General features: G+C 72.1%; 30 protein-coding genes (2 of these 30 running past the window's edge). 20 read left to right on the forward strand and 10 right to left on the reverse strand.

Annotation, left to right across the window (positions count from 1 at the left end):
- The 6 genes from WME97_RS16000 to WME97_RS16025 all read left to right on the forward strand — a co-directional run.
- Window positions 1-1,010, forward strand: partial view of a tetratricopeptide repeat protein gene (locus tag WME97_RS16000; RefSeq protein WP_437552776.1) — the 3' portion only. The gene continues 472 nt to the left of window position 1, outside the view; 1,010 of the gene's 1,482 nt are visible here — the last part of the coding sequence; its start codon lies off the left edge, out of view; its stop codon occupies window positions 1,008-1,010.
- 360 nt (window positions 1,011-1,370) lie between these two features.
- On the forward strand, window positions 1,371-1,610 hold the full coding sequence (locus tag WME97_RS16005; RefSeq protein ID WP_157906686.1) for a hypothetical protein: 240 nt from the start codon (window positions 1,371-1,373) through the stop codon (window positions 1,608-1,610).
- A 90-nt stretch (window positions 1,611-1,700) separates the two neighbouring features.
- Entirely contained in the window at window positions 1,701-3,746 is a 2,046-nt protein-coding gene (locus tag WME97_RS16010; RefSeq protein WP_437552777.1) for an AgmX/PglI C-terminal domain-containing protein, read from the forward strand.
- 563 nt (window positions 3,747-4,309) lie between these two features.
- On the forward strand, window positions 4,310-5,218 hold the full coding sequence (locus WME97_RS16015; RefSeq protein WP_437552778.1) for a tetratricopeptide repeat protein: 909 nt from the start codon (window positions 4,310-4,312) through the stop codon (window positions 5,216-5,218).
- A 76-nt stretch (window positions 5,219-5,294) separates the two neighbouring features.
- On the forward strand, window positions 5,295-16,823 hold the full coding sequence (locus WME97_RS16020) for a tetratricopeptide repeat protein (RefSeq protein WP_437552779.1): 11,529 nt from the start codon (window positions 5,295-5,297) through the stop codon (window positions 16,821-16,823).
- Window positions 16,824-17,090: 267 nt separating this feature from the next.
- Window positions 17,091-18,650, forward strand: coding sequence for a protein kinase domain-containing protein (locus tag WME97_RS16025; protein ID WP_437552780.1), 1,560 nt, complete (start codon window positions 17,091-17,093; stop codon window positions 18,648-18,650).
- A gap of 71 nt (window positions 18,651-18,721) precedes the next feature.
- Here WME97_RS16025 and WME97_RS16030 read toward each other — a convergent pair whose 3' ends face one another.
- The gene (locus WME97_RS16030; protein WP_437552781.1) at window positions 18,722-22,612 is read right to left on the reverse strand and encodes a serine/threonine-protein kinase; all 3,891 of its coding nucleotides are present in this window, start codon (window positions 22,610-22,612) and stop codon (window positions 18,722-18,724) included.
- A gap of 341 nt (window positions 22,613-22,953) precedes the next feature.
- Here WME97_RS16030 and WME97_RS16035 point away from each other — a divergent pair, with 341 nt between their 5' ends.
- The 3 genes from WME97_RS16035 (at window position 22,954) to WME97_RS16045 (ending at window position 27,160) form a co-directional block, all read left to right on the forward strand.
- Window positions 22,954-24,492, forward strand: a complete 1,539-nt coding sequence (locus WME97_RS16035) for a hypothetical protein (RefSeq protein WP_437552782.1) — start codon at window positions 22,954-22,956, stop codon at window positions 24,490-24,492.
- Window positions 24,489-25,397, forward strand: a complete 909-nt coding sequence (locus WME97_RS16040; RefSeq protein ID WP_437299949.1) for a hypothetical protein — start codon at window positions 24,489-24,491, stop codon at window positions 25,395-25,397. The genes WME97_RS16035 and WME97_RS16040 overlap by 4 nt, the downstream gene beginning before the upstream one ends.
- A gap of 314 nt (window positions 25,398-25,711) precedes the next feature.
- Entirely contained in the window at window positions 25,712-27,160 is a 1,449-nt protein-coding gene (locus WME97_RS16045) for a hypothetical protein (RefSeq protein ID WP_437552783.1), read from the forward strand.
- A gap of 109 nt (window positions 27,161-27,269) precedes the next feature.
- On the opposite strand, the gene WME97_RS16050 is transcribed toward WME97_RS16045, so the two are convergent.
- The 3 genes from WME97_RS16050 to WME97_RS16060 form a co-directional block, all read right to left on the reverse strand.
- Entirely contained in the window at window positions 27,270-28,547 is a 1,278-nt protein-coding gene (locus WME97_RS16050; protein WP_437552784.1) for a hypothetical protein, read from the reverse strand.
- On the reverse strand, window positions 28,544-29,281 hold the full coding sequence (locus WME97_RS16055) for an RHS repeat-associated core domain-containing protein (protein WP_437552785.1): 738 nt from the start codon (window positions 29,279-29,281) through the stop codon (window positions 28,544-28,546). Before WME97_RS16055 ends, WME97_RS16050 begins: the two co-directional genes overlap by 4 nt.
- Before the next feature lie 2,112 nt (window positions 29,282-31,393).
- Window positions 31,394-31,723, reverse strand: coding sequence for a hypothetical protein (locus WME97_RS16060; RefSeq protein WP_437552786.1), 330 nt, complete (start codon window positions 31,721-31,723; stop codon window positions 31,394-31,396).
- A gap of 282 nt (window positions 31,724-32,005) precedes the next feature.
- Between WME97_RS16060 and WME97_RS16065 the strand changes: the two genes are divergently transcribed.
- Window positions 32,006-33,562 (forward strand): tetratricopeptide repeat protein, encoded by a 1,557-nt coding sequence (locus tag WME97_RS16065; protein WP_437552787.1) that lies wholly within the window; start codon window positions 32,006-32,008, stop codon window positions 33,560-33,562.
- Between the two features lies 1 nt (window position 33,563).
- On the opposite strand, the gene WME97_RS16070 is transcribed toward WME97_RS16065, so the two are convergent.
- The 3 genes from WME97_RS16070 to WME97_RS16080 form a co-directional block, all read right to left on the reverse strand.
- Window positions 33,564-36,008, reverse strand: a complete 2,445-nt coding sequence (locus WME97_RS16070) for a hypothetical protein (RefSeq protein ID WP_437552788.1) — start codon at window positions 36,006-36,008, stop codon at window positions 33,564-33,566.
- A gap of 107 nt (window positions 36,009-36,115) precedes the next feature.
- Complete coding sequence (locus tag WME97_RS16075; RefSeq protein ID WP_437552789.1) at window positions 36,116-36,706, reverse strand: c-type cytochrome domain-containing protein; 591 nt, start codon at window positions 36,704-36,706, stop codon at window positions 36,116-36,118.
- Window positions 36,707-36,726: 20 nt separating this feature from the next.
- Window positions 36,727-38,196, reverse strand: a complete 1,470-nt coding sequence (locus WME97_RS16080) for a hypothetical protein (protein ID WP_437552790.1) — start codon at window positions 38,194-38,196, stop codon at window positions 36,727-36,729.
- Between the two features lie 236 nt (window positions 38,197-38,432).
- On the opposite strand from WME97_RS16080, the gene WME97_RS16085 reads away from it, so the two are divergent.
- The 3 genes from WME97_RS16085 (at window position 38,433) to WME97_RS16095 (ending at window position 43,579) form a co-directional block, all read left to right on the forward strand.
- Entirely contained in the window at window positions 38,433-40,139 is a 1,707-nt protein-coding gene (locus tag WME97_RS16085; protein ID WP_437552791.1) for a DUF1592 domain-containing protein, read from the forward strand.
- Window positions 40,136-41,500: a DUF1552 domain-containing protein gene (locus WME97_RS16090; protein WP_437552792.1), complete on the forward strand. Its 1,365-nt coding sequence runs from the start codon at window positions 40,136-40,138 to the stop codon at window positions 41,498-41,500. The genes WME97_RS16085 and WME97_RS16090 overlap by 4 nt, the downstream gene beginning before the upstream one ends.
- 165 nt (window positions 41,501-41,665) lie before the next feature.
- Entirely contained in the window at window positions 41,666-43,579 is a 1,914-nt protein-coding gene (locus WME97_RS16095) for a L,D-transpeptidase (RefSeq protein WP_437552793.1), read from the forward strand.
- Window positions 43,580-43,625: 46 nt separating this feature from the next.
- Here WME97_RS16095 and WME97_RS16100 read toward each other — a convergent pair whose 3' ends face one another.
- On the reverse strand, window positions 43,626-44,342 hold the full coding sequence (locus tag WME97_RS16100) for a hypothetical protein (protein WP_437552794.1): 717 nt from the start codon (window positions 44,340-44,342) through the stop codon (window positions 43,626-43,628).
- Window positions 44,343-44,905: 563 nt separating this feature from the next.
- Between WME97_RS16100 and WME97_RS16105 the strand changes: the two genes are divergently transcribed.
- Window positions 44,906-48,502 carry a protein kinase domain-containing protein gene (locus WME97_RS16105; RefSeq protein WP_437552795.1) on the forward strand — a complete coding sequence of 1,199 codons (3,597 nt, stop codon included), beginning with the start codon at window positions 44,906-44,908 and terminating at the stop codon, window positions 48,500-48,502.
- Window positions 48,503-48,532: 30 nt separating this feature from the next.
- Here WME97_RS16105 and WME97_RS16110 read toward each other — a convergent pair whose 3' ends face one another.
- Window positions 48,533-50,539, reverse strand: a complete 2,007-nt coding sequence (locus WME97_RS16110) for a PAS domain S-box protein (RefSeq protein WP_437552796.1) — start codon at window positions 50,537-50,539, stop codon at window positions 48,533-48,535.
- 137 nt (window positions 50,540-50,676) lie between these two features.
- Between WME97_RS16110 and WME97_RS16115 the strand changes: the two genes are divergently transcribed.
- Window positions 50,677-50,883 (forward strand): hypothetical protein, encoded by a 207-nt coding sequence (locus WME97_RS16115; protein WP_437552797.1) that lies wholly within the window; start codon window positions 50,677-50,679, stop codon window positions 50,881-50,883.
- 112 nt (window positions 50,884-50,995) lie between these two features.
- Entirely contained in the window at window positions 50,996-51,688 is a 693-nt protein-coding gene (locus WME97_RS16120; protein WP_437552798.1) for a hypothetical protein, read from the forward strand.
- A 233-nt stretch (window positions 51,689-51,921) separates the two neighbouring features.
- Here WME97_RS16120 and WME97_RS16125 read toward each other — a convergent pair whose 3' ends face one another.
- The gene (locus WME97_RS16125; RefSeq protein ID WP_437552799.1) at window positions 51,922-55,467 is read right to left on the reverse strand and encodes a protein kinase domain-containing protein; all 3,546 of its coding nucleotides are present in this window, start codon (window positions 55,465-55,467) and stop codon (window positions 51,922-51,924) included.
- A gap of 174 nt (window positions 55,468-55,641) precedes the next feature.
- Between WME97_RS16125 and WME97_RS16130 the strand changes: the two genes are divergently transcribed.
- The 4 genes from WME97_RS16130 to WME97_RS16145 all read left to right on the forward strand — a co-directional run.
- The gene (locus tag WME97_RS16130) at window positions 55,642-55,875 is read left to right on the forward strand and encodes a MoaD/ThiS family protein (RefSeq protein WP_272098160.1); all 234 of its coding nucleotides are present in this window, start codon (window positions 55,642-55,644) and stop codon (window positions 55,873-55,875) included.
- Window positions 55,876-55,900: 25 nt separating this feature from the next.
- Window positions 55,901-57,022, forward strand: a complete 1,122-nt coding sequence (gene moaA / locus WME97_RS16135) for a GTP 3',8-cyclase MoaA (RefSeq protein WP_437552800.1) — start codon at window positions 55,901-55,903, stop codon at window positions 57,020-57,022.
- 77 nt (window positions 57,023-57,099) lie between these two features.
- Window positions 57,100-57,615: a cyclic pyranopterin monophosphate synthase MoaC gene (gene moaC, locus WME97_RS16140; protein WP_044964956.1), complete on the forward strand. Its 516-nt coding sequence runs from the start codon at window positions 57,100-57,102 to the stop codon at window positions 57,613-57,615.
- Window positions 57,612-57,671 carry the 5' end (the start) of a molybdenum cofactor biosynthesis protein MoaE gene (locus tag WME97_RS16145; RefSeq protein ID WP_437552801.1) on the forward strand. The gene runs 459 nt beyond the window's last position, so 60 of the gene's 519 nt are visible here — the first part of the coding sequence; the start codon lies at window positions 57,612-57,614; its stop codon lies beyond the right edge, outside the window. The genes moaC and WME97_RS16145 overlap by 4 nt, the downstream gene beginning before the upstream one ends.

A 57,671-nucleotide genomic window follows, 5' to 3' on the forward strand; every position in this document is an offset into this window, starting at 1 on the left:
TGCGCCAGGCCGCCGTCGTGGATGCTCAGTACAAGAACGTCGAGGCGCTCGTGCACCTCGCGCTCCTGTACATGAAGCGCGGCAACCAGGTCGCGGACAACGATGGCCCCAACGACTTCCAGCGCGCGAAGCGGTACATCCAGAGCGCGCTGGCCGTCGATGATGCCTTCATGCCCGCGTTCAACCAGCTCGCGATCTACTACCTGGAGACGGCGAAGCAGAAGGCGGGCAGGAAGACCGGCAAGGCGGTCGCGACCAACGTCAGCAAGCAGAAGAAGGTCGACACCCAGGCGCTGGAGCTCGCGGCGCTTGTCTGCTCCCAGGCCATCCGCAAGAACCCTAACTACGCGCCGATCCACAACACCGCGGGGATGATCCAGGTCGAGCTCGCGAACCTGAACGGCGCCGTGCAGGAGTTCAACCTCGCGAGGAGGCTCGATCCGACCTTCTACGAGGCGCAGATGAACTACGCGGCGGTGAACCTCCAGTTCCGCGGGTTCCAGCAGGCGGACGAGGCGTACCGCGCGGCCCTGAAGATGCGTCCGAACGACTACGACGCTCATCTGGGCCTCGCGCTCGCCCTGCGCGGTCAGATCGATGACGCGAACTTCGACAGCATGGTGGCCGCCGCCAGCGCTGAGCTCGAAGCCGCCAAGAAGGTCGCCCCCGAGCGCGCCGAGACCTACTACAACGAGGCGATTCTGACCCAGGAGTACAAGGCGAAGTCGGGCGGCAAGGGGGCCGAGGGCGCCCTCATGTCGGCGAAGGGGCTGTTCGGTCAGTTCATCCAGAAGGCGGGCGCGAGCGCCGAGTTCGCCGACGCGGTGAAGCGATCGAAGGAGCGTATGAGCGAGATCGACCAGATCATCGCCTTCAACAAGCAGACCGAGGCCGAGCGGAAGGCGGCCGAGGCCGACATGAAGACGAAGGAAGCCGAGCAGGAGGCAGCTGCCGGGAGCGAGGGTGAAGGGGGCGAAGCGACGACCCCGGCCCCGGCTCCTGCCCAGTAGCGGAGCCTCGTCCGGCGCGCAGTGAGCAAGGGATACGGTAGTATTCCGGGCGAGCTCGACGGGCGGGTCGGACCGCGTGGCGGTGCGACAGACAACGGCACCTGGAGCCCTCTTCTCTCGCTGCACGAAGCTGCATCAAGGAGAAGGGGGCTCGCTTTTTTCGTCGTCGTCGCAGCTCTCTGGGAACCTTGGGTGGAATCGGTTGTCGAGGCGTGTGTGGGTCGTGCTCTCCGACGCCTCGATAGCATGCGAAGCTGGTTGACCGGCCGCCGCGTAAGGCGGTACAATGGCACTGTAACCGCGTCGGAACATTGTGAGGAGGCTGGAATGAGAGGGTTGACCCGATTGGGTGCGGGAGTCGTGGCTGCCGTTCTTACGAGCGTGGTCGCCTCATCGGCGTTCGCGCAGGGAGCGGCTCCTGGCGGTGGGAAGAAGGACGAGGGGTACGGGTACGAGTTCTCGGACGATCCGCTGAACGCCGGCGGGTTCGGCCCCAACGACGCCACCATCCGCGTGCGGCCCGGCCCTGTCCGGACGACGCTGATCAGGCCCCGCACCTCGTTCGTTCCGGAGATGCTCAAGTCGGTCGAGAACCTCTGATGTGACGGGCAGGTTTGGCACCTGCCCTATCGATTTACCCCCCGGTGCTGGGGGCGTGCGCCGCGCGGCGCATAGGGAAGGCTGGCGGAGATGGAAGGCAAGCAAAGGGTCGCTCTCACATTTGCGCTCTACCAAAACGAGGCGCTCGTCCGCCGGGAGACGATCACCCAGGATATCGTCAAGGTAGGCAAGGACGCGAAGAGCCATCTGCGTGTCGATGACGAGCTTGCCTCGCGCATGCACGCGGTCATCGAGGTCGCCTCCCCGCAGGACATCACGCTCATCGATCTCGGGAACGAGCCGGGCACGATGGTGAACGGGGCGCGCGTCAACAAGTGCAAGATCAGCCCAGGCGATCAGCTCCAGATCGGCGGCACGAAGATCATGCTGGAGCGCGCGGAGCCGGTGGCGGTCGCCGCGGCCGCGGGCCCTGCGAAGCCGGTCCCCGCCAACCCGTTTGCGGCGGCGCCTGGTGGGAGCCCGTTCGGCGCAGCGGCCCCCGGGAATCCGTTCGCGGCCGCGCCGCCTGGGAACCCGTTCGCCGCGGCCTCCGCGGGCGGCGCGGACCCGTTCTCCTACAACAACCCGTTCGCGCAGTCGGCGCCGGCCGTCGACGAGGTGCCCCCGGACGCGCCCGAGGGCTCCTACACGTACACGCTCGTGAAGAACGGGCCGGACGTGCCGAGCGACGAAACCGAGGTCCCGGCGGCCTCGGTCGAGGTCATGATTCTGTGGGATGCCGCGGTGCTCCACGTCGAGCACCTCACGCCGCCGCGCTCCTTCTACGTGGGTGAGGAGGCGGGGAAGAACTTCAAGTGCGACTACTTCATCCCCTCGGAGAAGCTCGGCACGACGCGGGCGCCCATCATCCTCGCGGATCGCTCAGGCTCGGTCTCCGTGGTGCTCCTGCCCCGCGCGACCGGCACCATCGAGATCCCGGGCAGGCCGAAGATGACGGTGCAGCAGGCGATCGATCAGGGCCTCACGCAGCCGTGTTCCGAGCTCTCTGGCGCCTACCAGATGGCGCTTCCGTCGGGCGGGAAGGCGAAGGTCGAGCTCGACGGCATCGTCTTCCAGGTGTCCGCCGTGAACGCAGGCAAGGTCGTGGCCGGCCACCTCCAGCTGGACACGCAGAGCCTGCTGTACACGGGCCTCTCGATGGCGGTTCACCTCGGGCTGCTCGCGGCGATGGCCTTCTTCATGCCGCCCCTCGGCGATACCGGCGAGGACGGGATCTCCGCTGACCAGCAGTTCCTCATCCAGCAGTACCTCGCGGCGGCCGCCGAAAAGGAGATGGAGGAGAAGGAGACCGAGCAGGTCGCCGACAACGCGGCGGACAACAAGGAGGGGGGCACCGGTACCCGCGCCAAGGGTGAAGAGGGTTCGATGGGTAACCCGAACACCAAGGCCACCGGCAACCGCTACGGCGTCCAGGGGCCCGCCGACAACCCGGACCCGCACATCGCGCGCCAGGCCGCGCTCCGCGACGCCGCGGAGTTCGGCATGATCGGGCTGCTGAACGCCGGCGCTGGCGGCGATCCGAACGCGCCGACCGCGCCGTGGGGACGCGACGATTCGCTCGGGAACGATCCGCTGAGCGCCCGCGGCAACATGTGGGGCGATCAGATCGGCGACTCGTTCGGCGCCGGCGGCCTCGGCCTCTCCGGCATCGGCGAGGGCGGTGGCGGGCGCGGCGAGGGCATCGGCCTCGGCTCGATCGGCACCATCGGGCACGGCGCCGGCACCGGCACCGGCCAGGGCTTCGGCTCCGGCCATGGCCGACTCGGCGGGTCGCATCGTACCAAGCCGCCGCAGGTGCGCATGGGTGCGACCAGCGTGAGCGGCCGTCTGCCCCCCGAGGTCATCCAGCGTATCGTCCGCCAGAACTTCGGTCGATTCCGGCTCTGCTACGAGAACGGGCTCAGGAACAACCCGAATCTGCAGGGCCGTGTCGCGGTGCGCTTCGTCATCGGGCGTGACGGTGCGGTCTCCAACGTGGGTAACGGCGGTTCGGATCTGCCCGATAACGGCGTGGTTTCCTGCGTCGTTCGGGCGTTCTACGGCCTGTCGTTCCCGCAGCCCGAGGGCGGTATCGTCACCGTCGTCTACCCGATCATGCTCAGCCCCGGCGGCTGAGCCCGCCTCGCCGCTCGGTTCGAGCGAACGCCCCGCACGCGAAGTGCGGGGCGTTTTCCATTTCAGCGCTGGCTGCAGCCGGCGCCGGGCGCGGCCAGCGGTCTGCGGCGGGCGCCGTGGGGTGGCCAGCTCGGCGTCCGCCGCGCGGGGAGGGCGGGGCCCTGCGTGGAGGCGCTGCAGCGAGGCGCATGCGCGGGGTCTGAAGCCCTGGACTTCCGCGGTTGCCTCCGCCTATTCTCGCGTCGCCGCGCGAGGTTCAACGCGCGCCACCTCGGGACGCTTGTGACGGTGCCACACGGAGCGGGGCAGCCCGTCTCCTGGATTGCTGAAGGAGCGGCGCAGCCGGCTCCGGGATTGGGGACGGAGCGGGGCAGCCGACTCCGGGACGCTGGAAGGAGCGGCGCAGCCGTCTCCGGGACGCTGTGTGTGAAGGAGCGGCGCAGCCGACTCCGGGACGCTGTGAAGGAGCGGCGCAGCCGACTCCGGGACGTTGAAGAGGGGCGACGCGACGCCCAGGTCACTCAGAGGCCGGCGATGCCGGGGCCATTCGAAAGGTGAGCGAGATGAAGCTTGGGGCATTCTTGATGGTTGGCCTGGTCGCGGCGAGCGCGGCGGGCCTGGGCTGCAGCCGCCATCGCCAGGAGGCCGTCATCCTGGCGAATCAGGCCGACAAGGAGGTCGCCGTCAACCCCGACGGTGCGGCCAACAAGTACGAGCAGGCGACCAAGCTCGACCCGAACAACCACCGCATCTTCTTCAAGCTGGCGATGGCACACAAGAAGTCGGAGTCGTGGGACAAGGTCGCATCGACGCTGGCGCGCGCCACGCAGATCGCCCCGAAGTTCGCGAACTACTGGTTCGAACGAGGCTGGGCGCTCGAGCAGCAAGCGAAGAAGAAGACGATCTCGTACGAAGAGGCCAAAGAGCCCTATCAGAAGTGTATCGAGAACGACCCCAACTTCGCGGATTGCTACTCCCAGCTCGGGAACGTCTACCTCTGGACGGACGACGAGCAGAAGGCGCTCGAGAACCTCACCAAGGCGATCGAGCACAATCCGAACGAAATCCGCTACTACGCGGCGCTCGCCGACCTGTACACCCGTCTCGGGTACACGAAGGAGGCTGAGCAGGTGCTCAAGGAGGCGAAGTCGTTCGCGAAGCCGGGGGACAAGTACCTCTTCGGCGTCCACAGCCTGCTCGCGTCGGTCTACCAGGACCGCGGGTCCACGGCGGAGATGGTGTCCGAGCTCGAGGCCGCCAAGGCGGTGGCGCCCACGGATGGTCCCGAGTCGGTGCAGATTCTCTGGAGTCTCGGGAGCACCTACGCGACCCTGGATCCGCCGCGCAAGCAGGAGGCAATCCAGATGCTCAAGGGGTTCACCACGCGCGCCTGCAAAGGTTCGAAGGCGGCGAGCTTCAAGACCGAGTGCGAGACGGCGAACACGCTCGTCGCGCGGCTCGGCGGTCAATAGCCGTGATGCCGCGCGCGGCACGGGGCACCTAAGCGTTTCAATTCGTTCGAAGGTCGGGGCCGAGGGTCGATAATCAATGGATCTTGCGCAGCGTCTCAATCATCTCGAGTCGGTTCATGACTGGCAAGGGCTCGTCGAGGAGCTCGAGAAGGGGATTGCGGCCGAAGGGGACGCGACCCGGAAGGCGGCATATCACCTGAAGCTCGGGCGGCTGCTCGAGGAGAAGTTCCTTCAGGCCGTCAAGGCGCTGAAGCACTTCCAGGACGCCTACAAGCTGAATCCAGCGCTGTTAGAGGCGCTGGAGTCGGCTCGTTCCATCTACTGGGACCTCGGCAAGACCAACATGGTCCAGAAGCTCCTGGAGCTCGAGCTGAGGAACGCCCCCGAGGGGACCGCGGCCGCCGAGCTCCGCGTGGAGCTCGGCGACGTGCTCTGCGACGCGGGCGATTTCGAGCGCGCGACGGAGATGTACGCGAAGGGCCTCGCCGCGTCCGGCGGGACGAGCGAGGAGGCGCGGGCCTGCCTCTTCGACATGCAGGTCGATCAGTCGTCGTGGTCGGCGCGCATGGCGGAGCTGGTGGACGCGGCCGATGCGGCCGCGAGCACCGACGAGCGCAAGCGGCTGCTGCTCCGCGCGGCGCGCCTCGCGAAGCGCTTCGATCGCGGTCAGCTCGAGGACCTGCTCCGGAGGGCGTACGAGACCGCGCCTTCCGACAAGCAGGCCGCGGCGATGTTCGAGGGGCTCCTCGTCGAGGCGGAGCGGCCGCAGGCGATCGTGGAGACGCAGCGCCGGATCCTCGACGCGCGCGCCGGCGTGGCGCGCGGAGAGGCGGCGTTCAAGTTCGGCGTCCGATGGGCCACGCGGCACCAGAACGTCGAGATCGGATCGAAGCTCCTCGAGGAATCGCTCCGGTTCGATCCCTCGAACGAGGCAGCGTTCGCCTACCTGCGCGAGCTCTGGGGGACGAAGGAGGGCAACTGGGAGCGCGTCGCGTCGCTGGCGGAGAGCGCTGCCAACCAGAACGGCAGCTCCCCGTACATGATCGCGCAGGCGGGCGGCGTCGCCTGGCGCCAGCTCGGCAACCTGATCCGGGCCAGGAGCTGGTTCGAGAAGCTCTCGGCGGTCGCCCCGACGCACCCGAGCGTGAGCGCGTTCGAAGCGCAGATCGGCGAGCGCCTCACGGCCGCGCCTGTCGCGCCGTCCGCGCCTCCGCCGGCCGCGGCCGCGCCTGCGCCCGTCGTCGTCGCGCCCGCGCCTGTTGTGGTCGCGCCCGCGCCCGTTGTCGTCGCGCCGGCCGCGCCTGCGGACGCCACGCCGCTTCCCGCGAGCGCGCCTGCGCCCGTCAGCGCGCCAGCCCCGGTGAGCACGCCGGCCCCGCTCAGCGCGCCGGCCCCGGTGAGCGGCAGGGCGAGCGCGCCCGCGAGCGCTCCTGTGTCGGCCTCGTCGGTGGACGAGCGCGACGCGAGGTCCTCGGTGGCTGACATCGAGCCGCCGCCCCCTGCGCGGGCTCCTGCCGAGAGCAGGCCTGCGGATTCGGAGGTCGGCCGGCGGCCGACAGCGCCGCCGCCTCCGGCCGCGGAGGCCGCGGGCCGCGTCGAAGAGCTCAAGGCCAAGGCCCAGAAGCAGGAGCAGGCCAAGCGGTACAACGAGTACGTCAAGACGCTGATCGAGATCGCCGAGGCGGTCTCGGATCCCGCCGAGAAGATCGACAACTACGCGAAGGCGGCGGAGCTCTACTCGGGCAAGTTCTCGAACGCGGCCGAGGCGGTGAAGTGCTACGAGTCGATCCTCGCGATCGACGGCGAGCACGCTCAGGCGATCGACTTCCTCCGCCAGAGCTACGAGAAGCGGCGCGACTGGGAGAAGCTCATCGGGCTGCTCCGCCGCGAGGCCGCGGCGCTCCCGGAGGGCGGCGAGCGCGCCGCGAAGTACCTCGAGATCGCGAAGCTCGCGTCGGAGCGGGTGAAGAAGGTCGACTTCTGCATCGAGCTCTGGGACGAGGTCCTCGCGAACGACCCGGAGAACCCCGAGGCGCTCAACGCGCTGGCCGGGCTCTACGAGAAGAACAAGGACTACCAGGCGTTCGCGAGGGTGCTGCAGAAGCAGGTCGACACGACCTTCGACAGCACCCAGAAGCTCGCGCTCCTCAGCAAGCTCGCGCAGCTCTACGGCGAGCGCCTCAAGGACGACGAGGCGGCCGTCAAGGCCTGGCAAGAGGTGATCGCGCTGAACCCCCAGGACCGCAAGGCCCAGGAGGCGCTCAAGAAGGCGTACCTCCAGCTGCAGCGCTGGGACGACCTCGAGGTGTTCTACGCCGAGAGCGGCAAGTGGGACGAGTTCATCCGCGTCCTCGAGTCGCAGGAGGCCAAGGAGACCGACGACGCGGCCAAGATCAGCCTGCTGGTCAAGATCGCCGAGCTCTGGATGGTCCAGAAGCAGAAGGCGGATCGCGCGGCGCGCGCCTACGAGAAGGTGCTCTCGATCGATGGCTCGCACCTCGCCGCGGCCGAGGCGCTCATCCCGATCTACACGCAGGCGAACAACCCGAAGGGGCTCGCCGGCGCCATCGAGGTGAAGCTCTCGCACGACCAGGACGACGTCTCCCGGCTCGACCTCTACCGGCAGGTCGCGGCGCTCTACGAGACGCGCCTCAAGGAGCCGCAGCGGGCGTTCGAGCGTTACCTCTCGGCCTTCCAGATCGCCCCGCAGGACGAGCAGTGCATCGATGACGTCGAGCGCGCCGCGCGCTCGACCGAGGGGTGGGACGCCCTGATCCAGGCCTACTCGTCGGCGATCTCGCGCGCGGAGAGCGAGGGGGACATCGCGCTCGGGGTCGATCTCCGGCTCCGGCTCGGGCGGGTGCTGCTCGACGAGGTGAAGCGCATCGACGAGGCGCTCTCGCAGTTCCGCGCGGTGTACGAGGCGGACGGCGAGAACCAGGCCGCGATCGGCGCGCTGGAGCGGCTCTACCGCGAGACGGGCCGGTTCGGCGAGCTGCTCGGCATCTACGAGAAGAAGCTCGGCATCGTCACCGAGCCGGAGGAGCGCAAGCAGATCCTCTATGCGATCGCGGAGCTCTACGAAGGGGAGCTGCGCGACGCGGCGCAGGCGATCGGGACATACCGCCAGGTGCTCGACGACGAGCCGACGGACCCGCAGGCGCTCGCGGCGCTCGACAAGCTCTACCGCGAGCAGCAGGACTGGGAGTCCTACGTCGACGTGCTCCGCAAGCGGATCGACTCTCCTCTCGACGAGCAGGCGCTCATCGACCTCAAGTTCCGGCTCGGGAGCACCCTCGAGAAGCACCTGAACGATGCGGCTGGAGCGCTCGAGAACTACAAGGAAATCCTGATCCTCGATCCGGGCAACGACGCCGCGCGCCTCGCGCTCGAGGCGCTGCTCTCGAACGAGTCCCTGCGGGCCGAGGCGGCGGCCATCCTGCAGGAGATCTACGAGGGGCGCGGCGACTGGGAGAAGCTGATCCAGGCGCTCGAGATCCTCGCCGCGGCCGAGGGCGACACCGCGACGCGCGTGGCGCTGCTCCGGAAGGTGGCGCGGACGGCGGCCGAGAGCCTGAGCGACCTGGGCCGCGCGTTCGACGCGCAGTCGCGGGCGCTCAAGGACGACCCGTCGCACGCCGAGACGCGGGCGGAGCTCGAGTCGCTCGCCGCGCAGGCGGGCGCCTGGGACAAGCTCGACGTCATCTTCAGCGAGATCGCCGATTCGCTGAGCGACGCGCGGCTGAGCCGCGAGTACTGGATGCGCCTCGCGAGCATCCACGAGCGGCTCGGCAAGGTCGAGGAGGCGGCGAACGGCTACCTCCGCGTGCTCTCGATCGATCCGGCCGACTCGGAGGCGCTGGAGGCGATGGACGAGCTCTACCGGCGCACCGAGCGCTGGGGCGACCTCATCGGCGTCTACCGGCGCCGCATCGAGCTCGTGCACCAGCCGACCGAGCGCGAGGGCCTCTATGCCCAGATGGCCGAGGTCTACGAGCAGCGGCTCGGGCAGCCGGAGGAGGCGATCGCCGCGTACCGCGAGGTCCTCTCCATCGACAACACGAGCCTGGTGGCGCTGACGGCGCTCGACGGGCTCTTCAGCCGCCAGGGCATGTGGGAAGAGCTGGCGGACAACCTCGAGGCGCAGCTCGGCATCGCGGTCGAGGAGGAGGCGCAGATCCGGCTGATGCTCCGGCTCGCCGCGCTGCGGGAGTCGCGGATGCGGCTCGTCGACTCGGCGATCGACATCTACCGGCAGGTGCTCGAGCGCGAGCCGACCAACGTCGAGGCGCTCGGGGCGCTGGAGCGCCTCGGGAAGGTCGCCGAGCACGAGCTCGCGATCGCGGAGATCCTCGAGCCGCTGTACCGCCAGTCGGGCGACTTCCAGAAGCTCATCGGGGTGCACGAGGTGCAGGTGCGGCGCAGCGATGACGTGACCCGTCGCGTCGAGCTGCTCCACCAGATCGCCGTGCTCTACGAGGACGCGGGCAGCGACCTCAGCTCGGCCTTCGACACCTACGCGCGGGCGCTGAGCCAGGATCCGGCCTCGGAGTCGACGCAGGAGGGGCTCGACCGGCTCGCGCGCGCGACCGGTCGCTTCGCCGACCTGGCGCGCGTGTTCGAGACGCTGGCTGCGCAGCAGACGGACGCGGAGCTCGCGAGCTCGCTCTACACGATGAGCGCGCGGATCTACGAGGGAGACCTCGGCGACATGGACAGCGCCGTCGGGCACTACCGGCGCGTGCTCGAGATCGATCCGCGCAACCTGCACGCCGCCGAGTCGCTCGAGCGGCTGTTCAGGACCTCGGAGCGCTACAACGAGCTGTCGCAGATCCTCCAGCAGAAGGCGGACATCCTCGACGACCTGACCGAGAAGAAGCTCGCCCTCTTCCAGGCCGCGAGCCTCGAGGAGGAGGTGCTCGAGCGGCACGATCAGGCCATCGCCGTCTACGGCAAGGTGCTCGAGCTCGACGCCGAGGATCTGCGGGCGATCGACGCGCTGACGAAGCTCTACCTCAGCCTCTCACGCTGGCAGGAGCTCCTCTCGGTCTACGCGAAGAAGGCCGATCTCGTCCTCGATTCGAACGAGAAGAAGCGCATCTACTACCAGATCGGCGCGGTGTACGAGCGCGAGCTCGGCAACGTCGCGAGCGCGATCGACACGTACCAGCGCGTGCTCGAGATCGATCCGGACGATCTCCAGGCGCTCGGGCGGCTCGACGTGCTCTACCAGACGTCGCAGAACTGGCTCGAGCTGCTCAGCGTGCTCCAGCACGAGGCGGAGATCACCGCGGACCCGGCGGAGGGCATCAGCTACCAGTACCGGATCGCGGAGCTCTACGAGAAGCACCTCGACGACGTGTCCCGGGCGATCGAGCTCTACCGCGATCTCCTGCAGCAGATGCCCGATCACGAGCCGACGCTGAGGGCGCTCGAGCAGATCAAGGACGGCAGCCGCGAGCCGCTCGGCGCCGCGCTGGTGCTCGAGCCGATCTACGACGCGTCCGGCGAGTGGCAGAAGCTGATCAGCGTGCTCGAGGTCCGGGTCAAGGTGGCCGAGGACCCGTACGAGAAGGTGGATCTGCTCCACCGCATCGCGCGCCTGTCGGAGGAGATGCTGAGCGACCACGTCACCGCGTTCGAGACGTACGCGCGGGCGGTGACGTGCGACATCGGCAACGAGGAGTCGCTCTCGAACCTGGAGCGGCTCGCGATGATGGTGAACCGCTGGCCGCAGGTCGCCGCGCTGTACGACGCGGAGCTCGGCCGGCTCGGCGAGGAGCCGGCGCGCTTCGTGGAGCTCGGGCTGCGGCTCGCGCAGATCTTCGAGACGCAGCTCGACGACATCGACAGCGCCGTCGCGCGCTACCGGCGCGTGCTCGAGGTCGAGCCGGAGAACCAGACCGCGATCGCGTCGCTCGATCGCCTGTTCACCGCGACCGAGCGGTGGGGCGATCTCGTCACCATCCTGTCGCGCGAGTCGGAGATCGCGCAGTCGCCGGACGAGATCCTCGAGTTCAAGTACCGGCTCGGCGTGGTCTATCAAACGCGTCTCAACGACCTGCCCGCGGCCATCGGGGCGTACCGCGAGGTGCTCACGGCGGCGCCCGAGCACTCGCCGACGCTCGAGGCCCTCGAGGGGCTCTTCGCGGCCGGGATCAAGCAGATCGAGATCGGCGCCATCCTGGAGCCGCTCTACCAGGCGGCGGCGGAGTGGGAGAAGCTCGGCGGGGTGCTCGAGGCGGAGCTCACCCACCTCACCGAGGCGCAGGAGCGGCAGGCGATGTACTACCGGCTGGGGGAGCTCCAGGAGGAGCGCCTCATCTCGCCGGACGGGGCCCTCGCCGTCTTCATGCGGGCGTTGAAGGAGTACCCGGGCGACGAGAAGACGCTCGAGGAGGTCGAGCGGCTCGCCGGCTCGGTCGACGGCGGCTGGGAGATGCTCGCCAACGCGTACGCCGACGTGCTGGGCATCCACAGCGACAAGGACGTCCAGACCGGCATCGGCAAGCGGCTCGCGCGGGTCTTCGAGACCGACCTCAGCGACGTCGCCAAGGCCGAGGAGACGTACCGGTACGTGCTCGGCATCGAGCCGCTCGAGGCCGAGGCGCTCTCGAACCTCGATCGGATCTACACGCAGCTCGAGCAGTACCCGGAGCTCGCGAGCGTGCTCGAGCAGCGGGTGCGCGCGACCGAGGATCGCCCGGAGCTCGTCGACCTGTACCTCCGGCTCGGGCAGACGTACGAGGAGCGGCTCGGTCAGCTCGACGACGCCATCCGCGCGTTCCGGCGCATCTTCGACGAGCTCGAGACGACGAACGAGCAGGCGATCAGCGCCCTCGAGCGCATCTACACGGCCAAGGGCGCCTGGACCCAGCTCAAGGTCGTGCTGGAGCGGGAGCTCGAGAACGCGATGGGCGACAGCCAGGAGGCCGACATCCGCGCCAAGATGGCGCACCTGCTCGCCGATCGGCTGAACGACGTCCAGGGCGCGGTCGAGACCTGGAAGCGCGTCCTCGACCTCCGGGGCGAGGACCCGGAGGCGCTCGGGGCGCTGTCCAACCTCTACGAGCGCGTGGGGCAGTGGTCCGAGCTCTGCGACGTCCTCGAGCGGCATTACGACATCGCGATCGACGACGAGTCGCGCGTCGCGGTGCTGCTCCGCCGCGCCAAGCTGTTCCACGAGCAGCTCGGCCGCGACGACTCGTCGCTCGACGACTACCAGCGCGTCCTCGACATCGACTACGCGAACCTCGAGGCGCTCTACGCCATCGCGGCGATCTGGCGGCTGCGCAACGAGCCCGAGCAGATCGTGAGCTCGCTCCACCAGACGGTGGATCGGGCGCGGGACGTGCTGCCGGCCGAGAACGTGATCGCGCTGTACCGCGAGCTCGGGACGACCTACCAGCACGTCCTCGGGCAGGCGTACGACGCCATCGACGCCTGGAGGAAGCTGCTCGAGGTCGACCCCAAGGACTTCGAGGCGATGGCCGCCCTGGAGAACCTGCTCCGGGCCGAGGGGCGCTGGGTCGAGGTCATCGACGTGAAGATGGGCCGGGCGGCGGCCTACGAGTCGCCGGCGGACAAGGTGCGCGAGTACCTCGAGGTGGCGCAGATCTGGGAGCACCAGGTCGAGGAGAGGGACCGGGGCACGCTCGCGTACGAGAAGGTCCTGGAGCTCGAGCCGACGCACGACCAGGCCTTCGCGGCGCTCGAGCAGCTCCACGACGCGGCCCGGCGGAGCGAGCCGCTCATCGAGCTCTACCTCGCGCGGCTCGACTCGCGCGAGGAGGTCTCCGACAAGACCGACATCCTCCGCAAGGTGGCCCGGGTCTTCGAGGAGCAGCTCGAGGACAAGCCGCAGGCCTTCGACGCGCTGCTCACGGCGTTCGAGATGGACTTCTCCGACATGGACACGGTCCGCTACCTCGAGCGCATGGCGCAGGCGACGAACCGCTGGCCGGAGCTCGTGCAGACGGTGAACGGGTGGCTGCAGCAGCAGACGGCCCCGCTCCAGAAGATCACGCTCTGCCTGCGCCTCGCCAAGTGGTACGCGGAGGACCTCGGCCACCCCGAGTACGCCCAGCCGTACTACCAGCAGATCCTCGCGCACGACCCGAACAACGTCGCCGTGCTGCGCCAGATGGCGAACTTCTTCAAGAAGACCGGCCAGTGGCAGCAGCAGGGGCAGATGCTGACGAGCGCCCTCAACGTCGCGGTGACCGACGTCGATCGGAAGGAGGTCCTGACCGAGCTCGGCGAGGTCCTCGAGCGGCACATGGGCGAGGTCGAGCAGGGGCTGAGCTTCTACCGGCGCGCCCTCGACGTGGATCCGCTGCACCTCCCGGCCCTCGAGGCGCTGGAGCGGATCTACACGGATCGCGATCAGTCGAACGATCTCGTCGACGTCCTGCTCCGCAAGGCGCGGGCCGTGAACGAGTCCGACGTCGTCGCGGCCGTGAAGCTGCGGACCGCCGGCCTCTACGAGTCCAAGCTCGGGCTGATCGAGAAGGCCGGCGCGGTCTACCGCGAGGTGCTGGACATCGACGCCTCGAACCTCCTCGCGATGCGGGGGCTCGAGCGCGTCTACACGGCGACGCACCAGTGGCCCGATCTCGTGCGCGTCCTCGAGATGCAGCTCGACGTGGTCACCACGGAGCGCGAGCGCATCGACGTGCTGATGAAGATCGCGACCCTCCAGGAGGAGCAGTTCCTGAAGCCCGATCTGTCGGCCGCGCGCCTCGAGCAGGTGGTCGAGATCGACCCGAGCCACGAGCCCGCGCTCGAGGCCCTGGAGCGCTGCTATCGCCGGCTCCGCCAGTGGCACGATCTCATCAACACCTACGATCGCCACATCAACGCGGCGGAGGATCGGCAGAAGAAGATCGAGCTCTGGTCCCACACGGCCAAGGTCTACGCAGAGGAGATCGAGGACCTCGACCGCGCGATCGACGCGTACCTGAACATCGTCGAGATCCAGGACACGCACATCCCGGCCCTGGAGGCGCTGGCGAAGCTCTACGAGAAGCAGGACAACTCGTCGAAGGCCATCGAGTACATGACGCGCGTCGCCGACCTGACGGCCGACGGCAAGCAGCGCGTCGAGATGTACTTCCGGATCGGCAGGCAGCTCGACGAGAAGCTCGGCGAGCGGGTCCTGGCGCAGGAGCGCTTCGAGATGGCGCTCGATCTCGAGCCGTCGCACGTGCCGACGCTGGCGGCGCTGCGGGTGATCGCGATCGACGCGGCCGACTGGGACCGGGCGGCGCGTTACCTCGATCAGGAGCAGATGAACACCGACGCGCCCCGCGCCAAGGCGCGGTTGCTCGTCGAGCTCGGCAAGCTCCGGGACGACATGCTCGGCGAGCACGCGCTCGCGGTGCAGGCGTACGAGATGGCGCTCCAGAGCGATCCCGACAACGAGGACGCCGCGATGCCGCTCCTGGGTGAGTACGTCTCCACGGAGCGGTGGGCCCAGGCCGAGCCGCTCGCGGAGATGCTCGTCAGGAAGAGCGGCAAGCGCGACAGGTCAGAGCAGCACCGGCTGCAGCGGACCTTCGGGCGGGTCCTCGAGCGGCTCGGCAAGGACGACGCCTCGCTCAAGGCGTACACGGCCGCGCACAACCTCGATCTGGCCGATCAGGAGACGATCCGGGGCCTGGCGGACGTCAGCTTCAAGCTCGGCGACTGGGCGAGCGCGCTGACGAACTACCAGAAGGTGCTCACCAGCCTCGACGAGGCCGAGACCGAGGAGCGCGCGACCGTCTACTACAAGCTCGGCTGCATCAAGCAGGCGCAGGGGCAGTCGAAGCAGGCGGTCAACAACTTCGAGAAGGCGCTCGGGGCCGAGCCCGCGCACCGGCCGACGCTCGAGGCGATGGTCGCCGTCTACGACGCGCTCAAGGACTGGAAGCAGGTCTGCCACTACAAGCGGCTGATCCTCGACAACATCATGGACGGCCCCGAGCGGTTCAGGATGTTGAACGACATCGGCGACATCTGGGTCGACAAGGAGAACAACATCCCGAAGGGCGTGGAGGCCCTGGAGGAGGCGCTCGAGCTGGAGCCGCAGAACCACGTGCTGCTCCACAAGCTGCTCCAGCTCTACCAGCGCACGGGGCAGTGGGAGCGGATGGTGGACTGCCTCCAGCGCATCGCGGAGCTGGAGCCGCAGCCGGATCGGAAGAGCCGTTACCTCTACACGATGGCGCAGATCTACCGCGACAAGCTGGACGACCCGGCGCGCGCGGTGGAGCTGTTCAACGACACGCTCGATCTGAACCCGCACTCCCTCGAGGCCTTCGAGCGCATCAACAAGATCCTCACGGCGCAGAAGGAGTGGAAGCAGCTCGAGCGGGCGTACCGCAAGATGCTGCACAGGGTCGCCGGCAAGGGGAACACGGACCTCGAGTACAGCCTCTGGCACGCGCTCGGGCTCATCTACCGTGATCGGCTCGGCGACAGGACGGCCGCCCTCGAGACGTTCCGCATGGCGTCGCGGCTCAAGCCCGAGGACGCGACGGAGCACCTGATCCTCGCGGAGCTCTACGAGCAGTCGGAGCAGTTCGATCTGGCGACCGGCGAGTTCCAGGCGATGGTCAAGATCGATCCGATGAAGATCGACCCCTACAAGCGGCTCTACCGCCTGTACGTGGACAGCAAGCGCTACGACCAGGCCTGGTGCGTCGCGGCGGCGCTGTCGTTCCTCCGCAAGGCCGATCCCGACGAGCAGCAGTACTTCGAGGACTACCGCCCGCAGGGGCTCATCCAGGCGAAGAGCCGGCTCGACAACGAGCAGTGGATCAGGAACCTGTTCCACGAGGAGGAGAACCTCTACGTCGGCAAGATCTTCGAGATGATCGCGGGGGCCGCGCTCAGGGCGAAGATCGAGACGCTCAAGCAGCGCCGTGAGCTGCCGGTCCTCGATCAGCGCTTCCTGCAGGATCCGGCGACCTCGACGGTGACGTTCGCCCGGACCTTCGGGTGGGCGGCCAACGTCCTCGGCCTGCCGGCGCCGCGGCTCTACGTGCGGAGCGACGTGCCCGGCGCGCTCGTCGCTGTGGCGAACGAGCAGCCGGCGTCCGTCGCAGGGCAGACCGTGCTGACCGGGTTCTCGCCGCAGGAGCTCACGTTCATCGTCGGCAAGCACCTCGCGATGTACCGCGGCGAGCACTACATCAAGACGCTGTTCCCGACGGTCACCGAGCTGACGGTGCTCCTCTTCGCCGGGATCAAGCTCGTCGCGCCCGACACGTCGGTCCCGCCGGACATCGAGAAGCAGATCACGGCGACCGCGCAGACGCTCCGCGGGTTCATGCAGCCGATGCAGCTCGAGGGGCTCCGCATGGTGGTCAAGAAGTTCCTTGCGGAGGGCGCGAAGGCCAACATCAAGCGGTGGGTGCAGTGCGTCGACATCACCGCGGCGCGCACCGGCCTGCTCCTCTCGGGCGATCTCGAGATCGCGAAGAAGATCATCGCCGCCGAGCCGCAGCAGCCCGGGGATCTCCCGCCCCAGGACAGGCTCAAGGAGCTGATCGTCTTCTCGACAAGCGATCAGTATTTCGCGCTGCGTCAGGCGCTCGGGATCGCCATCGGCGAGGGGTGATCCCGCGCGGCAGCAGGGCCTAAGTAGCGGAATTCACCTCATTAACCGGAGCACCCGGGGCACTCGGGGGAGCGCGCGTGCGCTCCTCGCCCCGGGGCTCCGCTGTGCCGGAGGGATGCACATCTCCATGAGTCTGCTTGACGAGTCAGCAATCCTTACGAACGATCAGGTGCTGTGACCTCGTCATCGATGATCGTCCGGCTCCCCGTGCAGTCCGCCAGAGGCTTCGGGAGATACAGGCTGATCGCAAAGCTTGGGCAGGGAGGGATGGCCGAGGTCTTCCTCGCTGCGCATCGCGGCCCGCTCGGGTTCGAGAAGCTGGTCGTGATCAAGCGGCTCAAGCCGGGGATCGCGACCGAGCCCGAGGTCAACGCGATGTTCCTCGACGAGGCGAGGCTCGCGGCGCGGCTGAACCACCCGAACGTCGTGCAGACGTACGAGTGCGGCCAGATCGACGACCAGTACTACATCGTGATGGAGTACCTGGAAGGGCACTCCCTCGATCGGATCTGCAGGAAGATCGACCCGTCGCGTCACCGCGCGGTCTACCTGGCGATCCTCGCCGACGCGCTCGCCGGGCTTCACTACGCGCACGACCTCATGGATTTCAACGGCCAGCCGCTCCATGTGGTCCACCGCGACATCAGCCCGCACAACATCTTCGTCACCTACGACGGGCAGGCGAAGGTCGTCGATTTCGGGATCGCGAAGTGGGCGACGCGCGACGCGGACACCAGCACCGGCGTCGTGAAGGGGAAGATCCGGTACATGGCGCCGGAGCAGGCCCTCGCGACGATGGTCGACCGCCGCGCGGACATCTTCTCGATGGGCCTCATCTTCTGGGAGCTCGTCGTGGGCGAGCGCTTCTGGGGAGATCTCTCCGACGTGCAGATCCTCCAGCGGCTCACGTTCGGCGAGATCCCGAAGCTGCGCGAGCGGTGGCCCGCGGCGCCTGACGCCCTCGATCGGATCTGCTCGCGCGCGCTCGCGATGGCGCCCGAGGAGCGGTACGCGACGGCGGCCCAGATGCGTGACGACGTCGAGGCGTACCTGGCGACGATGGGCCGCCGCCCCTCGTCGGCCGAGATCGGCCGCCTCATCGGTGAGACCTTCGCGCACCGCCGTGCCGAGGTGAGGTCCGCGATCAGCGACCAGCTGGGGCGGCTCCACGCCGGCGCGGCCGAGGGCGGGGAGGAGTTCGAGATCCTGCCTGTGCTCGAGGAGCGCGGCGCCGTGCCGTGGTCTCAGCGCATGCCGCTCTCGCAGATGTCGCAGCAGTTCTCCGCGCCGGTGGGGGACCAGATGCTGGGCGACGATCCGTCGCGCGAGGACAGCATCTCGAACCGCCAGACGATCCCCACGATCATGGTCGCCAACACCAAGTCGACCCGGCGAAAGGCGCTCTGGAGCGCGGGGATCGCCGTGCTCTCGGTGCTGCTGATCGGCGGCGCGTGGGCGGTCCTCGCGCTCCGCACCCCGAGGACCCCGCCGGAGAGCGATGTTCCTCCGGAGGCCAGGGGGGGCGAGGCCACGACCCCTTCTCCTCCGACCTACGCGCCCCCGGTCGCCAACCTCGTCGAGCTCCGGATCATCGCCACGCCGCTGGACGCGAAGATCTACCTCGACGACGTGGAGCTCCCCAGCAACCCGTTCTTCGCGAGGTTCAGCCGGGATGGCACCGGGCACCGCATCCGGGTCACCGCCGACGGGTACACCCCGGAGGCGCGCTTCGTGGTGTTCACGCGCGACGAGGTGCTGACCATCAACCTCCGCCCGGTGCCGTCGACGTCCCCCAAGGCAGGCGGCGGAACCGCGCCTCGGAAGTGACCGGCAGGGCCGCGGGCTCGGCGTGACCGCCGGAGGCCGCGCGAGAGGGCGCCGGAGCGCCGCGCCGGGCGTTACGGCCGGCCGCTCAGCATCACCTCGAGCTCCGGCGGCACGCAGCCGTAGGCCTCGGCGGCCGCGAGCAGCGCCGAGTTCTGCGGCAGGTTGAGCAGGAACGAGCTGGCGTAGGGCGTCCCCTCGAGGCCCTTCAGCCGACGCAGGAGCGGGGGCATTGCCCGCTCCATCGCGGCCCGCGCGCCCTCCAGATCGCCCATGTCCACGCAGGCGTCGTGGAGCGCGAGGTAGATCGGCGCCTCGTTGAGCAGGCTCGGCGCGCCCGCCTCGACGAGGGCCGCCGCCTCCCGCGCGATCTCGCGGGCCTGCTCGGCGTCGCCGAAGCGGCGCTCCGCCTCGGCGCAGAACCCGAGCGCCACGGGCAGGACGTCGCGGTTGTCCGTGACGCGGTACGCGTCGGTGGCCTTCTTCAGCAGCGAGCGCGCCCGCGCCAGGCCCGACGACTCGAGGCGTAAGAGCTCGCAGCCCCGGTAGAACAGGATGCCGAGCGTCACGCGGTCGCGCACGACCCACATGCTCCCCGCGGCCTCGTCCGCGCTCGCGCGCGGCTCCGCGAGCACGGCGTCGAGCCGGGGCTCGGGGCCGAACGTCGCCGCCCAGCAGAGCAGGATCATCTGCCCGTGCCGCGCCGCCCCGGAGCTGCCGATCGCCTGCGCCCTGGCGATGCCGCCCTCGATCTCCTGGAGCGCCTCTTCCCGGGCGCCGATGGTCGTCAGCGCGAAGCCGACGTTCATCGTCAGCATCGCCTCGCGCTCCTGCAGCCCGGCGCGGCGCGCGGCCCGCGCGGCGTTCCGGCGCGCCCCCAGCGCGGCGGCCGGCTCGCCGCGGGTCTGGTGGGCGACCGCGCGCGTCTGCCAGGCGTCGACCGCCGCCCAGACGAGGTTCCGCCGCGCCGCGAGGTCGAGCAGGTGCGCGGCCTCCTGCTCGGCCATCGCCAGCTGCCCGGCGAACGCGTGGACCTGCGCCAGCGTCGCCGAGCACTGCGCCTCCTCCTCGACGAGATCGATCGACCGGGCGCGGTCGCGCAGCGCCGTCAGCCGCTCCTCCAGGTCGATCCCCGAGCCGCACGCGTGGTCGTAGCGCGCGCGGGCCGTCAGCGTGCGCAGCTCGCTCGCCTCGTCGAAGACGTTCTCCCACATCGCCCGGATCGCCGAGTCGCGCTCGGGCGAGCGCGCGTCGAGCCGCGAGTAAGCCTCCTCGAGGAGGACCGCGCGCGCGAACGCCGTCGGCTTGTCCGGGGAGAACACGAGCGCGCGATCGGCCATCGTGACCGCGTCGCGGAGCGAGTTCGTCGCCAGGGCGCGCCGCGCGGCGGCCTCCCAGCGGATCGCGGCCTCCTCGTGCTCGCCGCCGAGGTCGAAGTGCTGCGCCACCGTCGCGCTGTCCTCGCCGAGCCGATCGAGCCAGCGCGCCGCCGCGGCGTGCAGCCGCTGGCGCAGCTCGTCGCCGACGGAGGCGTACGCGACGTCGCGGACGAGCGCGTGCTTGAACAGGAACTCGCGCGCGGCAGGGAAGCGCGACGCGGGCTGCGCGACGAGGAGCTCCGCGGCGATGAGCTTCTTCAGCGCCGTCGCGGGCTCCGCCACCCCGACCTCGGCGAGGCCCACGTCCCACACCGACAGGCCGAAGACGCTCATTCGCACCACCGCCTCCCGGGTGGGCTCGTCGAGCGCGTCGAGGCTCACCTGGATGGCCGCCTCGATGGTGGGCGCCGTGGCGGCGTCCTTGCCTGAGGCGATGACCCGCGCGAGCTCCTCGGCGAAGAGCGGCGAGCCGGCCGCCTGCTGCGCGACGCGGTCGAGCGTCGCGTCCTCGAACGGCCGCGCGGCCGCGGCAGCGCTGAAGACGGCCCGCGCGATCTCGCGCGTGGCCCGGCGCGCGATGGGGCGCAGCTCCACGCGCACGTGGTCGCGGCCGGCGAAGCGCTGGCCCTGGTCGCGCCAGAACGCGGGGCGCACCATGAGCAGGATGAACAGCGCCCTCCCGGTCGCCCGCCCGAGGAGGTGATCGAGCCACGCGACGCTCTCCGGGTCGGCCCACTGCGCGTCCTCGACGAGCAGCGCGCACGGCTCGCTCGACGCCGCGTCGACGGCGATGTCGGTCATCGAGAGGTAGAGCGCGTCGCGCGCGCCGCGCAGGTCGACGCCGTCGGGGAACGGCTGGTTCGCCAGCAGGCGGGCGAGGAGCCCGCCGTCGCCGTGGAGCGGCCGCCGCGCGCGCACCGCGTCCTCGGCCTGCTCCAGCGACGCGCCCTTCGGCAGGCCCATGAGGACCCGCAGCGCGTCCGTGGCGACGCCGAGCGCCTGCGCGCGGCCGAACGACTCGCAGCGCAGCTGGATGAGCCGCGGCGGATCCGGTCGATCCACGATGCGGGCGACGAACTCGCGCGCGAGCCGGCTCTTGCCGATCCCCGGCGGCCCCGAGATGCTCATCACGACCGGCGTCCCGTCCTCCACGCAGCGCTCGAACGCCGCGACGGTCGTGATGAGCTCGGCGTCCCGCCCCACGAACGGCGTCTGCGCGTCGGGCCGCTTCGGCGCGCGCGAGAGCACCCGCACGGCGCCGCTCTCCAGGGGCTCGCCCATGAAGCGCCCGCGGGACAGCTCCACCGTTGTGGCGTCGGCGAGGACCCTGCCGAGGCCCGCCTCGCGCGCGAGCGCGACCGCGCGGTCGACGACCTCGCCGGCCGCGCGCGTCCTGTCGACGCGCATGCGGCCGGAGGCGACGCCGACGCGGCCGCCGCGGCCGCCGAGCGCGAGCCCGAGCTCGAGGGCGCGCGACGCCTCGTCGCCGTGGGCCTGCCGCACGCCGAGGTGGGCGGCGATCGAGTCCGTGCCGAGCGGCAGCGCGTCGGCCCCGCGGCGGCGCAGCGCCTCGAGCTCCCGCTGGCGCTCCTCGCCGGTCGCCACGTGCAGCGCCACGATCGTGGTCACGAGCCGCGTGCCCATCGCGCCCGGCGGGTTGTCGCTCACGCGCAGCGGCGACGGGGTGGGCAGGTACGGCTCCTCGGCGAGCGCCGCGAGCCTGTCCGCCACCTCGTGCGCCGAGCTCGGCCGGAGCTCCCGGTCGGCGAGCAGGAGCGCGTGGATCAGGTCGTCGAGCGCCGGCGGCACGTCGAGCAGGAACTCCGAGAGGCGCGGCGCGGGCGTCGTCGCCAGGCGGACGAGGGTCGCGATCGAGGTCGGCCCCATGTGCGGGGGCCGGCCGGCGACCAGCTCGAACAGCGTCGCGCCGAGCGAGTAGAGGTCGCTGCGCGCGTCCACGGTCGCGTCGCCGCGCGCCTGCTCCGGCGAGATGTACGCCGGCGTGCCGACGAGGCCGCCCGCGTCCGTCGTGAGCACGAGCTCCTTCGACGCCGCGACGCCGAAGTCCACGAGCTTGGTGCGGAGCGGGGCGTCCGGCGAGCCGCGCAGGAGGAGGATGTTCGAAGGCTTGATGTCGCGGTGGACGACGCCCGCGGCGTGCGCGGCCGCGAGCGCGCTCGCGACCTGCCGCCCGACCTCGATCCCCTCGCGCAGCGAGAGCGGGGAGCGCTTCTGGCGCGCCGCCAGGTCCTCGCCGTCGAGCCACTCCATCGCGATGAAGGTCGCGCCCTCCTCGATCCGCCGCCCCTCCGCGTCGACAGCGCTCGCCTCGAGCGTCCCGAACGCAACGACCCTCACGATCCCCGGGTGATCGAGCTCGGAGAGGACCTGCCCCTCGCGGGAGAGCCGGGCCTGGCCCTCGGCGTCGACGCCGACCGCCGTGATGATCTTCAGCGCGACGTACCGCTCTGTCTGCACGTCGAAGGCGCGGTGCACGGTGCCGATCCCGCCGCGGCCGACCTCGTGCTCGATGTGGAACCGGCCTGCGACGAGCGGCCGTGCGGACTCGATGCGCGCGGAGCTCATGCGCTGGCCGACGTGGTCCGTAGGATAGGGGCGCCGGGGGGGCTCCGGCGCAGCGGAGAGGCGATCTCATGGCGCCGGGCCGCGTGGGCCTGCGGTGTTCCGACAGGGCGCATTCGCGAAAGAGACTACGCCGTCGCTCATGGCAGTTCCAGTGTCGCGGTCACGGGAACCCGGCAGCGTCGCGGACGCGGCGAGCCGGCCGGAGACGTCGTCGACCGCGCAGCGCGCGCGGCGGGCCTCCCTTGACGGATCCGGCGGCTCCTCCTACGGTCGTCGGCTCCGCTGCTCCTTCAACGTTACGTTCACCGTCACGTTACGTTCGAGCGGCGGGAGCCATTTCGATGCTCGATCGCGTCGCCGTTCACCAGACCCGGCTGCGCACGCCCGGCCTCGGGCTCGACGCCAAGGGGGTCGCGCTCGGCGCCAAGGGGCTCGTCCTCCTGCCGTCGATCGATCGGCTCGTCGCCTTCCTGGCGCTCTACACGCGGCAGGGCTCGCTCGCGGACATCCTCCGCTCGCTCGTCGTCGAGGTCGTGCGATCGAAGCTGGGGGCGCGGGAGGTCACCCTCCTGTTCGCGGCCGAGAGCAGCGATCGGCTCGACCGTGTCGCCGAGATCGCGCGGCTCGCGGGCGGCTACAGCTTCACCGGCACGAGCCGGCACTTCGTCCAGTACCGCGACGCGGCCGCGCCGTTCGGGTACGACGTCCCGCAGATCCTGCCCAGCGACGCGGCGCTCTCGCTCTATCACAACGCCTTCTCGCAGACGTACGAGGTCGAGCGGCGCGTGGACGTGCGCACGCTGCTGCTCCGGCTCGAGCCGCACCTCGATCCGTCCGCCGGGCAGGACCCGGGCCCGCGCTGGCTGCTCGCGGAGTCGGGGCTCGGCCCGGCGCTGATCCGCTACTTCTCCCGGAGCAGCGTCGAGGCCGAGGTTGGCCTGTGCGAGTGGCCGCCGGAGTCGAGCTTCGATGACGCCCCGGTGCTCCGGTACCTCTTCCGCGTGCCGGCCATCCCTGCCCGGATGGTCCCGCTGCTCACGAGCACGCCGGGGCTCGGGTATTTCGTCCCGGTCGCGCCGGGCGCGGCGGTGGAGGTGGGGTTCCGGCACCCGGTCAACCTCCGCGCCTGCCCGGTGTTCGGCGAGGCGGGCCTCGTGCTCTTCCGGGGCGGGGGCCGCGAGGCGCTGGAGATCGCGAAGCTTCCGGCGATGGGTGACGTCGCGGCGTTCGCCCGGGTGGAGCTCGGCCGCGAGCCCGTCGCGGCGAAGGTGGCGGCGGAGGGCGACGCGCAGCGCCCGGCGTCGGTCGTGCTCTCGCTCCGCCTCGTCCCGAGCTCCGAGCCGTGGCGGTCGGTCACGGCGTCGTGGATCCGGCCGCAGGAGATGCCGCTCCTGCGGCACGTCGCCTATGCGCTCGGCCCCGAGACCCTGCGCCGCGCCCGCATCGCCTTCACCGCGGCAGGCGCGTTCCTCCGGCACCCCACGGGCATCGAGGGGATCCCGGTCGGCGAGTTCTTCCGGGAGGTCCATCCGGGCCTCTACATCCCTGCCGGGTACGACGCGGTCCCTGCGGTCGCGCCCGGCGTGCTGTTCCGCGCGCTGGGCGCCCCCGCCGGGCAGGCGCTGTTCATCGGGCGCGACGGGGGGGCGATCGGCGTGCCGGAGGAGGCGTTCGTCCCCCTCGAGACGGCGCTGCTCGAGGCCCAGCAATGGTCGGCGGTGGCCGTGTCGTCCGCGGGCCTCACGGCGGCGCTGGCCACCGAGCTGCCCGAGGTCGTGCTCGGCGGCGTCGGCATCCGGCCGTTGCGCGACCTCGCCCCGTCCGAGCCGCTGGCCGAGCCGAGGGCGCTGCCGCCGGGCCCTGGCCGGACGCCCCAATGACCCAGCCTGAAGCGATCGCCGAGCGCCTCTCCGAGCTCCAGGCGAACGTGCTCGCGCCGCTCGTCCTCGGCGGTCCGCTGCGCCTGGTGCGCCCCTTCGGCGTCCGGCTCGCGCTCCTCCTCGGCGACGGCGCGCCGGCGATCGATCGCGACCTCGGCTCGCGCATCGATCTGGTCCGCGTCCGCGTCGCCCGCCTCATCGCCCCGATCGACGTGCTCCCGGAGCTCGGCGCGGCCGAGTGGGCGCTCCTGGCCGCGCTGAACGACCTGCTCCAGCTCACGAACCACGAGCTCGCCGGCGTGCTCACGCGCAGCCGCTATCCCCGCCTGCTCGCGAGCGTGCGCGACCTCTGCGAGCTCGTGCCCGCGCCGGCGGACGTCGGGTCCGCGCTCTCGCGGCACGCGACGTTCGCGCGGGTGCTCGACTGCTTTCGCACGGACGCGCTCGTCGCCTGGTGGACGGGCCGCGCGAGCTTCCGCGGCCAGCGCCCGCCCCCGCGGCTGCTCCGGTGGCGGCAGCTGCGCGGCGTCCAGGTCGAGACCCGGCGCGTCGGCCTCGCGGACATGGGCCACGGCGTGCCGGGGCTCGCCCCGCCGGACTTCGCCGAGGCGCTCTCCCTCTGGATGACGCGCACGCCGCTCACGGATCTCGCGACCGCCGCGCGGAAGGACCCGCCGTTCGCGTGGTCGGCCTCGACGCTCGCGGTCGTCGCCACGCCTCCTGGCCGGAGCCTCGCGTACCGCGTCCTCGTGCGCCAGCCCCACGACCTCGCCGTTGCGGCGCTCGCCCGCGCCGCCCGGGAAGTCCCGCCGCGGTTCGGCCAGGCCCGGGCGCTCGCCGAGTCGTTCGCCAGCGAGGTCGCCGCCGGCATCAAGCTGCTCGACGAGCGCTCTGCGGCCGGCTGACCCGCGCCTCGCCACGCGCCCGTCCTGTCATCTCCACGCACCGTGCGCGGCTTTGCTCGGTTCAAACGGGGCGTGGTACGCTCCGTCCTCCTTGGAGAGGCGCGCTGTCCTCGCGCCCGCGCCTTCGACATCACCTCACGGGCATGGCCCTGGGAGCGACGAACCGTTTGAACCGGCAAGACGCTGAGACTTCCGACAAGTTGCTTGCTTCTCCCTGGCGCGCGCGGCGGCGCGGCTCCTGTCTCGATGCGTTGCCGCGCGGCGGGCGCTCCTGCGCGCGTCTTGCGGGCGTTGCGTTCGCGCTCGCGCTCGCGGTGAGCCCGGGCCTCGCGTTCGCGCAGGCGGAGGCGCTGCTCGACGAGGGCAAGAGCCTGATGAAGAAGGGCAAGGTCGCGGAGGCCTGCCCGAAGCTCGAGGAGAGCTACAGGCTGAGCCCGAGGTCGGCGACGCTCCTCGCGCTGGCGATGTGCCACGAGAAGCAGGGCAAGGTCGCGACGGCGTGGTCCGAGTACATCGATCTCGGCGCAGCGGCCCGCAAGGAGGGCAACAAGCGCCTGGAGGCCGACGCGAAGGCGAGGGGAGCGAAGCTGGAGCTGTCGCTCCCGCGGCTGACGCTGAGCGTGCCGCGGGCGGCCGCGATCGAGGGGCTCGAGGTGACGCTGGATGGGGCGCCGGTCGACGGCGCGCTCTGGGGTCAGGCAAGGCCGATCGATCCTGGCCAGCACAAGGTGAGCGCGAGCGCCCCTGGCAGAAAGCCGTGGGAGAAGTCGGTCACGATCAAGCGGGGCGAGCGGAAGACCGTCGCGGTGCCGGCGCTCGCCAAGGACGCATCGGCCGCTGCGCAGCCTGCGCCCGCGGCGGAAGCGCCCGCGCCGGCGGCGCCGGAGAAGGGGAGCGCGGGGGCCGGGGATGGCGCAGCGGAGCCGGGGAAGGGCGCTGCGGGGGCCGGGAGGGGCGCCGCGGCGCCTGAGAAGGGCGCGGTTGCTGCGGCGCCAGGGAAGGGCGCTGCGGGGCCGGGGAAGGCTGCTGCGGGGCCGGAGACCGATGCGCCGCCTGCGGCACCTCCTGCAGCCGAGGAGCAGGAGCCGAGCTCCGGATCCTCGCCGAGGCACACAGGGAGCTTCGTGATCCAGGCCGGGGTGGCCGGCGGCGCGTTGATCGGCCTGATGGACTCCGGCAGCTTCGGCGATCTGAGCGCGTACTCGTACAGCTACAACATCCCGGAGGGGGAGCTCATCGCGCCCTGCGACGATGAGGTCTGCCATGCCAGCTTCGATCCGGCGATCGGGCCGTTTGCCGGCGGGGAGGCGTTCATCGGGGTTGCGCTCTCCGAGGATCTGCACCTTGGCGCGCGTGTGCTGGGCGGCTACCGGTTCGGCGGCGGCTATCTCGCTGTCGGCGGCCCCTCCGTCTCGATGCGCCTCGGGCGTCTCTGGCTCGGCCTTTCGGGGCTCGTGGGCCCGGTGGCGCAGCAGGCGAAGGTCACCGGGATCAAGGGGGAAATCCCCTCCGAGGTGGTCCATCTCAACTACGGTCGGAGCGAGGTCGCGGTGAACGCGCGCGAGGGCAGCCTCCCTGAGAGCGCGCTCGTTGAGACGCTCGCGTTCGGCGGGAGCGTCGACGTGTCCCTGGTGCTCGCGGACCTTCCGAGCGCGGGCTGGACGTCGGGCGCGCTCCTGCTGAGCGTCTCGCCGACGATCATGAAGGGCCTCGACGGCTGGGTGTTCGCGGCGCCGGCGAGCCTCGGTTACCGCTTCTACTGAGCGGCCTCGCGACCCATCGCGCTCTCTTGCCGGGCGCCCGGGTGAGGGCACCGTGTTGGGGCCGGCGTGAGGCGCGTGCGCTTTCACCTCTGAAGAGCCCGGCATGGAATCACCGGAGCGCCCGCGCCCAGCCCAGGGTGGCGATGTCGAGCGCGATCACCTCACGGCGGTCGTGACTCACAAATTCGACGGCGGGCCAACTGGCGAACCGTTCCCGGATTTGAGAAGGTATGAGGTGTCCTCCGAGGAGGAGCCGCGCGAGGTGAGAGAGGGCCGGGCGCAGTGCGAGGAGCTCCTCGAACGGAAGCTTCCTGGCGTCATCCGTCGACCAGATCTCGAGCGACTGAAGTCGTTGGACGAGGGGGTGTGCTGCGAGCACACGGAGCCCTTCGGGGCGCGTGGGGCGATACCAGAGCCCGAGGTGTTGGAGCGCCGGGAGCTTCCCGGGGCCGAGCGGCGCGAGGGCTCCTCGCACGTCGTCGTCTCCGCGAAATACCGTCAGGTAGCGCAGCGTCGGCGCGGGCTGAGAGAGCAACGTCGCGAGGGTCCGCTCCGGCGCGCCCAGCCCCAGGAGGCCGGGCAGCGCGGCGCCGATGGCTGGACCGGACCCGCGAGCGACGAGCGACGCGACCAGCGACGCGCGCCCGTGCGCGTTGAGCAGATCGAGGAAGGGGCCGAGCGCGCCGAAGGTCATGAGGCGAAGAGACCGGAGTGAGCGCCCGGCAGGGCTTGCCAGAAGTCGACGCAAGCGGTGCAGGCCGACAACGCCGAGCGAGACGTCGGGGGCATCCGGTGAGAAGCCGAGTGCGTCGCGGCCGATGAGATCGAGCTCCGGTCGGAGCTCCTCATCGAGGGTGGCAGCGTCCTCGTCATGGACCCAGCCGAGGAGGCCACCTTGGCCGTCGTCGATGCACGCACATGGCTCGCTGAACTCAGGGATCGGGCCGAAGGTCATCTCCTTTGTCGAGTCGAGGAGCTCGTGCACCAGGGCGCGTGCGTCGTCTCCATCTTGACGCAACTGCTCGACCTGGAATGCGATCAGCGTTCCTATCGGATCGCCGCGTCGCTCGAGCTGTGCGCCGATCTGGTGAGCTGCGGCGAGCATATCTTCGTCGGGGGGCGCGCTCGTGGCGGCTTGACCGCCAGCGGCGAACCCCTCGGCGCGGAGCTTGGCGAGGCGGTGCTCGAATACGATTTCTGCGATGTACGCCCTGGTGAAGCTCCGATCGAACGACACCCGGCTACGCCGCCCGACCGGGCGCTCTGTGACGCGGACGCCGTCGATGCGCAGCTCGGTGTGTTCGTCGCGGCGGTCGAGCCGCAGCGCGAGGCTCGCCGGCAGCTTGATGGTGTCGAAGCCACGGAGGAACGCCTTGCGGGAGGTCATCGTCGCCTCGAAAACTGGCCGTTGTCTACGTTCCAGGTTCCCAGATTCATGGCACCGTGCGCGTTTGGCCGGCTGAGGTGGCTGGTCGGATGGGATGCATAGCCCTGGCTCGGGTTTGTGCCTCCACCGATCACGCGTCCGCTCGGCGATGGTCGTCCAGCCATCGTCCAGAGTCGCGGAATGAGCTGAGAGCAGTTCGGGCACGCCGGCACAGCGTCGTTCGATCCGGTTTCCGAGCGGATGGTGTCGACCTCGCCGAGCGCGCTCTTGAGATTTCTTTGCCAGTTGCGATCTCCAGGGGCGCATGAGCGGCCGGTCCGGCGTTCCCAGTCCCTGATGTGGTCGGAGAGGGCTTGCGGTTCGGCGCAGCCTTCCGGCGGTCTTGGATCGCCTGGTTGTCGAGCGTTCGTCCGGGGCAAGGCCGCTGCGACGGCGGGGTGGATTGATTCCTCGCTGCCTCCGCTGCTCCGCACGACCTGTGTGCCGTTGCGGCGGGTGATCACGCAGCGAAGGAGCCCGTCGACATCCACCCAATCCATCGGGTGATCGTCGACATACGCGTACGGCTTGAGGCTCCCCTCGATCCCGAGCGGCTCCGGGCTGAGATACACTCCCGTCGCCGGGTCGTAGTACCTGTGCCCGTTGCAATGGAGCCCGGTCTCCTCGTCGGCGTACTGCCCCGGCAGCCGCAGCGGCGTCAGCGCGGCCTGTTCCGCCGGCGCATGCCCGTACATCGTGGCCTGTAGATCTCCGACCACGTGCCCATCCCCACCGAACAGCGCCTCCGGAAACCCGTTCGCCCCATGGACGAAGTACCCGAACGCCCCCCCCGGCGCCCTCCCGCTGCGCTAGCGGCAGCACGCTCTCCGGCAGCGTGACGTAGCTCCGCTCTTCCACGACGGGCGCCTCCCCGTCCCGCGCTCGCTCTGTGCGCTCGTGGACCATCACGTCGCCGCGAAAGGCATACCGCGTCACGCTCTCGACCTGCCCGAGCCGCGCAACGCGCTTCTCGATCCTGCGGCCGAAGGCGTCATAAGCGAACGAGATCGTTCTCCCTTCCAGGGTTCGCGCTGCCATGAGCCGCCCGTCGCCGCTCCAGTCGTACGTCCATACGAGCTCGCGTCGGACGTCGCCTTGGCCGTCCAGCTCGCTCACGCGTTTCCGCACCACATCGCCACGCTCGCTGTAGTCGTAACGCACGGTCTCTTGTCCCGTCGTGCGCGCCGTCAACCGCCCCCCAGGCGTGTACGTCCGCTGCTCGCCCTCCCTCTCCATCTCCCCTGCCACGGTGAAGCGGAACCGCTCCGCCGCCTTGCCCGCCTTGCGCCGCTCGACGACGCGACCGTTCGCATCGCGGAGCAGCTCTCCCACCGTGCCGCCGAGGTCCTCGTCGGTGCGTAGCAGCCCCGCAGGGGACCAAGCGTACGTCCTTCGCCACGTCTCGCGCGACGGCAGCGGCCCCACCCACGCGGGCTCTCCCGGACCGACGCGCGGCGCGGTGGGTCTGCAGAGCACGCGCTGCCGCTCCATCCACCCCTCCGCGTTGACCTCGGTCGCAATGGCGCCACCGCCTGGCAAGAGCCGCTCGACCTCGAACCCGCGCGCGTCGTAGGCGAGGCGCAGCGGCGCGCTCTCACCGCCGATCTGCACGGCGACTGGCCGCCCCCTGACGTCGCGCTGCACGCTCATCTCGCCGTCCGGCCCGCGCACGGAGGTGGCCTTGCCCATGGCATCGTAGGTCCACGCGAACGCCGCGAGCACCTCGGCGCCCCGCCGCGTCACCTCGGTCGTCACCCGCCCCCGCCGGTCGTAGGTGTACTCGCACTCGATGTCGCCGCTGACCGCGCGCTCGATCCGGCCGAGCGGATCGTACTCGAACACGTCCGCGCGCCCGTCGGAGGTGCTCCGCTTCACGAGCCTTCCGAGCGGATCGTACTCGAGGTCGACGCTCTCGGAGCCACACTGCCCCCGGACGATCCTGCCCAACAGATCGAGCTTGTACCGGATCTCCCGCCCGTCGAAGGTCCGCTCGCCGGTGATGCGCCCCTCGGCGTCACGCTCGAACCTGTGCTCCTCGCCGGCCTCGTTGACGATGCGCGAAAGGTCCTGCTCGCGGTCGTAGCGGTACCGCACCTTGCTCCCGTCGGGCCTCACGAGCTCGGTGACGACGTGGAAGCCGCCCCAGCGCAGCGTGGTCGTGCGCCCATCGGCGTCGCTGATCCTCGCCAGGTTGCCGTCGGCGTCGAAGTCGTAGCGCGTCACCGCGCCGCTCGGCCCGAACACGGCCGCGAGCCTGCCGCAGGCGTCGTACGCGAAGCGGGTCTCGTGCCCGCGCTCGTCCACGAAACCCATCACCCGGCCGAGGAAGTCGTAGCGGATGCGCCGCTCGGCGCCGTCGGGCTCGACGACGCGGATGCGGTTAGCGAGCGCGTCGTACTCCATGCGCGTCTCACCGCCGTTCGGCAGGGTCGCGCCGGCCAGCAGGCCGCGCGCGTCGTAGGCGAATCCGACGACGAACCCCATGTCGTCATAGACGGCCACCACATCGCCGCGCGCGTCGCGCTCGTAGCGTGCGGTGCCGCCGAGCGCGTCGGTCATGGCGGAGACGAGCCCGCGCGCGTCGTGCTCGTAGGCGGTCCTGTTCGCCGCTGGATCGACCTCGGCCAGGAGCCGCCCCTCGGCGTCGCGCTCCCAGCGGAAGACCTGCCCGAGCGCGTCCCGGTGCTCGCGCAGCGCGGCGGTGTCGTCGTTGTACCGGAAGGTGTGAACGCCGCCGGCGCCCCAGACCATCCTGTCGAGCCTGCCGAACGCGTTGCCGTCGACCCGCCGGATGGCGCGCGAGGTGATCACCTCCGTGAGCACGCCGTCATGATGGTCGACCTTGACGTGCAGGAATCCCTTCGGTCGACCGGATCGCCCGCGTGCGTGCCGCCGCCGCTGCCATGGGTGGGGTTGGGGCAGCCGCCGCCGCTGCCCGGCCCGCAGCTGCCAGCGTCCTTGCCGCCGCCACGCGCGCCGTTGCCGCCGTTCTTCCCGTCGCCGCCCTGGCCGTCTCCGCGGCCGTTTCCGCCGCGACCGTTGCCGCCTCCGCCGCCCCCGCCACCGCCAAGGATGAAGACGCCGGGGTTCATGCCGGGGATCACCGCCGCATTCGGAAACGGGGCCGTTCGCGCCATGCGGGCATGCTCGGCGACGGGTGTGCCGACCGCAACCCGCCGGCGGTTCCTCGACGCCGCCCGCGGCGGTCCCCCCACGCGGCGGAGCACGCCGGCGGGCGTCCCCCCACGTGGCGCCGGCATGCCAGGGTGCCCCGGCGGCCCGCTCCGGGATCCGCGAGAGCTGGCCCGAGCGGACCGCGATCCCGGAGGCATCGACGGCCGATCTCCCCGGCGGCGCGCGATCCCTGCGGGCCTCCGCCGCTCCTTGGTGTGCCCGCGGGGGCAGGCTACCGTCCCGCCATGTCCAGGACCGGGCGGCGCAAGCAGAAACCCACGCCGCGACAGGGCGCCCCGGAGCTCACGCCGAAGAACGTGGCGCGCATGGAGGTCGACGCCGCGGTCTACCGCCTCGTTAAGCTCCTCGCACGCTACCCGGACGAACGCCTCGACACGAAGGCCCGCGGCGCTCTGGAAAAGACGCTGCCCGTCCTCGACGCGCTCCGCGCCAGCCACCCGGACCACCCGCAGGTCGCCTGGGTCTCCGGGATGATCCTCCGCAAGCTCGGCCGCCTCGACGACGCCGTGCAGCTCGCCCGCCGGGCGTTCGAGCTCGATCCGACGTTCGCGACCGCCGTGAGCCTGGCCTACGCCCTCCGCGAGCGCGGCGAGATCGACGCCGCCCGAGACGCGTTCGAGGCCGCCGCTCGCCTCGATCCCGCAGACGTATCGGCCCGCTGCGACCTCGGCGCCATGCTCTGCGAGGCCGGCCGCACAGACGAGGGCCTGCGCCACCTCGAGGCCGTCCTCGAGGCGCAGCCGGCGCACCCGACCGCCTTCCCGATCCACGCCTACCACCGCGCCGCGCGCGACGGCGACGCCTCCGCGTACGACAGGCTCACGGCCTACGCCAGGGCGCACCCGGAGAGCGCCGCCGCCGCGTGGTCGCTCGAGCGCCTGCGCGCCGAGGGGCTCCACCATCCCGCGCCCGTCGCGGTCGTCGAGGGCTTCGTCGCGGGCGCCGCCGAGGCGCTCGACCACCTCCACCGCGATCACGATCCGTGGCTGAACCGCTTCGGCGCCCGCGAGCACGGATACCGGATCCATCCGCCGCTCGCCCGGCGAGACATCGAGCGCATCGAGGCGTCGTGCGGCGCACGCATCCCCGCCGACTACGCCGCCTTCCTGACCCGCGTCGGCAGCTCCGGCGCCGGCCCGTACCACGGGCTCCTGCCGCTCGACGGCCCTGGACAGATCGAGAGCCTCACCGGCGAATTCCCCCACACGAGGGCGTACCGGCCCGACCCACGGACGCTGACCGCCACCCAGCGCGCCGCGCTCCAGTCCGACGAGGTCGTCCGCGGGACCGTCGCGCTCGCGCACATGGGCTGTGGCTACTTCTCCGTGCTCGTGATCCGCGGCCCGCGCGCCGGCGGCGTCTGGGCGGATCTGCGCGCGGCAGGCCTCGGCGTCGTCCCGACCCACGACAGCTTCACCGCGTGGTACCGCGGATGGATCGACGCGCTCTCCAGGGGAGAGCCGGCGCGCGTTCCCCTGGAGCCAGGACGATGCTCGGCGCCCGCGGCGCTCAGCGATTACCTCGCTTCATGGGAGCGGCAGCACGCGCTCCGGCCAGGCACCCTGGACGAAGCAGGGACGCGACGGGCGCTGCGCGAGATCCCCGACGCCGGCATCGCGATCCAGGCAGCGGCGTCGAGGTACTTCGACGCCGGCGATCCCGTGCACCCCTGTCCCAGCTGCCAGCACATGCTCGATCACTTCCTCCGGAAGAACATGCTGCAGCCCGCGCAGCTCCGCCCCGGCGTGCCACCCAGGGCAGCGCGGCGGGCCCCGCCGTAGCCTAGCCCCTCGGGTCCGCGCGCCGCCGCCGGGCGCGGCGCGCCTCGCCGCGGGCGCTGTCCGCCCCGCTGGCGGGCTCGGGCGGCGGGGCGAAGCCGATCGCCGCGAGATCCTTCTCGCCGATGACGTCGCCCTTGGCCACGAGCGCCGCGCGGAGCAGGACCGCGCCCATCTCGGCGTCGTTGCCGGGCCACGGGTGGTCGAGCACCGCCTGCAGCGCGCGCAGATCCAGGCCGAACGGCCGGCCCCGCAGGCGGACGCCGATGCGCGCGAGGTGATCCAGCGCGAGCGCACGGAGATCCTCGGCGCGCGACGACAGCGAGGGCAGCGCGACGGCCCGGTCGCCGAGCCGGTCCGCGAGCCGCTCGCTCAGCTGACCGGTCGCCGCGAGCGCGTCCACGGTCTGAGGCACCGCCACGACGAGCCCCACGTCGTCCGGCAGCGCCGCGCCGAGGTAGCTCTGCACCTCGGACGGCAAGGCCTGGGCGTCGAGCACGAGCAGCGTGCCTCCGCGCGCCGCCTCGATGGGCGAGCTGTCCGGATCGCGCCACAGCGCGAGCGCGCTCGGCGTCCCCGCGGAGCCCTCGATCGCAGCCGCCTCGTCGCGCGCCGGCGCAGCGCCCCGCGCCTGCGCGAACGCCTGCGCGAACCCCTCGGGGACGGGCGCCGCGCCGTCGACGATCGCCAGCGGGCCGCCCGCGCGCGGTGAGGTCAGGTGGACGACCGCGCCCCACGCCACCGCGTCGATCCCGGGCGCCGTCAGCAGCGTGACCGGGCCGCCGGCCACGCCGAGCCGCTCCAGCTGCTCGAGCGCCGCGCGGGCGGCGGGGCTGTAGGCGGCCGCCCGCGCCGGCCGCGCGAGCAGCGCCGCGATCGCGCGGAACCGCCCCGCGCCCTGCGCCACGGCGCGCTCGAGCCGGCTCACCTCGCGCGCCCGCTCCTCGGCCTCGCGGCGGGCGGCGACCTCGCGGCCGCGCGACCCCGACAGCATCGCCGACACCGCGATCACCGCCCCGAGCCGGTCGGCGACCGCGCGCAGGCCGCTCACCTCCTCCAGCGTCATCGGCGACGCGCGCCGGGCCCGGGGGATGGCGAGGGCCCCGATCGGGCCCTCCGCGTCGTTCACAAGGGCGACCACGCCGACGTCGCGCTCCGCGAGCCAGGCGAGCAGCGGGCGCACCTCAGGCCGCCGGACCTCGACAGCCTCGGCGGCCTCGACGCGCAGGACGCGCTCCGGCTCGAGCTGGGCGAGCTCGATGAGGCGCGCCGGCACCTCCGCCGGCTCGGTGTGCTTGTAACCGGCGCGATCGACGGTCACCTGCTCCGGCGGCGAGAGCAGGTAGAGCGCCGGCGGGGCCTGCCCGGCGACGCCGGCGTCCGACGCCTCGCGAAGCGCGGAGAGCGCCGCCTCGAGCGCCGCCTCCGGCTCCGGGTTCATCGCCGCGCGCGTCGCGGCGTCGAAGGCCCCGAGCCAGCGCGCCCCCTCCGGCGCGAACCGGCGCGCGAGCGCCGGCGCCGCGAGCCCCGCGAGCGCGCAGAGCGCGCACGCGCCGAACACGGCGACGCCGACGGAGGACTGCGGCGCGCCGCGGAGCCCGAGATCGCCGCGCGGCGCCTGGTGCACGGCGTAGACCGCGAGCAGCGCCGGCGGGGTCGCGAGCGTCGCGACGGCGAGCGTGCCGCGGAGCGCGCGCGAGACCTGCGCTGCGTCCGCGGCCACGGTGCAGAACGCGACGCAGACCGCCGCGACGGCGCTCGTGACCGGCAGGATCGACTCGGGGGGCGCGACGCCGACGAAGGCCGCCGCGAGGCCGACCGCCAGCGCGGTCGCCGTGAGCAGCAGCGCTGCCTCGACCCGGTCGGCCACGCCGAGCTCGAGCCGCCGCGCGATGCGGACGCGCGCGATCGCCACGAGCGTCACCGTGAGCGAGCCGAGCGACGCTGCGGAGGTGGCGTAGTGGACGAGCAGCGGATCGAGATCCGCCGCGCGCTCGGGCGCCACGGCGGAGACGGCGGGCAGGGCGACCGCGACGGTCCAGAAGAGCGACGCGAACGCCGCCGCGTCGAGGCGCCGCGTGCTCGGCGGAGGCTCGAGCAGGCCGCCGAGGCCCGCGATGCGCGCGAGCCCGACCAGGGCGGCCATCGACGCGGCCGCGGCGCCGAGGTTGCCGAGCGCGATCAGCGCGAGCCCGGAGGGGCCGCTCCGCGCGGCGGCGAGCATCCCGGCGCCGGTGAGGCACACGGCGGCTGCGCGGCGGGCCGCCGGCTCGATCCGGTCCTCTCCCCGCGGCGGCCGCTCTACCCAGCGGAGGCCAAGCGCGAGCAACACCGGCAGGCCGAGCAGGGCGAGCCACGCGGGCCCGTGGCCGCCGGACGCCCGGAGCGCAGCGAAGGCGGTGTAGGCGACGGCGGCCGCGGCGATCCAGAACGAGCGCCGGCGCAGCATCGCGGCGAGCGTAGCGTTTGGCCACGGGGGCGCCAACGAGGCGGTCTCATCGAGGGGACGACCGCGCCGCCCGCGCCGCTGCCGCGGCCAGACGCTCCCTTGCTACCTCACTGCGAGAGCGCCGCGATGTAGTCGTAGAGACACTTTATCTCGTCGGCGCTGAGCAGCGGGCCGAGCGGCATCCGGTTGTTGCACGTCGGGTCGTCCGTGACCTTCAGGTACATCAGGCTGGCGTCCGGGTCACCCGGCACGAGCAGCGGGCCCGAGCCGCACGGCGCCGAGGCATTCTGGGCCGCTACCGTGGTTTCCCACCCCGCTGCGAGCGAGAGGCCCGCCTGCTTCGACTCCGCGTCGTGGCAGCCCGAGGTGGCGCACCTCGCCATCACCAGCGCCTGCGCTTCAGCGCATCCGGCGCCGCCGCCGCTGCTCGCGCTGGTGGTCGCGGCGTCGCCGCCGGTGGTCGCGGCGTCGCCGCCGGTGGTGGTCGCGGCATCGCCGCCGGTGGTGGTTGTAGGGTCGCCGCCGCCGCCGGTCGCCGCGCCGGTGCCCTGGCCGTTTCCGCCGCCAGGCCCGTCGCCGCCGGCGAGGTACTGGTCCTTGTCCTCGAGGGTCCCCGCGCAGCTGATGATGAACGCGGCGCCGCTCATCACGGCGGCGGCGAGCGCGGTGCGCCCGCCAAGGAAAGCGATGTACGTCACGTGCTACCTCTCTCTCTCGCTCAGTAAATATAGGCTCCGGCGAGCCGCACCCCAAGGTACTGGTCGATCGCCCCGCCGGCGACGTACCGGTCGCCGATTGCGGGCTCGAACGACGAGAAGAACCGCGCGTACTCGACGAGGAGCCGCGCCTCGACGCCGGTCGTGACGGGCACGAGCACCCCGGCCATCGCGCCGATGCCCTGCACGCTCGCGCCCTCGAACCGATCGTAGACCTCGCCCGACGAGAGCGGGAACAGGTATTCGGCGCCGAGCGCCAGCGCGACCGGGCCGACCGGCACCCGCGCGTCGAGGCCGGCCCGGACCAGCGTGTAGGAGACGTTCGGCACCGTACTGGCGAGGGCCTCAGCCGCGTCGACCTCGAAGGTCAGGAGCCGGAGCCCGGCGGAGATGCCGAGCACGGACGACTCGCCGATCGACAGCCGCTCCCGCAGCCCCAGGTTGATGCGCTGGTAGGTCGTGGCGAGCGGATCGCCCTCGCCCACCGCCGAGTTGAGGCCGGGCGCCATCATGAACCCCGCGGTGATGCCGAGGCCCTTGAGCACCGGGATGTCCGTCGACGCGAGCGGGTACACCTCGCCGGAGATCGACAGCGCGGGCTGACCGAAGACGTCGTAGGGCCGGAGGTTCTGCGTGACCGGATCGGAGTAGTCGAACCAGCGGCCGGCAAACTCGACGCCGGCCTCGATCGAGAAGAGCGCTGAGCGGGGGTCGTGGGGCTTGCGCTTCCCGCCCTTGTCGCCGTCGTCGCCGCCCTTGTCGCCGTCGTCGCTGCTCTTCTCGTCGCCGTCGCCGTCCTTCTCGTCGCCGTCCTTCTCGTCGCCGTCCTTCTCGCCGTCGCCGTCGTCGCCGCCGTCCTTCGGCTGGTCGTCGTCGGCCGCGGCGGCCGCGGGCGCGATCTGCGAGAGCGTCGGGCCGAGCAGCTCTTCCAGCGCCTTCTTGCGGTCGTCCCGCGAGCCGCCCAGCGGCACAGCGCTGTCCACCGCGAGGTCGCCGGCGTTCTCGTCGACGTAGACGAGGTAGACCTCTTTCTTCTTCTTCTTGTTCGTCCGCGAGACGCCGTAGATCACACCCTCGACCTTCGCGGCCTTGCCCGCCTTGCGGATGCGGTCGAGCGCCTTCTTCCGCTGGGCCTTCATCACCAGCGCATCGCCCACCGGCTTGGTCTGGCCGGCGCTGCGCAGCGACTTCGAGAACGCGTCGTCGTCCACGACCTTCAGCGTCTCCGGGACGAGGGACACGATGTCTTCGCGGATGTCGTCCGCGTTCGGCCCCTCGATGTAGATCGCGATCGACTTCGACCCCTTGGGGGCGGCGAGCGCGATGGGCGAGAGCGCGAACGTCGTGACCGTCGCGGCGGAGAGCCCAAGGAGGATCCTCCCGCAGAGGCTCAACGAGAGGGACAGCGTTGTGAACCTGGTCGGCTTCCGCGCGGGCCTTTTGCCGGCAGCGGCGTCAAACGAAGCTTGCACGCGGCGAGCCTACAGGCGATGTCCCGGCTGGATCCAGCGTCTTTCGAGGGGCTCAGCGACATTTCGGGTGACGCGCAGTGTCGCTACGAGACTCCGCTACAATCGAACTCGCGGGGCGCGCCGAGCCTCGTCTTCTTGGCGCCTTGACGGGCCTCTGCGACGTGAGAAATGTCGTCGCCCGATGCGCAGCGCCGCATCGCATCGCAGGCCAGCGCGTCCCCCAGGGGAGAGGGCAGATGGATCGGTCAAGAGGACGGCACCGCCGCGCGGCGCGCGGCCCCGGCGGCTCTCTCGGGCTTGCGATCGTCGTGGCGGCGGCCGCCGCCTGCTCCGGCGGGCGCGGCGGCGGGGCCGCGGGGGGACCGGAAGGCGAGGCGCCGCGCTGCGCGGAGATCCGGCCGGGCGCGTCGCCGCTCCGGCGGATGACGCGCTTCGAGTACAACAACACGATCCGCGATCTCCTCGGCGACGACAGCGCGCCGGCCGACGCCTTCGTGGTCGAGGAGGAGGCGCTCGGGTTCAACAACCAGGCGGCGGCGCTCGGGGTCACGCAGCTCCTCGCCGAGCAGCTCATGAAGGCCTCCGAGGCGATCGCGGCGCGGGCCGCGAAGGATCTCGGGAAGCTCCTTCCGGGGTGCGACCCGGCGGTGCAGGGGCCCGACGCGTGCGCCGCCGAGCTCATCGAGCGCCTCGGCAAGCGCGCGTTCCGCAGGCCCCTCGCGCCCGCGGAGAGCGCGCGGCTCGCGCGGCTCTTCGCCTTCGGGAACGACGAGCACGGCTTCTCGACCGGGGTCGAGCTCGTGATCCAGGCGCTGCTCCAGTCGCCGCACTTCCTTTACCGCGTCGAGCACGGCATGCCGGATCCGGCCGGCGAGGGCGTGGTGGCGCTCTCGGACCACGAGATCGCCTCGCGGCTCTCGTACCTGCTCTGGAGCTCGATGCCCGACGACGCGCTGTTCGCGGCAGCCGACGCGGGGGAGCTCCGCTCCGCGGCGCAGATCGCCGCGCAGGCCCGCCGCATGCTCGAGGATCCGCGCGCCCGCGCCGCCGTCGCGAACTTCCACGCGCAATGGCTGCAGCTCTCGAACATCGACACCCTCACCAAGGACCCGGCGGTCTACCCCGGCTTCCACGCCGGGCTCCCGGCGCTCCTCCGGGCGGAGACCGAGGCGTTCCTCGATCACGTCGTGTTCGAGGACGGCGCCGGCGACGTGGCGACGCTGCTGACGGCGCCCTACTCGCTGATGAACGCCGAGCTCCGCGCGTTCTACGGGCTGGGCGCCGCGGGCGGCGCGGAGGCGCCCGGCGAGCTCTCGGTCGTGCCGCTCGACCCAGCGCAACGCGCCGGCTTCCTCACCCACGCCAGCGTGCTCGCGGTGCTCGCGAAGCCGGATCAGTCCTCGCCCGTCCACCGCGGCAAGTTCGTCCGGGAGCGGCTGCTCTGCCAGATTCTGCCGCCGCCGCCGCCCGACGTGGACATCCAGCCGCCGCCGGTGCGGGAAGGGATCCCGACCCGCCGGCAGTTCGAGCAGCACGCGGCGGACCCGGCCTGCGCTGGCTGCCACCGGCTCATGGATCCGATCGGCTTCGGGTTCGAGCGCTACGACGGGATTGGCCTCTACCGGGAGGTCGACCAGGGCGTCCCGGTCGACGCGAGCGGCGAGATCGTGGCGAGCCGGAGTGTCGATGGGCCCTTCGACGGGGCGGTGGAGCTCGCGCACCGCCTCGCGGAGAGCGACGAGGTGCGCCAGTGCGTCGCGACGCAGTGGTTCCGCTTCGGCTACGGCCGCGCCGAGCAGGCGGAGGACGAGTGCAGTATGCGCCAGATCGAGGCGGCGTTCGCCGAGAGCGGGTACAACATCAAGGCGCTGCTCGTGGCGCTGACCCAGACGGATGCGTTCCGCTACCGCCGCGCGGCGCCGGACGCAGGGGGCGCGCCGTGAGCGGCGCCGCACAGCGCCGGGCGTCGAGGGGGCGCCTCGATCGCCGCGCCTTCCTGCGCGGGGCCGGCGGGCTCGCCCTCGCGCTCCCCTTCCTCGACGCCATGGCGGGCTCGGCGAGCGCCGTCGATTTCCCGAAGCGCTTCGTCGTCTTCTTCACCGGCCTCGGCACGGTGAAGGAGGCCTGGCAGCCGACCGGGACCGAGACGTCGTTCGAGCTCGGAGAGATCCTCGCGCCGCTCTCTCCCTACCGGGACAAGCTCCTCGTCGTCGAGGGCATCGACATGGAGTCCGCCTACCACGGGCCGGGCGACTCTCACCAGCAGGGCATCGGCCAGGCGCTCACGGGCACGGAGCTCCAGGAGGGGACCCTCTTCCCGTACGCCTGCAACCCGGCCGCGCGGGTCGGCTGGGGCGGGGGCATCTCGGTCGACCAGTTCCTCGCCGCGAGGCTCGGGGATCGCACGAAGCTCTCGTCGCTCGAGCTCGGCGTCCAGGTCCAGTACGCCAACGTCTCGTCGCGACTCTCCTACCTCGGCCCGGGCCAGCCGGTCCCGCCCGAGGACGATCCGCGCGCGGCGTTCGACCGGCTGTTCCTGGACCTCAGCGCCGATCCGGCGGAGCTCGCGCGGCGGCGCGTCCTGCGCCGCCGGGTGCTCGGCGGCGTCATGGAGGACTACGGCGCCCTCGCGCGCGAGCTGGGGGGCGAGGACCGGCGGAAGCTGGAGCAGCACCTCCACGCGCTGAACGACATCGAGCAGCGGCTCGACGTGCCGGCGCTCCTCGGCGGCGCGTGCGCCTTGCCGGCGCTGGGCGAGCCGCTCGACGTCTACGCGAACGACAACTTCCCCGCGATCGGGAGGCTGCAGACCGACCTGCTCGCGATGGCGCTCGCCTGCGATCTCACGCGGGTCGCGTCCATCCAGTGGAGCGCGACCCAGGCGGGCAAGGTGTTCACGTGGCTCGGCCAGTCGGAGACGCACCACGCGCTCTCGCACTCGAACATCGGCGACGCGGAAAAGCAGCAGCAGCTCGTCGACATCGGGCGCTGGCAGGCGGAGCAGCTCGCGTACCTGCTCGAGAGGCTCGACGCCGTCCAGGAGGGCACGGGCACGCTCCTCGACAACACGCTCGTGCTCTGGTGCACGGACATCTCGGAGGGGCAGAGCCACTCGCGGCGCGACATGCCGTACGTGATCGCGGGGGGCGCCGGCGGGGCGCTCAGGACTGGAAGATTTTTGCGCTATGCCGGCGATCCCCACAACAACCTGCTCGTCGCGCTGTGCAACGCGATGGGCGTGGACGTGTCGACGTTCGGCAACCCCGCCTACTGCACGGGGGTGTTGCCGGGCCTTTTGGCCTAGGTGCGCGCGCCGGAAATCCCGCCAGGGCTAGCTGAAGCGCGCAACCAGAGCGGCCGCGAAGCGGACGCCGGGGTTCGGGGCGGAGCCTCGAGGGACCAGCGCCGGCGCGCGCCGCCGCGTGTTTTGGGCTTTTCGTCGCGCGCCGATTTTGGCAAGTACGCCCGCATGGGCGCCCTGCTGTCCTCCGGGAAGCCTCACGGCGCGCGGCGCGCGGCGCGCCTCGCTCTCTGTCTCGCTCACCTCGCGGCGCTCACGGCGGCGGCGTGCGGCTGTCGCAAGCCCGCGGACGTCCCGGCGGACGCGGGGGCCGTGGCCCCGGCCGGCGACGCGGGCGAAGGCGCGGCCCCTGCGGCGCTCACGGCGACCGACGGGCAGGCCGCGCCCGCGGAGCTCGCGGCGCCCGCGTGGCCGCCGAGCGACAAGCCGCTGCTCGGCGTGACGGCCTTCGTGGCGACCGTCTACAAGGAGCCGCGCGACACGTCGAAGAAGCTCGGGTACCTGCGCGTCGGCTCCAGGGTGCCCCGCTCCGCCGAGCCCGCCGGCACCGCGGGCTGTCCGGGCGGCTGGTACGCGATCGAGCCCCACGGCTACCTCTGCGTGGGCGAGGAGGCGACGCTCGACCTGAACGACCCGATCCTCAAGGCCGCCGGCCCCGGGCCGAACCTGAGGACCGCGCTCCCGTACCGGTACGCCTTCGTCCGCGCGGTGCTGCCGCTCTACCTGCGCGTCCCCACCGCCGAGGAGCAGCGCAAATCGGAGTTCAAGCTCGACGAGCACCTGTCGTGGTTCGAGGAGAACAAGGCGACGGTGCAGCGGGTCATCCTCGGCGCGAACGACGTGGCGATCGACGCGCGCGGCGTGCCGCTTCCGGGCAAGCAGCTCGGCGAGCTCGGCCTGGGGAAGAACTCGCTCGAGCTCGGCGAGGGCGCGCTGCTCGGCGGGGAAGGGGACGGCGACCCGATCCCGTTCTGGCTCGAGGGCGGCAAGCGCCTCATCCGCAACATCAGCGACTTCAAGGTCCCGGACTACGCGGTCTTCGCCGATCGCGCGCGGCGCTTCACCGGGCTGTCGCTGATCGGATCGTTCGCGACGGGACCGGAGTCGCTGAGCCGGCGGTTCGCGATCACGACCGATCTGCGGCTCGCGCCTGCGACGAAGATCAAGCCCGACACCGGCTCTCCCTGGCACGGCGTCGAGCTGACCGATGCGCTCACGCTGCCGCTCGCCTTCGTCCGCGCGCGGGGCGCTCGCGACGTCCAGATCCAGGGCGACAAGGCGACGCCGGGCAAGGAGCTGCCGTTCCGGGACATCGTCCCGCTGACCGGCAGGATGCGCCGGATCGAGGGCGTGAAGTACTACCGCACCCGGGATCAGCGGTACGTGAGCCAGCTGGACGTCGGGCTCGCGGTCGCGCCGTCGGCGTGGCCGGAGGTCGCCGAGAAGGGCGAGAAGTGGATCGAGGTGTCGATCACGCACCAGACGCTGGTCCTCTGGGAGGGCAAGCGCCCGGTCTACGCCACGCTGGTCTCGACCGGCCAGGCCGGGGTGGCCGATCCCAAGACCACGACCGCGACGGTGCGCGGCGTCTTCCGCATCCGCAACAAGCACATCACGGCGACGATGGACTCGAACGAGTCGTCGAGCGTCGGCGGCCGCGCGGAGACGACCGCCGACGCGCCGTCGGCCTCGCGCGGCGCGAAGCCGGACAAGGGCGGCTCGTCGAAGGAGCGCGCCTCGAAGAAGCCCGGCGCGAGCGCGGCGGCGAGGCCCGCGGCGGGCGAGAAGGTGGTCCCCCGGAAGGGCGACGGGGAGTACGGCGTGACGCGGCGCCGCGGCGAGGGGACCTACGCCCTCAAGGACGTGCCGTACATCCAGTACTTCGCGAGCGGCTACGCGCTCCACGCAGCGTACTGGCACGACGTCTTCGGCACGCCGCGCAGCCACGGCTGCATCAACCTGTCGCCCATCGACGCCCACCGGCTGTTCCTGTGGACCGATCCCCCGGTGCCGCCCGGATGGCACGCGATCAACACAGGCGAAGAGCTGGGCGAGGGCACGACGATCATCGTGCACGAATAAATAGGAAAGGCGGTCGCCGTCTGGATGAAGGGGAGCGGGGGGCGCTTCAGTGCTTCGGCGCGGTGTGGATGAGGTCGATCAGCGCCTGGTCTGCGGAGGCGGCGAGGGCGTCGAGGAGCGCGGCCAGGCGGGCGTGCTGGTCCGGGGTGAACGGGGGCATGCCGAAGCGCGCGCGCACGCCTGAGAGGCGGAGGACGAGGCCGGCGCCGTCCTGGTAGCCGGCGATCCAGGGGCCGCGGGTGAGCTCGTCGCAGATGCGACGGAGCCGCGACTCGAAGGCGGCGCGATCGGCGAGGGCGCCGGCGGGGGAGGGGGCGCGCTGCTGGAAGTGGTGGATCGAGGCGGCGGCCTCCGTCGGGGCGCCGTCGATGGCTTCGAGGCCGGCGCGGAGGTCGTCGAGGAGCGGCGCGAGGCCGGTCCTGCGGACGAGCGCGCCGTCGAGGCACATCTCCCAGAGCACGTGGGCGAAGAGCGCGAGCCGCGGCGCGCCGAGCGCGGCGGCGCGCAACGCGGCGGCGAGGCGGCGCTCGCCCTCCACGAAGACAGGGGCGGCGTGGAACCAGCGGTCGGCGGCGACGTGGTGGTCGATGCCGGCCAGCACCTCGGCGAGGCGGGGCGGCGGGGCGGCGGGGCGATCGGGCGCGCGGGAGGGCCTGACGCGCCGGTCGGCCATGCGCCAGAGGTCCGGGAGCATCGCCGCCGCGCCCGCGGCGGCCGAGCCGAGGTCGCGCGCGGCGAGGTGGCGATGAAGCAGGAAGTTCATGCGTTCAGGATGGCGCCGCCGTCCGCGGCGGTCGACGGCGAAGCGATGCGGCGCGCTCTCCCTCGCCCTTCTGAATTCCCGCTGTGGGGCAAGGGATACGGCTGCTTCGGCGACGCTGCGGGCCCGTGAGGGCCTGCAGCGCAGGCCGACCGTGGCAGGCAGGAGCGCCCATGAGCTGCCTGTCTCCGATCCAGGAGACTCGTCTTCGTGCTCGATCCACCGGTACGCGCCGCGTGGTGCGCGTGGCGATGAGAGAAGCGCGAGGACGGCAGTGCGCCTCGATGAACCGGATCTGCGGTGGTCCGGCGGTCCGAGTTCTGCCGCGGCGCCGCAGCGCTCATGTAGGCAGATCGGCGCCGTCGAGCTCGCATCTCCTGCCTCCGTTACTCGGCCAGCGGAGATGGATCCATGCCAGTCGCCCGCTGCGGCCGTCATGGCCCCTTTTCCTCCTTGGGGCCGCGAGTTCGGCGGGGCCCCACGGGCGCCCCGCCTCGCACATCCCCTCGCCCGCGGCCGTTGCTTCTCTTGCTCGGGGTTCGGCGCAACAGGTAGCCTAGGCAACGATGCAGGCCAGCGACCCGTTCGGCTGGGTGGGGTCGATCATCGACGGCCAGTTCGCCGTCGAGGCGCTGGCGGGCGAGGGAGCGTTCGGCGTCGTCTACCGGGCCCGGCACCTCGGCTTCGATTCGCCGGTCGCCGTCAAATGTCTCAAGATCCCCGCGGGTCTAAGCCCTGACCAGCAGGACGGCTTCCTCGCCAAGTTCCGCGAGGAGGCGCGCCTGCTCCACCAGCTCTCCCGCCGGACGATGGGCATCGTCCAGGCGCTCGACATCGGCGCCGCCGCCGCTCCGAAGGGGCCATGGACGCCGTACATCGTCATGGAGTGGCTGGAGGGCGAGACGCTCGAGCAGGATCTCAAGCGCCGCAGCGCCGAGAAGCTCCCGCCGAGGAGCCTCGGCGAGGCGATCCGGCTCCTCGCGCCGGTCGCCTCCGCGCTCGCCGTCGCCCACGACGAGAACGTGTCTCACCGCGACGTCAAGCCGGCCAACCTGTTCCTGCTCGGCGACCGCATGAAGGTGCTCGACTTCGGCCTCGCCAAGGTCTTCTCCGAGACGCCGACGTTCGCAGAGGCGCTCGTCCAGACGGGACGAACGTTCCGCGCCTTCACGCCGCAGTACGGCGCGCCGGAGCAGTTCAGCCCGCGGTTCGGCGCGACAGGGCCCTGGACCGACGTCTACGCGATGGCCCTCATCCTCGTCGAGGTCGCGAGCGGTCAGCCCGCCCTCTCGGGCGGCGACGTCATCCAGCTCTTCGTCGCCTCGAGCGACGAGGCGATCCGGCCGAGCTTCCGCGCCCGCGGGGTGAACGCGAACGCCGACGTCGAGGCGGTCCTCGGCCGAGCGCTCGCGATCAACCCCTCGCAACGGTTCCACAACCTCGGCGAGATGTGGGCCGCCCTGGAGGCCGCCCACCGCTCCAGCGTCGTCGTCGTGGCGCGCGACACCCTGCGCGCGCCCGCATTCGGCCAGGGCGACGCGAACGACGACGCGGATGACGGGCTGCTCGACCTCGCCGCCGTCCACCTGCCGCCGCTGCCGCCGCCGCCGGCGCTGTCCGTCCCGCCGCCGTCGCTGCCGCCGTCGTCGACGCCGTGGCGGGCGCCGGACAGCAGCGGGATGAGGGGGAGCGTGAGCTCCGATCGCGGCTCGCCGCGGACCCGGGCCGCGCTGCCGTTCGAGGGCGGTGAGCACCGGGTCTGCACCGTCCTGTTCGCGGATCTGTCCGAGGTGACCGCGCTCTCGTCACGGCTCGATCCCGAGGACGTCAAGGACGTCGTCGACCGCTGCTATCAGGTGCTCGCGGAGCACGTCGAGCAGATGCACGGGATCGTGGAGCGGCCGATCGGCGGGCGCGTCATGGCGGTCTTCGGCGTCCCTCGCTCGACCGACAGCGACGCCGAGCGAGCGATCGTCGCGGCGCTCGGCGCGCAGGCCGCGATCCCGCGCCTCACGCTGCCGCGCGCCGCGCGCTCGGTCCGCCTCTCGGTGCGGTTCGGGATCGCGACGGGGCGGGCCTTCGTCGGCGTCGGGGGCTCGGCGCGGCAAGATCTCGCCGTCATCGGCGACGCGGTCGACGGCGCGGGGCACCTGCAGCAGCTCGCGCCGCGCGGCGCGATCGTGATCGGCCGCGACACCCGCCGCCTCGTCCTCGGGCGCTTCCTCGTCGAGGCGCTCGACGCGGGCGCGAGCGCCGGCGCGGTCCGGGCGCCGGCGGCGCCGCCGGCGTCCACCGCGCACGGCGCGGCGCCGCCGATCTACCGCGTGCTCGGCGAGGCGCCGCTCCACCACGCGCTCGTACCGCCCGATTTCCATGGGCTCTCGACGCGCCTCGTCGGGCGCGGCGCAGAGATGCAGCGCCTGTGTGATCTCGTCGAGACCGCCTTCCACGAGCGGCGGCCGCGCCTCATCACGCTGGTCGGCGCGCCCGGCGTGGGACGGACGCGGATGCTCGCAGAGCTCTTCGCGGGCCTCCGCGACGGCGGCGCCGGGGGCGGCGCGCCCTCCTCGGAGCGCGGGTACGCGCTGGCGCCGCCCGGGGGGCTGCTCGTCCTGTCGGCGCAGTGCTCGGCGCTCGCGCAGGATTCGAGCTATGGCCTGGCCGGCGCGCTGCTCCGCCGCTGGTTCGGGATCCACGAGGCCGATCCGGCCCAGGTCATCCTGCGCAAGCTGCGCCGCGGCCTGCGCTGGATCCGGCTGCGCGCCGCGCGCGCCCGCGTCCGCGCCGAGCGGGAGGCCGCCGGCGCGGGGGCCAGGGCCGCCGCGCTCGGGGGCGCGTCGCCCATCGTGACCCGCACCTCGTCCGTCCCGCTCCGAGGGCCGATCAGCTCGACCGTCAGCGGGCGCAGGGGAGCCGGGGCGGCGCGGTACGAGGACGACGACGAGCTCGATCCGTCCCCCTCGCTGTCGAGGCCGACCGGGGGGAGCGACCTCGAGGAGATCCTCGCCCGGCTGGCGGCCATCCTGGGCGCGCGGCCTGCGCCCGCCGGGCTCCTCGAGGCCGCGGCGCGTGGCAGCGTCCTGGCGAGGCGCCGGATCGCCTCCGCGCTCGCGCTGCTCGTCACCTTCGCGCTCGAGCGGACGCCGATGGTGATCGTGTGCGACGACCTGCAGTGGGCCGACGACGCGACGCTCGACCTCGTCGAGGAGCTCGTGGCGAACGCCGAGGGGCTGCCGCTCTGCATGGTGTGCACCGCGCGCCCCGAGCTCTACGAGCGCCGCCCGGACTGGGGCGTCGGGAAGGAAGCGTACGTCCGCGTCGACGCGTCGCCGCTCGCGCGGCGGCACGCGGAGGAGATGATCCGGGATCGGCTCCGCGGCGCCTCCGCGCTCGACCACGAGCTCGTGCGCGCGATCGCCGAGCGCTCCGAGGGCAACCCGCGAACCGTGGAGGAGACGCTCCACCTCCTCGTGGACGCCGGCGCCATCGAGGCCCAGGACGGCGCGTGGCACGTCCGTGACGACGCGATCGGCGCGCTGAGCCTGCCGCCGGCCGTGCACGGCGTGGTCCAGGCGCGCCTCGACCGCCTGGACGAAGGCGCGCGCGGCCTCCTCGCGCAGGCCGCGGTCGTCGGCCGGACCTTCTGGGAGGGCGCGGTCGAGCGGCTCCGGAACGACGCCCCGCAGGCGCGCTCGCCGATGTCGAGCGAGCGCATCCTCGCGGAGCTCCAGGATCTCGATCCGCCGTTCTCGGTGCGCCACGGGGGCAGCGCGTCCACCGCCGAGCTGCTCGCGCGCCTCTGCGAGCGCCAGCTGATCCGGCTCCGCTCCCCCGCGTCGTTCCCCGGCGAGCGCGAGTACGTGTTCGTGGAGCAGGCGACGTGCGAGGTCGCCTACGAGATGCTGAGCCTCAAGATCCGCCGGCGGATCCACCTGCTCGTCGCCGACTGGATCGAGCACCGCGCGTCGAACGTGGAGGCGCGCGACGAGGGGGCCGCCCTCCTCGCCCACCACTATGAGCGGGGCGGCGATCTGCGGGCGGCCGCGGCGGCGTACGACCGCGCCGCGGCGCACGCCGCCGCGATGGGCGAGGGCGCCGCGGCGCTGCGCCACGCGGCGCGCGCCCGGGAGCTCCACGACGAGCTCGCGGCCGACGAGGCGTAGGGAGGTTGCCGCTACAGCGGGAGGTTGCCGCTACAGCGCCTTGCCGCGCGCGCTCGGCAGCCGGGCGCCGGACACGACAAGCGCGTGGCGCAGGGCGTCCTCCAGCGCGCCGAAGGTCTCGAGCGTCCGCGCGTCGCTGCCGAGCGTCACGATGGCCTGCGCGACCCCGGGGGAGATCCCGGAGACGAGGCAGCGGCTGCCGAGCAGGCTCGCGGCCCGGGCCACCTGGAACAGGTGGTCGACCGTCGGCGTGTCCACGTCCTCCACGCCGGTCAGATCGAGCACGGCGAAGTGGGCCTGCGTGCGGACGATCTCCCCGAGCAGCTTCTCCATGACGTCCGTGGCCCGGGCGCGGTCGAGCGCGCCGATGATCGGCAGCACGAGGACGCCCTCCCACGCCTGGATGATCGGCGTCGACAGCGCGCGGATCGCCTCCTGCTGCTGGCGCAGGACGCTCGCGGTCCGCTCGCGTTCGGCGTTCTCCGCGGCGAGCATCCGGTTCTTGCCTTCCAGCTCCTCGGCGTACACCTCGAGGCGCTCGATCGACTGGCGCAGCTGATCTTCGAGCCGCTTGCGCTCGGTGGTGTCCCGCATCGTCACGGCGACGCCGCCCTGGATCGGCACGATCTGGTGGTGCACCCAGACGCTCGGGCGCGACGCCTGGGCGTTCGGCGCGGGCAGGAGGATCTCCTCCTCGATCGGCGCCCCCTTCCGGAGGCCGCGCAGGCACCTCTCCAGGAGGACGCCGGCCTCGACCGAGTGGACGAGCTCCGAGAGGCGCCGACCGAGGAGCTGCTCGCGCGGCATCGACGACAGCATCGTCGCGGCGCGCGCGTTGAGCCCCGTGATCACGAAGTCGGCGATCTCCTCGCTGTCGTCGCGGCGGGAGGCCAGCGTGAGGAACGCGTCCATGCTGGCCTCGACGGCCGCGTGGAAGCGCGCCTCGCTCTCCCGGCGCTCCTCCTCGGCGCGCCGGCGCTCGGTGATGTTCTCCCCCACGATCAGCGCGTTCGTGACCTCGTCCGCCCCACGGATCGCGCTGACGTGGTTCGCGTACCACGCCCGCCCGCCGTTCGCCCCGAGGCCGACCACCTCGTAGCTCGCGCGGCCTCCCTCCCGGAGCACCGCCTGGAGCGCCTCCCTCACCGTGGCGTGGTACTCCGGCGACGTGAAATCGTAGAGGCTCCGGCCGACGACGCTCTCCTCCCGGACCCCGGGATACGGCCGGTTCACCGAGACGATGCGCGCGTCTTTGTCGACGACGACCAGGTAGTGCGGGATGCCGTCGTACAGCGCCCGCAGCTTCTCCTCGGACTCACGGAGCGAGATCTCGGCGGTCTTGCGCCGCGTGACGTCGCGGGCGACGAAGTAGACGAGCCCCTCGTCGAGCGCGAGCATCGCGTTCCACTCGAGCCACCGGTACGAGCCGTCGTTGCAGAGGAAGCGGTTCTCGTAGGTGATCGTCTGCGCGCCCGTCGAGAACGTGTCTGTCTCCGAGAGGGTGCGCGCCTTGTCCTCGGGGTGGATGAACTCGAGGTAGGGCCGCGCCATCAGCTCCTGGCGGCTGAACCCGAGCGTGCGCTCCCACGAGGGGCTCAGCTCCTTGAACCGCCCGTCGAGCGTCGCGGCGCCGAGCATGTCGACGGCGAGCGCGTAGAGCCGCCGCTGCTCCTTGTCCTCTTCGCGCACGACCGCGCGCAGGATCGGCCCTGCGCGGTCAGCGAGGGCGAGCCGCGCGATCTGCGTGTCGGCCTGGACGAAGTCCCCGCCCGGGCGCCGGTAGAGCCACCGAAACCGCTGCGGCTCCCCCCGGCCCGCCGCGTCGAGCCGCTGCGCGAGGCGTTCGGCGGAGGCCTGTCCGTCGGGCTGCAGGAGCGGCGCGAGGTCCGCGAGCTCCCGTCCGACGAGGCCGTCCGCGGATCCGGCGAGCAGCTGGATCGCCCTCGGGTTGGCGTCGATCACGCGGCCGTTCTCCAGGAGGAGGATCGCGTCTTCGGCCGCATCGAATGCGGCCCGGTGGAGATCAGGCTGGCTCATCGTGGGCGCCGCAGGGGGTCAGGAGCGCCGTGCCGCCGCGTTGTCCTCTCGATCTCGATCGCCAATCAGCACCTCGAGCGGCCGCCGACACCCCTCTCTGCCGCTGCCGCCAGCGGCGCATTGTGCAGGAAGCCTCGGTGGAGATCGAGGTCCATGAGCCCGCGCGCGGCTCGGCGCGGGTGGTTGTCGTCGTCGTCCTCGTCGTCCCGCTCGCTTTCGTCGGCTTCGTCGGTTTCGCCCCTCGTCCGCTCCCTGGTCCGGGATCCGTCCCGGTGCAGGCCGCTCGCGCGGCGGCATTCGAGCGCTGTCGCCTTCGTCGATGTTGTCTGCCTGCCACCCGCTGACGACGACCTCTCGCCTGCTGCGGGCGCCGTGGTAGCGTTGGCCTGTATCGCGGGGGGTTTCTTCTGCGCTGCCTTTCGGCAGGCAGCTCTCGCGCGGTGCGAGGGGGGTGCGATGATCTCGGAGGCGTGCGGGCTCTGCGCTTGGCCAGCGAGCCTCGTTGTCGACGACGTGCAGCGGCACAAGGGGGCGCTCCTGGACATGGCGCTGCAGATGCGTGCGGACGACAAAGAGCCGCTCGCGCGCGTGGCCTTCCGGGGCGCGCTCTACTGGCAGCGCTGGCTCCTGACGAAGGAGCCTGGGCTCCACGAGGAGGCTCGGGTCGTCTCGGGGCTCGAGTTCGCCCGAGAGGCTGGCGACTGGAAGGAGGCCGATATGCTCCTTGCCCACGCCGACAGCTCGAGCGCCCTCGCCGGTTTGCCGTTCGTCGATCACTGGAAGGCGCTCGTCGCGCAGCACTTGCCGGAGCAGGTGAGCGACGAGCACGAGCTCGAGGAGACGTTCCAGGAGTTCCGGCGGCACCCCAGCGAGGAGGCCGCGGAGAGCGTGCGGCGCTGCGCCACGGCCATCGCGCCGCTCGGGTCGCCCGTCCCGGTGCACAGCCTCCTGGCGCGTGTCGCGATGGATCTCGGCCAGACCGAGGAGGCGGAGTTCCACCTCGCCGCGCTCGTCGTCTGCAGGCCGCTCTGGATCCCCTACGTCGTGCAGCTGGCCGAGCACCAGGCGAGGCTCGATCTGCCGCGTGCCCTCCGCACCATCGAGGACGCGCGCCGGCTCTTTGGCCCCGACTTCTGGCTCCCTCTTTGAGCGGGGCTCACCCGCTTCGGATACGGGCCCATCTCGGCGTTTTCGGTGCTCAGCGCACGGGAGTGCGCTTGCGCGCCGAAAACGCCGATCTGGACCCGTCTCCTGTGCGGGTGAGACCCGCTCGGCGACGCAGCTCGTGAGAACGTCAGCTATCGACGGCCTCTGATCCCCTTGGAGAGCTCTCGTGGAGGGGAGTTGCCGTGCGCGGGCGCCCCGCGTGCTCGGCCTCCGGCTCAGGTGTTCTCGAGGGTGCGCATCCAGCCGCTGATCCGCGCGCCCGCCGGCTTGGGCCAGCCCATCCGCGCGAAGCGCTCGAGGAGCTGCGGCGTGTGGTCCCCGGTGCGGCTGTCCTTGAAGGCCGCGCGCGCCGCGTCGAGCTCGCGCGCCGCCTCGTGGAAGCGCCCCTCGTGGTACGCGAGCCAGGCGAGCGTCAGGTGCCGGTGCTGCCGGGGCTCCGCCTCCGCGAGCGCCACCGCCTCGCACGCCATCAGGTGCTCGCGCGCGAGCTCCGCCTCCCCGCGGTGGAGCGCGATCTGCGCGAAGAGCAGCCGCGCCTCCACAAGGCCCCACGGATCCCCGAGCCGCTCGAAGAGCCTGCCGGCGGCGAGCGCGTGCTCCTCGGCGAGCTCCGGCGCGCCCGCGTCGAGCGCCACCATCGAGAGCAGGCGCTCGCACCCGGCCTCGCCGCGCGGGTTCGCGACGTCGCGGAAGCTCTGCCGCGCCGCGAGCGCGCCCGAGCGCGCCGCCTCGAAGTTGCCGACGCGGTGGTCCGAGTGCGACAGCGCGAGGTCGCACTGCGCCAGCCCGAGCCGGTAGCCGATGGCGTCGAAGTCGGCGTGCGCGGTCGTGAGCAGCGCGCGCGCCGCGTCCGAGGTCGCCCCGGCCTGCTCGACCATGCTCTGCAGCAGCAGGCACTGCGCCCGGCCGAGCCGATCGCCGACCTCCATGAACCGCGACGCCCCGGACGCGAGCACCGCCCGCGCCCGCGCGTGCTCGCCGAGCAGGTAGTCGATCTCGCCGAGCAGCACCTCGCACTGCGCCTGCCCGTGGCCGTGGCCGATCTCGTCGAAGATCGCGTGCGCCCGCGCCACGAGCCGCCGGCCCTGCGCCTCCGCGCCGAGGTCCGACGCGATGTGCCCGAGCAGGCGCAGGCAGTGCGCCTGGTTCTCGCGGTCGCCGGCTTGCTCGAAGATGCGCCGCGCGTCCTCCGCGTCGCGCCGCGCCTCGTCGAGCCTCCCCGCCAGCCGCAGCGCCTCGGCGCGGAAGCGCAGCTGCGTCCCGAGGCGCGTCCCCGTCAGCACGGGCCGCGCGTCCACGCCGCCCCGGAGGCCCGGGCGCGAGTCGCTCCCCCCGGGCAGCTTGCCGTCGAGCACGGCGAGATCGCGGAGCGTCGCCGCGATGTCGCGCGAGCTCTGCCAGTGCGCCGCCACGTGCGCGTGCATGAGCGCCGCGGCCTCGTCGGTGTCGCCGGCGCGCAGGAGGCTGACGACCCGGTGCCGGAGGATGCGGCGGCTCGACGCGGCCGGGTGCGCCCCGAGCGCGTCGGCGGCGGCGCGGAACACGCGGGCCGCGTCCGGCTCGAGGAAGAGCTGCGAGAGGAGGTGCTCCTGGAGCAGCGCGTGCGGCCAGCGCAGGCGATCGCCCACGGCGAGGAGGATCTGGGCGCGCTGCATGGACGCGATCGCCCTGTCCGCCGAGATGTCGAGCGAGGTGAGCAGCGCGCGCAGGATCTCGCGCCGGATGTCACCGCCGAGCGCGGCGGCGGCGCGCGCGCCGGTGCGGAGCTCCTCGGGCAGCGCCGCGAGGCGCTCTTCCCAGAGGTCGGCGGTCGTCGCCGCCTGCACGGCCATCGACGCCCTCGGCACGAAGTACTTGCCCGCGCGGAGCTGGAGGTGCCCGCCGCCCGCCCACGCGTGCAGCAGCTGCAGCGCGAAGAGCGGGTTCCCCTTGCTGCGGGCCGTCGCCGCCTCGGCCGCCGCGTCGTCGAGCGGCAGCGTCTCCCGGAGCAGCGCGTGCGTCTGCGTGGGGTTCAGCGGGGCGACGTCGAGCCGCTCCCCGACGTAGGCCGCGAGCGCCCCCTCGATGCGCCTCGCCGCCACCGGATCGCACTCGACCGCCTCGCTCCTGACGGTCGCCACGACGAGCAGGCCCAGGTTCGGCGCGTCGCGGTGGAGCGTGAGGAGCCCCTCGAACGTCGTCGACGAGGCGTAGTGCAGGTCGTCGAGCCAGAGCAGCACCGGCCTGTCCCGGCCGATCCTCTCCAGCGTCTTGCGGATGATCAGCCAGCGGAGCTCGGGGCGATCCAGGCGGAAGCGCTTCCCCGTCGGGCCGACCGCCTCGCTCCCCGGGGGCGACGGCTTGATCCACTCGGCGGTCGCCGCGACCCACGTCTTGCCGACCTCATCCTCCGGCGGGACCTCCCAGAGATTCATCAGCACCTTCTCGACGATCTCGCGCTCGGCCCGCTCCAGCCGGTAGTGCTGGGTCACCGCGCCGAGCACGCCGTCGAGCGGCGCCGCGATGCGCCGGTAGCGCGCGCGGAGCGGCACCATGAGCGCCCGCTCGTGGACCTCCTCGCAGAGCCACTCGGCCAGCCGGCTCTTGCCGACGCCGGCCTCGCCCGCGAGCAGGACGAACCGGTGCATCGCCTTCGGCGCGTCGACCATCTCGGCCACGACCTCCATGAGCCGCGCCCGCTCCCCGGTCCGCGCGACGAACGGGCTCGGCCGGAGCGCGAGCAGCCCGGTGGTCGTCACGGACGGCGGCGGGTCGTCGTCTGGGGGCTCGATGAGCTCGGGCGTGAGCAGCTCCTTGCGGCTCGGGGGCAGACGGCCGCTCGTCAAGAGGGCGATCGGCAGCGGCGTCGCGGTCACGTTCGCGTTGTTGCGCGGCTCGAACCGCTTCCACACCCGCCGCGCGTCGCCCGCGAAGTCGAAGCGGTGCCAGGGCCGCTTCGCGAGCAGCCGCTTCGCGAACTTCGCGACGTCGCCCGGCACCACCGGGGGGAGCGGCAGGTCCGGGATCGACGCGCTCCGGTGCTGCTGGAGGAGCTCGTCGTTGTTGCCGTCGTAGACCTCGCCCCCGGCGAGCAGGGCGTAGAGGATGCAGCCGAGCGCGTAGAGGTCCGTCGGCGGTCCGACGTGGGGCGCCGCGAAGCGGATCTGCTCGGGCGCCATCCAGCCCGGGGTGCCCGCGCCCCAGCGCACCGTGGGTTCGCTCTCCCTGGAGCCGTCGAGCCGGTGATCGACCCGGTCCTGGATGAGCCAGGCCAGCCCGAGGTCGAGCACGTGCACGAGCGGCGGCTCGCCCCCGTGCTGCAGATCGACGAGGACGTTGGACGGCTTGAGGTCCCCGTGGATAACGCCGCGCGCGTGCGCGTGCGCCAGCGCGCCGAGCACCTGGTCGATGACGCTCCAGATGATCGGCCAGGGCAGGGGGTCCTCGAGCCGCGCGAGGTAGAGCCACTCGTGGAGCGATCGACCCGGGACGGCGTCCATCACGAGGTACGGCGTCCCGTTGCTGAGCGCCCCGAAGTCGCGGGCCTTGACGAGCGCCGGATGGGAGAGCCCGGCGAGCGCCCGGGCTTCCTCCTGGAACCACCAGGCGTCCTCGGGGCGGGCCGCCGCGCCTGGCCGGTCGAGCAGCTTCACGGCCACGCGCTCGTCGAGCACGAGATCACGGCAGAGATAGACGACCCCCATGCCGCCGCGGCCCAGCTCTCGGCGGACCTGATAGCGACCGGCCAGGATCGTGCCCGGTAAAAAGCCTTCTTCCGACATGACGGTGAGCCGCCCGATGATAGCCGTGCCGGCCGGGCCCGGTAGACTCGAATCTCGCGAGGCGCGCGGCGCCAGGCACCTGGCGCCAGGGCGGCCCGAGGTCGCTTGGCGGCAGTTCGTCGTGTCGGGTCCGCGGAGCGATGCTAGGTTGCGGTGATGGATGCAGCGGTACGCGTGCTTGCATTCGCTGGCGCGAGGGATGTGCTGGGTACCGGAGAAGTGGCGCTGCCGCTGGCTGGCCCCTGCACCGCAGCGGAGCTCCTGGAGCACGTCTGTGCTCGTTATCCGGGGCTCGGCCCCTACAAGGGATCCATCCGGGTGGCGGTGAACGGCGTCTATGCGACGCCGAGCGATCCTGTAGGTTTCGGTGACGAGGTCGCGCTGATCCCGCCGGTGGCGGGCGGCTAGCGAGAGGACCCGAGAGGGACGCGCCATGCCTTCTTCTATCGGCGGCCTCGATCCTGCGCGCAGTGCGGGCGACGCATCGGCTCAGCGGCGGCGATCGCTGCCGCTCGTCGACGGCGGAGACGCTGGCCGACGCGCGGCCGTGATCCCGTACCGCGACGGCGCCGGCCAGGCAGCTGGCGAGCACGCGGGGCCCGCGCCGCGGAGCGTGCGCATCTCGGTCACGGATCGGTGCGACTTCGCGTGTACCTACTGCCGCCCGTCGCGGCATGACGGCTACGCCGACGGCAAGCTCATGACGGCCGCCTGGCGCACCATGTTCGAGGCGCTGCGCGACGCCGGCGTCCGGCGGGTGCGCCTGACCGGCGGCGAGCCGCTGCTCCACCCCGAGATCGTGTCGATCATCGAGTGCCTCGCCGCGCTCGGCTTCGAGGATCTGGCCCTCACCACGAACGCGTCGCAGCTCGCGCGGCTCGCCGGGGCGCTTCGCGCCGCCGGGCTGCACCGGCTGAACGTCTCGATCGACACCCTCGATCCCGGGCGCTTCGGCGAGATGACCCGGGGCGGCGAGCTCGCCCGGGTGCTCGACGGCATCGACGCCGCGATCGCGGCGGGCTTCTCGCCGATCAAGCTGAACACGGTGGTCCTCCGCGGCGTGAACGACGACGAGATCGAGCGGCTCGCGCTGTGGGCCTGGGAGCGCCGGATGGTGCCGCGCTTCCTCGAGGTGATGCCGATCGCCGAGGGCGCTCGGCTCGTCGGCAAGCACCTCGTCACCGCGGCCGAGATGAGGGCGCGCCTTGCCGAGCACCTCCTGCCGGAAGAGGCGGCCGGCGAGCCCGGCCTCGGCCCGGCCAGGTACGTCCGCGCTCGCCGCGACCCGTCGCTCCGCGTGGGCTTCATCACGGGCACGAGCGACACGTTCTGCGAAAGCTGTGATCGCCTGCGCGTCTCCTCGACGGGCGTGCTCCGGCCGTGCCTCGCCACCGACGATGGCGTCGACGCCTCGCGCGAGGCGAAGAGCGGCGATCGGGAGGCGATCCGCCTGCGCCTGGACGAGGCGTGGCGCCTCAAGCCGGACGGCAAGGTCTGGAAGGGCTGCACCGAAGAGACGGCCTCCACGGTGTCGATCCGCGCGATCGGCGGCTGACGGAGCGGGCGGATCCGAGCGGGGCCGGATCACGTTCGGCTTCCGGTCCTCACGGCTGCCGTGTCAGATTCCGGGCGATGCCGCGAACCCCTGATCGACCCGGCGAGGGCGAAGCGCTCTCGACTCACCTCTCTCCGAGCGGCGAGGCCCGCATGGTGCCTGTCGAAGGCAAGCCCGTCACGCACCGACGCGCTGTCGCGTCCGGCGCCGTCATGATGCGCCCCGAGACCATCGCCCGGGTCGCGCGCGACGACGCCCCGAAGGGCGACGTGCTGGCCGCGGCGCGGATCGCCGGGATCATGGCGGCGAAGCGCACGCCGGAGCTCATCCCGCTCTGCCACGGCATCGCGCTCACGCACGTCTCGGTCTCGCTCGACGTGGACGAGCCCTCCGCGACGATCCGGGTGACCGCCGCCGCGGAGGCGGTGGATCGCACAGGGGTCGAGATGGAAGCCATGGTCGCGGTGAGCGCCGCGTGCTTGACCATCTACGACATGCTCAAGGGAATCGATCGCGAGATGGTCATCTCGGACATCAAGCTCCTCGAGAAGAGCGGGGGCCGCTCCGGCCATTTCCAGCGGAGCGCGCCGTGAGCCGGATCCGCGCCGAGCCGCTCGGTCTCGACGAGCTCATCGCCGCCGTGTCTCAC

It is taken from the genome of Sorangium sp. So ce367, from assembly GCF_051520455.1.
GTDB classification, from domain to species: Bacteria; Myxococcota_A; Polyangia; order Polyangiales; family Polyangiaceae; genus Sorangium; species Sorangium cellulosum_B.

Bases quoted from the DNA above. Each gene is read 5' to 3' on its own strand.
- WME97_RS16050 (WP_437552784.1), bottom strand. From the start codon at position 28,547: ATGACCTCCCGCAAGGCGTTCCTCCGTGGCTTCGACACCATCAAGCTG.
- WME97_RS16095 (WP_437552793.1), top strand. From the start codon at position 41,666: ATGGGCGCCCTGCTGTCCTCCGGGAAGCCTCACGGCGCGCGGCGCGCG.
- WME97_RS16125 (WP_437552799.1), bottom strand. From the start codon at position 55,467: ATGTCGGAAGAAGGCTTTTTACCGGGCACGATCCTGGCCGGTCGCTAT.
- WME97_RS16020 (WP_437552779.1), top strand. From the start codon at position 5,295: ATGGATCTTGCGCAGCGTCTCAATCATCTCGAGTCGGTTCATGACTGG.
- WME97_RS16060 (WP_437552786.1), bottom strand. From the start codon at position 31,723: ATGGCGCGAACGGCCCCGTTTCCGAATGCGGCGGTGATCCCCGGCATG.
- WME97_RS16030 (WP_437552781.1), bottom strand. From the start codon at position 22,612: ATGAGCTCCGCGCGCATCGAGTCCGCACGGCCGCTCGTCGCAGGCCGG.
- WME97_RS16015 (WP_437552778.1), top strand. From the start codon at position 4,310: ATGAAGCTTGGGGCATTCTTGATGGTTGGCCTGGTCGCGGCGAGCGCG.
- WME97_RS16110 (WP_437552796.1), bottom strand. From the start codon at position 50,539: ATGAGCCAGCCTGATCTCCACCGGGCCGCATTCGATGCGGCCGAAGAC.
- WME97_RS16070 (WP_437552788.1), bottom strand. From the start codon at position 36,008: ATGCTGCGCCGGCGCTCGTTCTGGATCGCCGCGGCCGCCGTCGCCTAC.
- WME97_RS16055 (WP_437552785.1), bottom strand. From the start codon at position 29,281: ATGTACGGGCATGCGCCGGCGGAACAGGCCGCGCTGACGCCGCTGCGG.
- WME97_RS16085 (WP_437552791.1), top strand. From the start codon at position 38,433: ATGGATCGGTCAAGAGGACGGCACCGCCGCGCGGCGCGCGGCCCCGGC.
- WME97_RS16065 (WP_437552787.1), top strand. From the start codon at position 32,006: ATGTCCAGGACCGGGCGGCGCAAGCAGAAACCCACGCCGCGACAGGGC.
- WME97_RS16010 (WP_437552777.1), top strand. From the start codon at position 1,701: ATGGAAGGCAAGCAAAGGGTCGCTCTCACATTTGCGCTCTACCAAAAC.
- WME97_RS16105 (WP_437552795.1), top strand. From the start codon at position 44,906: ATGCAGGCCAGCGACCCGTTCGGCTGGGTGGGGTCGATCATCGACGGC.
- WME97_RS16040 (WP_437299949.1), top strand. From the start codon at position 24,489: ATGACCCAGCCTGAAGCGATCGCCGAGCGCCTCTCCGAGCTCCAGGCG.
- WME97_RS16035 (WP_437552782.1), top strand. From the start codon at position 22,954: ATGCTCGATCGCGTCGCCGTTCACCAGACCCGGCTGCGCACGCCCGGC.
- WME97_RS16025 (WP_437552780.1), top strand. From the start codon at position 17,091: ATGGCCGAGGTCTTCCTCGCTGCGCATCGCGGCCCGCTCGGGTTCGAG.
- WME97_RS16120 (WP_437552798.1), top strand. From the start codon at position 50,996: ATGATCTCGGAGGCGTGCGGGCTCTGCGCTTGGCCAGCGAGCCTCGTT.
- moaA (WP_437552800.1), top strand. From the start codon at position 55,901: ATGCCTTCTTCTATCGGCGGCCTCGATCCTGCGCGCAGTGCGGGCGAC.
- moaC (WP_044964956.1), top strand. From the start codon at position 57,100: ATGCCGCGAACCCCTGATCGACCCGGCGAGGGCGAAGCGCTCTCGACT.
- WME97_RS16100 (WP_437552794.1), bottom strand. From the start codon at position 44,342: ATGAACTTCCTGCTTCATCGCCACCTCGCCGCGCGCGACCTCGGCTCG.